Genomic DNA, 56,134 nt, shown 5'->3' with positions numbered 1-56,134 from the left:
CCAGGTAGGTGGCCCCCTTGAGGTCGACCACATAACGCTTGGGCGTGGCGCTCACCCGCTCGTAGGCATCGCGGAATTCCTGATGCGCGGAGAAGTCGAAGCGGCCCTGGATATGGATGGTCAGCTCCTGTCCGTCGCTCGAGGGCAGCGCGGTGATGGCCATGTGGAACTCCTTGTTGGTTCTTGTGCAGACAAGATGTAGCACCCGAGCGTGACGGCGGCAACCGCGATTCAGCCCTGATCCCTCTGTGGCAAGCGCTGCGACAGCTCGTCGAGCAGCTTCTGCTCGCGCTTGTCCTCGGCCGCGCGGGCCTCGTCCAGGTAGCGCTGGACCAGCTTGCGCAGGCCCTCCACCCGCGCATAGCGCTGCTGCCAGGCGGCCCGCGCCTTCTGCAGGTTCTGCCGGTGCCAGTTGATGCTCTGCAGCTGCTGGCCAATGGCGGTTTCCAGCTGGCTGAGAAAGCGCTGGTAGTTCATCAGCCACTGGCCGGAAACGCCCTTGCTGCCCTCGCTGATCCACTGCTGCTGGTAATCGGCGCGATAGCGCTCCAGCTCGCCCAGCTGCGCCTCGGCCTTGGCCAGCAGGCCCTGCATGTGCGCCATCTGGCGGGCCGCCTCGCGTTCGGCGCGCTCGGCCATCTCGACCACCGGCGCCAGGCGCGCGGCACGGCTGACCGCCATCTATCAGGCCTGCGCTTGCGGGTTGAACACTTGCGCCAGCTGGCTGACGCTGGCCTCCATCGGCTCGCTGTCCTCCAGGCCCTGGCGCAGGTAGCGGGCCATGGCCGGCTGGCGGGCGATGGCCAGGTCGGTGTCAGCATCGCCACCCGGCACATAGGCGCCGACGCTGATCAGGTCGCGGCTCTGCTGGTAGCGCGACCACAGCTGCTTGAAGCGCTGCGCCAGCTTGAGGTGCTCGGGGCTGACCACCTGGGGCATGACCCGGCTGATCGAGGCTTCGATATCGATGGCCGGGTAGTGGCCTTCCTCGGCCAGCCGGCGTGACAGCACGAAGTGACCATCGAGCACGCCGCGGGCGGCGTCGGCGATCGGGTCCTGCTGGTCGTCGCCCTCGGAGAGCACGGTGTAGAAGGCGGTGATCGAGCCACCGCCGGCCTCCGCGTTGCCGGCGCGCTCGACCAGGCGTGGCAGACGGGCGAACACCGAGGGCGGGTAGCCCTTGGTCGCCGGTGGCTCGCCGATGGCCAGGGCGATCTCGCGCTGGGCCTGGGCGAAGCGGGTCAGCGAATCCATCAGCAGCAGGACGTTCTTGCCCTTGTCGCGGAAGTATTCGGCGATGCGCGTGCAGTACATGGCCGCGCGCAGGCGCATCAGCGGCGCATCGTCGGCCGGCGAGGCGACCACCACGGAACGCTTGAGGCCCTCCTCGCCGAGGATCTCGTCGATGAATTCCTTGACCTCGCGGCCCCGTTCGCCGATCAGGCCGACCACGATGATCTCGGCCTCGGTAAAGCGGGTCATCATGCCCAGCAGCACCGACTTGCCCACGCCGGTACCGGCGAACAGGCCCAGGCGCTGGCCACGGCCGACGGTGAGCAGGCCGTTGATGCTGCGGATGCCGACGTCCAGCGGCTCGCTGATCGGATGGCGGTTGAGCGGGTTGATGGTCGGGCCGTCCATCGGCACCCAGTCCTCGGCCTTCATCCCGCCCTTGCCGTCCAGCGCGCGGCCGGCGCCGTCCAGCACCCGGCCGAGCATGGACATGCCCATGGGCAGGCGACCGGTATCCGGCAGCGGTACCACGCGGGCCCCGGGGGCGATGCCGGCCAGGCTGCCGACCGGCATCAGGTAGATCTTGCCGGCGGCGAAGCCCATCACCTCGGCCTCCACCTGCACCGGGTGGTAGCTGTCGTCGTTGATCACCAGGCAGCGACTGCCCAGCGCGGCACGCAGGCCCTCGGCCTCCAGGGTGAGGCCGACCATGCGCAGCAGGCGGCCTTCGACCACCGGCTGGCTGGGCAGGTCGATCGCCTCGGCGTAGCCGGCCAGGCGCCTGGCGAAGCTGGTGCGCTCAAGGCGCATCGGGGCTCTCCAGGTCGACCTGGATGTCGGCTTCCGGCGGATTGGTGGCCTGCGCCCGCTGCTGCTCGAACAGCTGCTTGAGGGCCGTGGCCAGGCGCGTCTCGACGCTGGCGTCGATGCGGCTGCTCTCGCTCTCCACCCGGCAGCCGCCGGGCTGCAGGCTCTCGTCCTCGAGGATGCGCCAGCTTTCCTCGTGGCGTTCGCGCAGCGCCTTGACCAGCTCGAAGTCCTGCGGATGGACATGGATGCGGATATTGCTGGCGCCCATTGGCAGCAGCTTGAGGGCCTCGCGCAGCACGTGGCGGATCTGGCTGGAGTCGATGGCCAACTCGCGCTGGATCACCTGGCGGGTCATCTGGCTGACCAGGTTGACCAGGCCCTGCTCCAGTTCGCGGTCCTGGTTGGCGATGGGCTCCAGCAGGTGCCCCATCAGCTCCTCCAGGCTGGCAATCTTGGCCGCCAGGGCGACTTCGGCTTCCTGCTTGGCCTTCAGCTGGCCGGCCCGGAAACCGTCCTTCTCGCCGGTGGCGAAGCCTTCGTTGTAGGCCTCCTGGCGGATCGCCTCGAGCTCCTCCAGCGTCAGTGGCTTGACGTCCTCGACCGCCACCTCCTCGATCTGCGGTTCGGGCTCCGGCTCGGGTTGCGGCTCAGGCTCGGGGGCCTCCTCGACCTGCGGATCGAAGCTGGGTATCGCCCAGCGGTCGAACTCCGCCACGTCCTTGGCGCGGATCAGCTCGCTGGGTGCTTCCTTGGGCGCCATGGCTTAGATCATCGCCTCGCCGCCGGCACCGCCGAGGACGATCTCGCCGGACTCGGCCATGCGCCGGGCGATGGTGAGGATTTCCTTCTGCGCCGTCTCCACTTCGCTGACGCGCACCGGGCCCTTGGCCTCCAGGTCGTCGCGCAGCAGCTCGGCGGCGCGCTTGGACATGTTCTTGAACACCTTTTCCTTGATCCCCTCGTCGGCGCCCTTGAGCGCCAGCACCAGGATGTCCGAGGACACCTCGCGCAGCAGCGCCTGGATGCCGCGATCGTCGACGTCGGCCAGGTTGTCGAAGACGAACATCAGGTCCTCGATCTGGCTGGACAGGTCCTCGTCCACCTCGCGGATGGAGTCCATCAGCTGGCCTTCCACCGAACTGTCGAGGAAGTTCATGATGTCGGCCGCGCGTTTGACCCCGCCAAGGCTGGCGCGGGTGGTGTTGGCGCTGCCGGAGAACTGCTTCTCGAGGATCTGGTTGAGCTCCTTGAGCGCGGCCGGCTGCACGGTATTCAGGGAGGATACGCGCAGGACGATGTCCAGGCGCACCTTATGGTCGAAGTGGCTGAGCACTTCGGCGGCCTGGTCCGGGTCCAGGTAGGCGACCACAATGGCCTGGATCTGCGGGTGTTCGTAGCGGATCACGTCGGCCACCGCACGCGGCTCCATCCACTTCAGGCTGTCCAGGCCGCTGGTGCTGCCGCCGAGCAGGATGCGGTCGATCAGGTTGCCGGCCTTGTCCTCGCCCAGCGCCGCGGTGAGCATCTTGCGGATGTAGGCGTCGGAGCCGACGCCCAGGCTGGTCTGGTCGCCGACTATGTCGACGAACTCGCCCATCACCTGCTCGACCTGTTCGCGCTGCACGTTGCGCATGCCGGCCATGGCCACGCCGACCTTCTGCACTTCCTTGGGGCCGAGGTGGCGCAGCACCTGCGCCGCATCGGTCTCGCCGAGGGACAGCAGGAGGATGGCGGCCTTGTCGACCTTGTTCAGCTTGGCAGGAGCACGATTGTCACTCATCGGCGTTGATCCACTCTTTGACTACCTGGGCCACACGGCCCGGATCTTCTGCCACCAGACTCTTGATGGCGTTCAGTTGTGCATCATACCCCTCGGACGGGCTGGGCAGCAGGATGCTCTGCGGCCCGCCGAGGCTCACCCGGTCGGCCGCCAGCTCGCCCTCCAGGCCACCCATGTCGCCCAGTTCGACGTCGCCCTCGCCGGCCGCGCCGGCGCCTTTGCCGCCGGCGGTGATGTTGTTGAGCACCGGGCGCAGCACGCCGAACACCAGGACCAGGATGAACAGCACGCCCAGTACCTGTTTGACGATGTCCCAGAACCAGGGTTGCGAGTAGAACGGGATTTCGATGCTTTCCTCGCCGGTTTCGGCGGAGAACGGCGCATTGATCACGCTGACGCTGTCGCCACGGCTGGCGTCGAAGCCCACCGAGTCCTGCACCAGGCGGGTGAAGCGGGCCAGGTCCTCGGCGCCCCAGGGGGTGCGGGTGACCTCGCCGGTCTCGGCATTGATGCTGACCTTGTCGTCCAGCACCACGGCCACCGACAGGCGCTTGAGGCGGCCCTGCTGCTGCTTGGTGTAGCTGATCGAACGGTCCAGCTCGAAGTTGCGGGTGGACTGTTCGCGCTTGTCGGCCGGGTACGGCGCCAGCATCGGCTGGCCGGTGGCCGGGTCCATGATCTGCTGGCCGTTGGCGTCCAGCAGCGGCTGGCCGGGGGCGACCGGGCCGGCCGGCGCCGGCTGGGCGGCAGCCTGCTCGGGAGCGCTGGCGGCGCCCGGCGGCTGGTTGCTCAGAGCACCCGGCACACCCTGTGGCGGCAGGCTGCTGGAGCGCTGTTCGTTGACCTGCTGCTCGCTGCGCAGGGCCGGCTGGTCCGGGTTGAACATCTCGGAGGTGGATTCCACCGCGCTGAAGTCGACGTCGGCGGACACCTCGGCCTTGTAGCGGCCGTTGCCCAGCACCGGCTGCAGGATGTTGTGCACGCGCTGGGTGAACAAGCTTTCCATGCGCCGGGTGTAGTCGAACTGCTTGCCGGCCATGGTCAGCTCGGACAGCTCCTGCTGGTCGGACAGCAGGTTGCCCTTCTGGTCGACCACGGTGACCTGCGACTTGGTCAGCTCCGGCACACTGGTGGCCACCAGGTTGACGATCGCCATCACCTGGCTCGGCTCCAGGCTGCGGCCCGGGTACAGCTCGACCAGCACCGAGGCGGTCGGCTTGCGCTCGTCGCGCACGAACACCGAACTCTTCGGGATGGCCAGGTGCACACGGGCGCCCTTGACGTTGTTCAGACTGGAAATGGTGCGCGCCAGCTCGCCTTCCAGGCCGCGGCGGTAGCGGGTGGCCTCCATGAACTGGCTGGTGCCCAGGCTCTGCTCCTGATCAAGGATCTCGAAGCCGACGTTGCCATCGCTGGGCGCTACGCCGGCGGCGGCCAGCTTCATGCGCGCGCGGCCCAGCTCGTCGGACTTGACCAGCAGGGCGCCGGAATTCGGCTCCACGGTGTAGGCGATGTCGGCGGCGTTGAGCACCTCCATCACCTGGTTGCTGTCCATGCCGGCCAGGTTGCCGAGCAGCGGCTTATAGTCCGGCTGCTGCGACCACAGGACCACGGCGAAACCGATCGCCACGCTGGCGGCCAGGCCGACCAGCAGGCCGATCTGGCGCAGCATGGACATCTCGGAGAGGTTTTCCAGGAAGGACAGCCCGAACAGCGGCTTCTTCGCCTCTTCGGCGCCGGTGGTGGCGGGTACGTTTGCAGCGACTGCTTCAGCCATGACTCAACTCCGCCCCGTTAGACCGGCATCTGCATGATGTCTTGGTAGGCCTGGACCAGCTTGTTACGCACCTGGGTCATGGCCTGGAAAGACACACTGGCCTTCTGCGAGGCGATCATCACATCGGTGATATCGACACCGCCCTGCCCCATCTCGAAGGCCGTGGCCAGCTGGCTGGAGGCCTGCTGCGTCTCGCTCACCTTGTTCACCGCCTGGCCGAGCATCTCCGAGAAGCTTGGCGCACCCGGCTCCGGAGCAGCAACCTGTACGGGCTTGATCTTGGCCATGGCCTCCATCTGCATGGAGCGCATTTCCAACATCAGGCGATTGAATTCGACACCCTGGCTCATGACCTTCTTCCTCCAGCTGCCGCGGTTTTTTGACGCTGCGCGGCTTTTGCAGAGGTATTTGCAAGCACAGTGCCAAAAAACAAAGACCCGCACAGTGGCGGGCCAAGAGGGGAAAAAGTGAGCCTGCGCGGAACGGGATGGGTTGGTCACAGGCCCACCCCATCGCGGCCATCAGCTGGCGTAGAGATAGGCCTCGACGTCCATGCCGGCGTCGCGCATCTGCGCCAGCTTGTAACGCAGGGTGCGCGGGCTGATACCGAGGCGCTCGGCGGCCTCCTTGCGGCGGCCACGCTCGGCGCGCAGGGTATCGATGATCATCTGGAACTCACGGCGGCGCAGATCCTCGCCCAGGGCGCCAGCGCCCTCGGCAACACCGGGCTCTGCGCTTGCTGGCGTACCACTGGCCAGCGGCGCGCCGGCGAGCGGGTTGCTGACCACCAGACTCACGGCTGGCGCGGCGGGCATCGGCGCCATGCCGATGGGCGCGGTCAGGCACAGGTCGTTGGGCTGGATCAGCCCGCCCTGCTGCAGGATCAGGGCGCGCTGGATGGCGTTATCCAGCTCGCGCACGTTGCCCGGCCAGGCATGCGCCACCAGGGCCGCGCGCGCCTGCGGCGAGAGCTGCACGGCGGCATGGTTCATTTTTTTGACGTGCTTGGCCAGCAGGCGCTCGGCCAGCGGCAGAATGTCGGCGGGACGCTCGCGCAGGGCGCGCCAGGCCAGCGGGAACACCGACAGGCGATAGTAGAGGTCCTCGCGGAAACGCCCGGCCGCCACTTCGCCAGCCAGGTCGCGGTTGGTGGTGGCCAGCACGCGGATGTCCAGGCTGATCGGCTTGCGCGCGCCGACCCGCTCCACCTCGCGTTCCTGCAGCACGCGCAGGAGCTTGGCCTGCAGGCTCAGCGGCATCTCGGAGATCTCGTCGAGGAGGATGGTACCGCCGTCGGCCAGCTCGAACTTGCCCGGCTGGGCGGCGATGGCGCCGGTGAAGGCGCCCTTCTCGTGGCCGAATAGAGTGGCCTCGAGCATGTTGTCGGGAATCGCCGCGCAATTGATGGCGATGAAGGGACCGTCGGCACGGGTCGACTGCTGGTGGATATAGCGTGCCAGCACCTCCTTGCCGGTGCCGGACTCGCCGGAGATCAGCACGGTGGAGTCGCTCCTGGCCACCCGCGCGGCCAGCTCCAGCAGCTGCTGGCTGGCCGGCTCGCAGGCCACCGGACCCTCGCCTTCGCCGGCACTGATGCGGCCGAGCGCGTGGCGCGCCACCAGCTCCAGCAGGGTGCGCGGCTCGAACGGCTTGACCAGGTAATCGGCGGCGCCCTGACGCATGGCCTCCACCGCGCGCTCCACGGCGCCGTAGGCGGTCATCAGCAGCACCGGCAGTTGCGGGTAACGTGTGCGGATCAGGCCGAGCAGCTGGTGACCGTCCATGCCGGGCATGTTGACGTCGCTAACCACCAGGCCGAAGGCCTCCTCGCCCAGCGCGGCAAGCGCATCCTCGGCACATTCCACGGCGCGGAAGTCATGCCCGCCGATCATCAGCGTGTCGGCAAGGGCCTCGCGCAGCGCGCGGTCGTCTTCGACCAGCAGAACCTTGGCAGTCATGGGCTTACTCCTGATTATCCGGTTGCGCCGCAGTGATCAGCGGCAATACGAGGGTGGCGCTGGTGCCGCGGCCGACGCGCGAGCGCAGGCGCAGTTCGCCCTGGTGGGCACGCACCACCGCCTTGACCACGGCGAGGCCGAGGCCGGTACCGGTGGTCTTGGTGGTGAAGAACGGCTCGCCGAGGCGCGCCAGGGTGGCGCGGTCGATGCCCGGGCCGTTGTCGCTGACGCACAGGCGCAGGCTGTTGCCGCGCGCATACAGGTGAATCTTCAGGCGCGCCTCGCGGCCACCGGCCTGGATGGCGTTCTCGATCAGGTTGAGCACGGTGCCGACCAGGGTGTCGCGGTTGCACAGCAGTTCGCCCAGACGCGCGTCGCACTGCCAGCGCACCTGCATACCCAGCACATGGGGTTCGGCGGCACCGCGCAGGGCATCGAACAGGTCATTCGGAGCGATGCGATCGGGCAGCGGCAGCTCGCCGCGGGCGAACACCAGCATGTCGCGCACCTGGTGCTCCAGCTCGTGCAGGCGCTCCTTGATGCGCCCGGCGAAGCGCTGCTGCTGCGCGAACGGCAGCTCTTGCTCGGACAGGTGGCTGGCATAGAGCAGTGCGGCGGACAGCGGCGTGCGGATCTGGTGGGCCAGCGAGGCGACCATCCGGCCGAGGGCGGACAGGCGCTCGTGGCGGGCCAGCTGGTCCTGCAGGCGCCGGGTTTCCGTCAGGTCGGTCAACAGCACCAGCTGCCCCGGCTCGCCCTGCAGGGAGCGGGTGGCGATGGACAGGCGGCGCCCGTCCTTGAGGGAAATCTCGTGTCCGTCGTCCTCGCGCGGCGCGAAGTTGCGCGCGATCACCTCGCGCCAGAGCATGCCCACCAGCGGCTTGCCGAGCAGGCTGCGGGCCACCGGGTTGGCTTCGCGCACCACGCCCTGGCCGTCGATGACGATGACACCGCCGGGCAGCAGGTCGAGCAGGCTCTGCAGCCGGTTGGCCAGGCGCTCCTTCTCCGCCAGCTCCTGCATGCGCTGGGCACTGACCAGGGCCAGCTGCCCCTTGAGCTCGTTCACCCGCGCCTCCAGCATGCTGTAGGAACTGCTCAGCTGGGTGGACATCTGATTGAACAGGGCGAAGGCCTGTTCCAGGCTGGCGCGACTGGCCTGCTCGACCGGCGCTGCGGCGCTGCTGTCAGGGATGTCTGGCTGGGGGGCGGCTTGGCTCATGCTCTTCTCTCGGCTGGCGAACCGTCAGCAGACGGTCGGACAGAAGAGTCTTAGCAATCCCCATGCCTAAAAAATAATTCTTTATTTTCAATAACTTAAAAAACAAAACCGGAGCTTGCGTCAAAGCTCCGGCTTAATTGGGCGAGACGAGAGGCCGATCAGTCCTCGTCACTACCCTCCTCGTCGCGACGGCTCATGCCGTACTTGCGCATCTTCTCCACCAGGGTGGTGCGGCGAATGCGCAGGCGTTCGGCGGCACGCGCCACCACGCCACCAGCATCGTCCAGCGCCTGCTGGATCAGGCCCTGCTCGAGGTTGCCCAGGTAGTCCTTCAAGTCCAGGCCTTCCGGCGGCAGCATGGCGGCGTTGGCGATACCCGGCAGGCCGGCACCGATCACCGCACGCTCGTCCAGCTCCTCGCGGATGCTGATGGCCAGCTGCTCGTCCTCGTCGTCGACGTGGCGGAACTTCTTCGGCAACTCGCCGACGCCGATCACGCCGTAGGGGTGCATGATCGCCATGCGCTCGACCAGGTTGGCCAGCTCGCGCACGTTGCCCGGCCAGTCATGGCGGCACAGCGACATGATGGCGGCGGAGTTGAAGCGAATGGAGCCGCGTTTCTCGAACTCCATGCGCGAGATCAGCTCGTTGAGCAGCAGCGGGATGTCTTCCACACGCTCGCGCAGCGGCGCCATCTCGATCGGGAAGACGTTGAGGCGGTAGTAGAGGTCCTCGCGGAAGGTCCCCTCCTCGATCATATTCTCCAGGTTCTTGTGGGTGGCGGCGATGATGCGCACATCCACGCTCTGGGTCTTGTTGCTGCCGACCCGCTCGAAGGTGCGCTCCTGCAGCACGCGCAGCAGCTTGACCTGCATCGGCAGCGGCATGTCGCCAATCTCGTCGAGGAACAGGGTGCCGCCGTTGGCCAGCTCGAAGCGCCCGGCCCGGCTGGTGATGGCGCCGGTGAAAGCGCCCTTCTCGTGGCCGAACAGCTCGCTCTCCAGCAGCTCTGCCGGTATCGCGCCGCAGTTGACCGGCACGAAGGGCGCCTCGCGACGCTTGGAGTGATAGTGCAGGTTGCGCGCCACCACTTCCTTGCCGGTACCGGACTCGCCGAGGATCAGCACGCTGGCCTCGGTGTCGGCCACCTGCTGCATCATCTGGCGTACCTGGTGGATGGCCCGGCTGGTGCCGACCAGGCTGCGGAACAGGTTAGGCTCGCGCTGGCGACCGCGCTCGCGGGCCTGGTCGTACATCTCGCGGTAGACCTGGGCACGGTGCAGGGAGTCGAGCAGCTTGTTGTAGCTGGGCGGCATCTCCAGGCTGGCCAACACGCGGCGGCGCAGGTCCTCGGCCCACTCGGCCGGAGCCGGCTCACCAATCAGCAGCAGCGGCAGGTTCTCGTCCCAGGCGGCGAGCTGCTTGAGCAACTCCAGCGCACCACCCTTGGCGGTCACATCGCCGAGCAGGACGTTGAGCACTTCGCGGCTGGATTCGAGCTTGTCCACCGCCTGGCGCCAGTCGCTGCTGCCACAGGCCAGGTGGTCTTCACCGAGGAAACCGAGAATCACCGCCAGGTCGCGGCGGCGTTCGGCATTGTCATCAATCAGGAGGATCTTGGTTTCACGCCACATCTTGTTCTGTTCTGGCTCGAGGGCTGGGAGAGGGGGTCGCCGAGCGGAATCACAAGCGACAACGGCAATTGGCCACTAGTAAAGTCAAAAATCAGACAAGAGTCAATTTTATGGCGTAGATTTTTCCATGAATCCCGACGGCATCCGCAATAGTCCGTAGATGCCCGGGAAAGCCTCCAGGAAGGAGGCCTGGCTCAGGTGAACAGCTGATAGACCTTGGCGCCCTGCTGCGACTGGTTGAGCTGGACCAGCTCCCCGGCCAGGCGACGCTGCTCGGCCTGGCAGGTGGCGACCAGTTCCCGGTAGAGGTCGAGCAGCTCATGCATGCGCTGCTGCAGCAGCCCCTCGTCGCGCACCGCTTCGACCATGGCCTCTTCCACGGCCTGGCGGCACTGCGCATCCAGCTCACCGATGGCGGTCCAGTCGCGACGCTGCAGGGCATCGCGCAGGGCGCTTCCGGTGGCTTCAAGGAGCTGGACGGACGAACTCATGGTATTCCCCTTCTGCTGGCCCATCAGTGGCTGATGGCATCCCAACCGGACTTGACGTTGCGCAACAGGCCGGCGACCTCGTCGAGGATAGCCGCATCGTTGGTGACATTGGCCTCGACCAGGCGTACCACCATGTATTCATAAAGACGATCCAGGTTGGCGGCCACTTCGCCGCCGCGCTGCAGATCCAGCCCTTCGCGCAGGCCACCGATGATACCAATGGCCTTGCTGATCAGCTCGCCTTTCTGTGCGGCCTGCCCGTGCAGCATGGCGCCCTTGGCCTGGGCCAGACGGGAGAGACCGCCCTCCATCAGCATCTGGATCAGACGATGCGGACTGGCATCGGCTACCTGAGCTTGGGTGTTGACGGTTTGGTACTGCTTGAGGGCCGCCATCGCGTTCATGATCGCTCCGCTGAAATTGCCTGACTACTGTCCTTGTATCGGCAATCCCGGGCGCGGCTTTAGCGGCAAAACGGAAGAATCACTCCGCCGCCGCAGCCGGCTCGACCTCGGGACCGATGGCGTCCCAGGCGGACTTGATCTGGCTGAGCAGCTGCTGTACTTCGTCCAGGCTGCGCGGCGTGTCGTCCAGCGCAACGCCTGCCAGGCGCCGGGTCATGTAGTCGTAGAGCGCATCGAGGTTCTCGGCGATTTCCCCGCCCAGCTGCTTGTCCAGGCTGGACTGCAGCACACCGAGGATGGTGATGGTGCTGCCCACGGCCAGGCCACGGATCTCTATATCCCCTTCCAGTTGAGCCTGGCGTGCCAGCAGAACGCGCTCCAGGGCGCCGTCCAGAAGCATTTGCACGGCACGGTACGGGCTGACTTCCTGAGCGGTCTTGACCTGCTTGTAGGTATCGATGGGTTTCTTGCTCATCATCAATCCTTCTTCACGAAACCGGGCAGACTGGCCAGCTGGTTGGTCAGGCTCTCGCTGGTCTTCTGCAGACGCGCAACCAACTGGTCCATCGCACTGTACTGAGCAACCAGGCGCTCCTGGACCTTGGCGATACGCAGGTCCAGAGCCTCGCGCTGGTCATCGATATTGGACAGGGTACTCTGCAGAGCCTGGGTACGCTGATCAAACACACCGTCTGTCTTGAGATAGGCGCTCACATTCTTCTCGAGCCGCACCATCAGACCATTGTCACCGGTAAAGTAATTGGCAACGGCCTCAAAATCCTTATCGAGCGCGGAACTTAGCTTGGTGTCATCGATTTTCAGGGTGCCGTCTTTCTGGGTCGTGATGCCCAGTTCGGCGAGAGCCCTAGTCCCCTCGCTCCCAGTCATTTTCACCAGTTCGCTACGCAACCCCGAGAGCAGTCCGCGCACAGTCGCATCGCCAACCAAGGCGCCGGTGACCGGATTTTTTCCCTCGCCCACCTGAACCACCGCAGTCTGCTGCGCAGCAGTATTGATCAAGCCGTTGTAGGCATCGACGAACTTCTGGATATTGGTTTTGACCGAGCCCCTGTCGACCCCGATGGTGATATCGACCGTCTTACCTGCAGCCAGGTCTGCACTGCTTTGCACGCCAGCCAGATTGAGGGTGACCCCATCAATGGCCGAGCTTACCGAGTTGCTGCTGCTTTCAACCCTGAGACCATCAACGAACAGGACGGCGGATTGAGCTTTGCTGATAACTCCTGCGGCCCCAGTGGTGGAGTTCGGGCCAGCAGAAGTAGCCGTAACCCCACTTGCCGGATTGAGACTGGTGAGAGCATTGCTGCCACTGCCAACACCGGAAGATGTAGCAGCAGCAGTCAGCGCCGTTCCATTGGTGGAGCTGAGTACCAGGCGAGCGCCCGAAGCATCGGTTTCGATGCTAGCAGAGACACCCTGCCCGGCACCGGCAGTGTTGATTGCGTCGCGAATATCTTCCAGGGAATCGCCATCAGCCACAGCGATATCAAGATCGACGCTGCCAGCCGAAATCGCCAAGTTGCCGGGTTGGAAAGTAGAGGTGGGACCACCGGCAAAGGCGGGAAGAGACAAGCTGGCCGAAGGCTGGAAAGCCTGGGTGGTAAGGGCCACAGTACCAGTGGTGACCCCATCCTCGCTTACCGCCACCTTGATGTCATTACCCTCGCCCGACTTGTTGGAGCTCAGCACCAGACGGGATCCGGATGAGTCGGTAACGATGGTAGCTGTAACCCCTTTATCCTTCCCGGCAGCATTGATGGCATCACGAACACCGGCAAGGCTGTTATTGGCGGACGTGATATCGACTTCAAAATTCGTCGAGCCAGTGGAGATAGTCAGGGTGCCACTGCTGAACCTGGTAGACGCATCAGTGGAAACCGACTGCAAACCAACCTTGCTGCTGGTCGCAAGCTGCTGAACCTGAACACTGTACTTACCCGCCACAGCATCGGCGTCTGCCTTTGCCGTAAGCACACTAGTGCTACTCGACGAAGCGGTACGGTTGGTGAACAACGAGGGCTTGTTAAGATTCTGGATGGCAGTCTGTAGGCCGCTCAGCGATCCCTTGAGGGTCCCCAGAGCAGAGAAGCGCGAGGTGGTGGCCTTCTCCAGGCGATCAAGCTGCTGGGTCTTCGGAGCCCGCTCTGCATTGACCAGTGCGGTCACTATGCTGTCGATATCGATACCCGATCCGACGCCCAGTATTCCAGCCATGTCTCACCTCGCCAAAAATATGACAATCAACGCCTTGCAAGCACTTAACAGTCAAATGTCGTGCCAACCTCGTCTGTCAGGCTTCGGCCTTGAACAGGAGGCTGCGCACCTCGTCCAGGCTTTCTGCCAACTGCAAAGCTTCTTCGGAGGGAATCTGGCGAATCACATCGCCCGAAGATGCATCGGTCACCTTGACCACGACACGCCCGGAACTGTCTTCCACCGAGAAATTGACATTGCGGCGCACCGACTGGACAAACTCCTGAATGGTCGAGACCGCGGATTCGACCTGTTCGCGGGAGACATCCCGAGCCTCGTCGGTAGCTGCCTTTGCCGCCTGCTCGTCGCCGCCGGGGGCGACGTCGATCTGCTGATTGCGCGGCACCTCGGCTGGAGCAGAGCGCCCTGTCACCTGCTGTACCGGATTCAGCGAATTCTTGATTGAGCCGACGTCCATAAATTTCTCCTCACAATGAGGTAGCGGGGAGAAGAGCCAAGCCCTTCTCCCCGCAGTCTAGCGCTTCTGACCTTAGCCGAGCAGACTGAGCACAGCCTGCGGCAGCTGGTTGGCCTGGGCCAGGATTGCGGTACCGGCCTGCTGCAGGATCTGATTCTTGGTCAGTTCCGAGGTTTCGGCAGCGAAGTCGGTGTCGCGGATCCGGCTGCGAGCGGCAGAGGCGTTCTCGGAGATGTTCTGCAGGTTCGAGATGGTGTTCTCGAAGCGGTTCTGCACAGCACCGAGCTGGGCACGCTGGCTGTCGATATTGGACAGTGCACCACTGATCACACCAAGAGCCTTCTGAGCACCGACTTGGGTGCTGATATCCACATCAGCCACTGCGTTCAGCGAGCTGAAACCGTCGGTGCCCAGGTTGGCGGCCAAGCCGGTCAACTGGAAGGCATCCGGAGACTCGACACGTACGCGGCCATCTACACGAGCACCACCGCCAGCGGCAGAGATAGTTCCTGCAGCGCCAAGGGCAGTATCGCCGTCGAAGTTATAGGCAGTGATGGTAGGAGTTGCACCACCACCGGAGAAGCCGTCGATGAGAATCGAGTCGCCCTTGTCATTCACCAGTTCAACACTGGAGCCAAGAGAGCGCGCTGCGATACCGGTGGTACCGGTTTCCTTGTTGATCGCGTCAGCAAGAGCACTCAGATCGGTGAAGTCGGTGACGTTGGCGGAGATCGCGACGCCAGCGGAAGCTGCAGAGTTGTTCGCACCGTACAGGTTGAAAGATACAGTGGCAGCAGCGGTGTTGGAGAAGCCACCCAGACGGGCCACGGTACGAGCGGTAGCGGAAACACCAGTCTCGTCGGAGTCGGCGTTGATTGCCGCAGCGATTTCACGAGCGGAAGAGCCAGTCGCGAAGTCCGCGTTGGCACTGCCCAGCTTGCCAATGACAGCAAAAGTGCTGTCCTGATAGCCCTGGCTGGTTGCGTTCAACGCAGCGAAGGCGCTCGCACCGGCTACTGCAGACTGGGCACTGGTGCCCAAGTCGGTGCGGTTGACACCGATGCGGGTTGCACTGGCTGCACCGATGGAGACGCTGATGGTTTCATAAGCATTGGCGCCAACCTGGAAGCTCTGCGAGCCGAAGGTACCGTCGAGAATCTTGCGCCCACCAAAGCTGGTGGTGTCGGCGATACGGTTCAACTCCTGCTGCAGCTGCGACACTTCGGACTGCAGTGCAGCACGCTCGGTGCCACCGTTGGAACCGTTGGCCGACTGCAGGGCCAGATCACGCATACGCTGGAGAATACCGGTGGACTGCTGCAGAGCACCTTCAGCGGTCTGCGACAGGGAAATACCGTCGTTGGCGTTACGGGTGGCAACGTTCAGGCCGTTGATCTGGCTGGTCAGGCGGTTGGAGATCTGCAGACCAGCCGCGTCATCCTTGGCGCTGTTGATGCGGAAACCGGTGGACAGGCGCTGGAGAGAGGTATCCAGACCCTTGGACGAGGTGTTGAGGTTACGCTGAGTGTTCAGCGAAGCGACGTTTGTGTTGACTGTCAGGGCCATGGTATTTGCCTCCAAAGGACCGTACTAACTGGTTGTCTGAGCTTGCGAGCTTCGGGCCTGCTTGCTCAGACGCCCCATAAAGTTCGCATTCGGTCTTTGTATCGGCGCTGTCTGGGGCAACTTTAGGTGGATTGAGCAAGAAAAAATCAATTTTTTTTCCGAAGCTCAATCAACAATTTACGTCTCCCAAGAAAATGAAGGTGGGAAAATACGAGAAAATTGACGCGCTACCAGTATGGTTTTCGGCAGCACGTCAGGGCTTTTGAGATCAATCGAGGCGCTTGAGGAACCCCTCAGGGCAGACGGTAAGCAGTAGCTTGCTCTCAAAGTCACGGTCGATGGCGAACTCAGGGTGCATTGGCAACCACTTGTGCACTGCAGTTTTCGGGTTGTCGCCAACATTCCACGGTCGATCGGCAAAGAAGTCCTTGGGCAAATCCTCCACTACCGAGTCGAAGACAACCAGGTAGCTGCCCTTGGTCACCAGTTCCGCATAGGCAGCCAACTCGGCTAACACATGCTCCTCGGTGTGGTTGGAGTCCAGGCACACCATCACTCGTTGCTTGCCCGCTACCCGGGCACGCACCTGCTCGACCACCTCGGCGCTGGTGGAGGAACCCTGGATCAGGTGCAAGCGCTTGCTCATCGGGTGGTCCTCAATAGCCTTGCGGTTATGTGCTCGGATATCAATGTCGATGCCAACCACCTCGCCCTCGCCCAGCAGCTCCAGCAGCGAGGCGTAGAATAGCAACGAGCCGCCGTGAGCCACACCGGTCTCGATTATGACCTGGGGTTTCACCTGCCAGATCAGCTCCTGCATGGCCATCATGTCCACTGGGGTCTGGATGATTGGGCGGCCCATCCAGCTAAAGTTGTACATGTACTTCTGTTCGAAGGCTCGGCGCATCCAGGCACGCGACTGCGCTTGCCAGGCCGCATCCTGCGGGTAGGTGGCAATCCGCTCGGCTTTCTCTTGTTCGAAGGCTTGGATCGGATCAGGATTGGATGCAGTCATGACAAACCTCTTGAATTTAGGGAGTGAACCACAGGATCGATCTTCATCGCCCAAGCAGCTCCGGCAGATCCACCAGCAGACTGCGAGGCTGCCAGGCAAAAGCCCGACTGATACGAGATATATCTATGCGCGGAAAGCGCCGGCAGACACCATCCTCGGCAAAGCGCACCCGAGCGCCGGTCAGCACCTGTAGACGCTCGGCAAGCTCGCGATGAGACAGATTGATACCGCTAGCCAGATTGTAGAGGCGTGAATCGCCGTGCTCGGAGATACGCGGAATTAGCTCGATCACGTCGCGCAGCGACACGTAGTCCTTGGTCGACTCCGCCGCCTCTCCAATCGTCACCTCGCCCTCGCGCAGCAGCTCCGCCAGTACCATCTGCAGAAAAGTATGCGGGCTCTGCCCGACTCCGTAGACATTACTCAGACGTACCACACGCACAGCCGGGTGGTTTTGGGCCAGACACATCGACTCTCCGAGCAGCTTGGACAAATCGTAGAGCCCGTCGAGAGTTGGTCGCTGCGGCAGGTCCATGTCTTCCTGAGCCAGCTGATCAGCCGAAAGGCCGCCATAGACGCGTGTCGACGAGAGATAGAGGAAGGATTCGAAGCTCGCCTCACGCAGTACTCGCGCCAGCAAGCCGACGTGGGCATCCACCGCATCCAACGGACGTTGGCGGAAATCACCGGTCAGGCCGACGGCGTAGATCAGATGCCCGTGTGCCTGCCCGGCCAAACTGACATCCCGCGCGGGCGTCAGCACCTGATGGCCGGAAGCCCTCAGGTGCGCAACCAAGTGCCGGCCGATGAAGCCGCCCGCACCCAGGACGGTGAATCGACTCACGTGCGCCACCCCAAGAGCTGTAGTGGATTACCCGCATTAATGCTGTAGGCCGGCACCTCACCACGCACCAGCGACATGGCGCCGATCACGCAGCCCTTGCGCAGGATGGCGCCATCGAGAATTACGCAACCGGCACCGATCCAGACGTCGTCCTCAATAAGGATGCCGCCCTTGCTCGGCCGAAAGCGTTGCTCGCGAATCAGTTTCTCACGCGCACTGAACTCGTGGTTCACCGGCGCGAACACACAGTTGGCGGCGATGGCCACATCATTGCCGATCAGGATGCCGTTGCCGGTGTACAACACACAGCAGGAGTTGATGGTCGTACGCTCGCCGATCAGCACATCGCCAGCGCCCCCCGCTGGCTTGAATTTGACGAAACTGTCGACCACCGAACCGGCGCCGATTTGGATGAGCGTCCCGCGCGTGGAGTCCTCGATATCGGCCATGGGCGAGATACGGGCCTCGGGGTGTATGGAAAGTGTCATGAGCTGCCTCCTCAGAGCACCTGAAGCGTCGGTACGGCCACCACGAAGCGCGCGCCCCACTCACTGATCTGCGCCTGTTGCGCTGTGACCTCGGGCAGCAGGTTCCACGGCAGCACTAGCACGTAATCTGGCCTCTCGGCAGCGATGCGCGCAGGCGAAACTATGGGAATGCGGCTGCCCGGCAGGAACTTGCCCTGCTTGTGCGGGTTGGCGTCGGCCACCCAGGCCAGCAGGTCGCCACGCACCCCGGCGTAGTTGAGCAATGTGTTGCCCTTGGCCGCCGCGCCATAGCCCACCACCTTCTTGCCTTCGGCCTTGGCCTTGAGCAGGAAACGCAGCAACTCGTGCTTGATGCGCTCGGCAGCGGGCGCCAGGCTCGAGTAATAAGCGGCAGTCCTCACTCCGCTCGCCTCCTCCCGTGCCAGCAGCTCGCCGACGGCGGCGGCCATCTGGCGCCCCCCCTCGGCACGCTGCACGAAGACCCGCAACGAGCCGCCATGGGTCGGCAACTCCTCGACATCGAACACGGCCAGGCCGTTGCGCTCACAGAGCGCCTGCACTGCGGTCAGCGACAGGTAGGAGTAGTGTTCGTGGTAGAGGGTGTCGAACTGGTGCTCGGCCATCAGCCGCAGCAGATGGGGAAACTCGAAGGTGGCCACGCCGGTCGGCTTGAGCAGCGCGACGAAGCCCCTGAGGAAGTCGTTGATGTCCGGCACATGGGCCAGCACGTTATTGGCCGCCATCAGGTCGGCGCTCCAGCCCTCTTCCGCCAGTTGACGACCAACGGCCTCGCCGAAGAACAGCTCGCGGATCTCCAGTCCCTTGTCGCGCGCCGCCCGCGCGGTGCTGGCGGTCGGTTCGATGCCCAGGCAGGGAATCCCACGTTTGGCCACATATTGCAGCAGGTAGCCGTCGTTGGCGGCGATCTCCACCACCCGGCTCTGCGCGTTCAGGCCGAAGCGCTCAGTCATGCTGGCGACGTAGCGCTCGGCATGGGCCAGCCAGCTGCTGGAGAAAGAGCTGAAGTAGGCGTAGTCGGCATCAAACAGGCTGTCGGCAGCACGGTAGTCCTCAGTCTGCACCAGCCAGCACGAGTCGCATACCTGCACCCGTAGCGGCACCCACTGCTCGGCCTGGTCGAGTTGCGCGGCGCTGACGTAGGCGTTGGACGGCGGCGCCGTGCCCAGGTCGATCAACGGCAGGTGCAGGTGCGCACCACAGCCACGGCAGTTCATAGACGTACTCCCTGAAAACTCTCATCCAGCAACGGATGGCCGGCATCGCGGGCCGACAGGTTCTTGAATGGCAGCGGCCAGTCGATGGCGAGAAGCGGGTCGCCGACAGACAGACCGCCTTCGTGGCCCGGGGTGTAGTCGGCGCTGTGCAGGTAGAGCAGCTCGGCATCGTCGCTGAGGGCCTGGAAGCCGTGGGCGAAGCCTGGAGGCAGCAGCAGGCTGCGGCCGTCGCCTTCTTCCAGGCGTTCGGCGTGCCAGCGCAGGAAGGTCGGCGAGCCCTGCCGCAGGTCCACCGCCACGTCCCAGACCACACCGCGCAGGCAGCTGATCAGCTTGCTCTCGGCATGCGGCGGGTACTGGAAGTGCAGGCCGCGCACGGTGCCGCGCTCGCGGGTCAGCGACTGGTTGATCTGGCGCACATGGAAGGGCTGGCCGGACAGCTGCAGGCTGCCCTCGCAATACAGGCGGGCAAAACGCCCACGCTCGTCCTGGTGCACGCGGTGCTGCAGGGCGAACAGGCCGGGCAGCGGCAGCTCGACCAGCTGCAGTTCGCTCACGCCTGCCCCCAGTAGTCGGCCAGCTGGGCCAGGGTCACGGCACGCATGTCGTCGCCGCGCTGCCAGGCCAGGTGCCAATCGAGGGTTCGCTCCAGGCACTCGTCCAGCGCCCAGCGCGGCTGCCAGCCGAGCAGCTGGCGCGCGCGACTGCTGTCCAGGCGCAGCAGGCCGGCCTCGTGCAACTCGCTGGGCTCGATCTTCAGCCCTGGCGCCTGCGGCCAGCGCGCGGCCAGGCGCGCCACTACCTCACCGACATTGCAGGTATCGCTGTCGGCCGGGCCGAAGTTCCAGGCGCCGGCCACAGCCGGCCCCTGCTCGTACAGGCCCTGGGCCAGCTGCAGGTAGCCCGCCAGCGGCGCCAGGGCGTGCTGCCAGGGGCGCACCGCCTGCGGGTAGCGCAGGGTCACCGGCTCGCCGCGCGCCCAGGCGGCCAACACGTCCGGCACCAGGCGGTCGGCGGAGAAATCGCCACCACCCAGCACATTGCCGGCCCGTGCGGTGGCCAGAGCCAGGCCGTGTTCGGCATGATGGGAAACGGGGAAATAGGAGGCGGCGAAGGACTGCGCCAGCAGCTCGCAGCAGGCCTTGCTACTGCTGTAGGGGTCGTGACCGCCGAGTGGCTCGTTCTCCCGGTAGGGCCAAGCCCATTCGTTATTGGCGTAGACCTTGTCGGTGGTCACCACCACGCAGGCCTTCACGCCACCGACCTGGCGCACCGCCTCGAGCAGATGCAGCGTACCCATCACGTTGCTCGCGTAGGTACCCAGGGGGTCACGGTAGCCCTCGCGCACCAGCGGCTGAGCCGCCAGGTGCAGGACGATCTCCGGCTTCACCTCGGCCACCAGTGCCTGCAGGGCGGCCAAGTCACGCAGGTCGCCGATGCGACTGTCGATGCCCTCGCCCACCCGTGCCAGTTCGAACAGGCTGGGATCGGTCGAGGGCTCCAGGGCGAAGCCGGTCACTTGGGCTCCCCAACTCTGCAGCCAGAGCGCCAGCCAACCGCCCTTGAAGCCCGTGTGGCCGGTCAGCAGGACGCGCTTGCCGCGCCAGAACTCGTGGCTCAGCTCCACTGTTTCCAAGGCGCCTCCCCGCTCTGCCACAACTGCTCCAGGTAGTTCTTGTCGCGCAGGGTATCCATCGGGTGCCAGAAGCCCTCATGCTGGTAGGCCATCAACTGACCCTCGCCAGCCAGCTGGGCCAGAGGCTCTACTTCCCAGGAAGTGGAATCATCCGCGATACAGAGCAGCACCTTCGGTGACAGCACGAAGAAGCCTCCGTTGATCCAGCCGCCGTCACCACGTGGCTTCTCGACGAAACCGGTCACCTGGTCACCTTCACGGGCCAGGGCACCGTAGCGTCCCGGCGGCTGCACGGCGGTCACGGTGGCGTGCTTGCCATGCCGCTTGTGGAAGGCCACCAGGGCGCTGATATCCAGGTCGGATACACCGTCGCCGTAGGTGAAACAGAAAGCCTCCTCCTGCTCCAGAAAGCGCCCGACCCGGCGCAGGCGTCCGCCAGTCATGGTGTCCTCGCCAGTGTCGACCAGGGTCACGCGCCAGGGCTCGCTGTAGTTCTGGTGTACCTCCATCTGGTTGTTGCGCATGTCGAAGGTGACATCGGAGGTGTGCAGGAAATAGTTGGCGAAAAAGTCCTTGATCGCGTAGCCCTTGTAGCCCAGGCAGATGACGAAGTCCTGGATGCCATGGGCCGAATACTGCTTCATGATGTGCCAGAGAATCGGCTTGCCGCCAATCTCGATCATCGGTTTGGGCTTGAGGTGAGACTCCTCACTGATGCGGGTACCCAGACCACCGGCCAGAATCACTGCTTTCACTGTGGTTCTCCTTGCTCACAGAAGTGCTGCCACATGCCGCGATAGGCTTCTTCAACGCAGGTAGCGAAGTCAGCACCATCGCACAAAGGCGACGCCTGCATGGCCTGGCGAAGGCCCAGGCGAATCTTTTCAAGGGCATCCAGGTCGCTGGCAAGCATTACGGCCTTGTCGATGTATTCCGCCTCCGAATTGGCAATCCACTCCTCGCGCCCCAAACCTCGCAATATGGTTGCACCGAGTCGCCCCATGGAAGGACGGTCACGCAGGGTGATAAAGGGTAATCCCATCCATAGGCTGTCAAACAACGTTGTACCGGAGTTGTGCGGAAAGCAGTCGAGTGCAATGTCCATGCTGTCCAGTATTGGCCAGGGAGGCGAGGTACAGCCCATGTCCAGACGCTCTTTCTCCACGCCATGTTTGGCAAACTCAGCAGCGAAGTGCTCGCGCAGACCACTGTCGAGAAATGGTCCACTGTTGATTATCAGCTTGGAGCCCGGTACCCGATTGAGAATTTCCGCCCACACACGGATAACCTTGTAGTTGAGGCGTATCGGTCGAGTCAGGGTACCGAAGGTGATGTATCCGTTGCGCTTGGCTGGCAGAGGACTGACCGCTGTGACATTTGGCGGCGTATACGCAAAGGACGGCGAGCGCACCCTCCAGGGCTTTTCGGTGAAGGCCACCTCGTGACCATAAGGAATCGTCTCAGCGTCGGTCAGGTAGTAGTCCATGCTGGTAAGGCCAGTGGTATAGCCGAAGCCCAGCCAAGTGACTTGAACTGGCGCTGGTTTTAGAGCAAATACCGCTAACCGGTTATTGGCAGTATGGCCAGCTAGATCCACGAGGATGTCTATCTCATCAGTGCGGATCAGCTCCGCAAGAGCCTCATCAGCCATTCCCACAGTGCGTCTCCAATGATCCACGAACCCTTTCATGCGCTCGCTGATCTCGTCTTCGCACCGGACCTCTGAATATGCGAACACTTCGAAGCGGTTGTGGTCGTGATGCTCTAGCAAAGGCTGGATAAAAATGGCGCACGAGTGCTTGCGGAAGTCCGGCGACACGTACCCCACCCGCAGGCGCCGCTGAGCTGTACGGTCGTTGGCGTAATTGAAGTAGCGCCGAGCAGGGAAGAAACGCTCCGCCTGATCACGATATATCTGGAAGATACGCTCGATTGGCCAGTCTGGATGATAGTTTGCTGCAAACAGCAGGTTCGAGCGCGCCTTCTCGATAGTCTGGCTAAGCGGTAAGAGAGTGTTGATTGACTCGTCCAAACGCACGAAATTGGCCAAGGCAACGCCATAGTTAGCGCGGGCATCCGGCGCTTGTGGATCAAGTTGCAGAGCCTTTTCGTAACAAGCAATGCTCTCGCTGATACGCTGTCCCGCCCCCAGGATGTTCCCCAGGTTGTTCCATAGTGATGCGATGTCGCCATTGAGGCGGATAGCCTGGCGAATTACCTGCTCCGCCTCGCTCAACTCACCAGCGTCCAGGTAAGTATTAGCCAGATTGTTCCATGGAAACGGAATATCCGGGGTGATGGCAACTGCTCGCATAAAGCAGCCTTCGGACTCCTGCTGGCGACCGATACTGTGATAGAGCATACCGAGCAGGTTCCACCCCTGACCAAAGCTCGGTTTGAGCTGTAGGCCACGCAACATGAACTGCTGAGCCTCAGCCAGATTCCCAGCCTGCTGGCGGCAATGGCCCAACCAGCAGAGGGCTTCTGCATGTTCGGGGTTGCGCGCTAGGGTCTCTTCAAAATAAGGCTGCGACTGAAGTGGCGGAAGCCCCATGGCCACCATCGCATAACCCAACCGAAACCAAGCCTCGGCATTCTCAGGGTTTCGCTGCACCCACTCTTCCAGAGCGGCCAAAGCATCACCGCCACGCCCCTGTTCACGCAGCAGCTCGCTGAGTCGCTCCCAGCCCATACGGCATGAGGGGGTGCGGCGCACCAGCTCGCGCAACTCGCTCTCTGCAGCGGCAACTTGGCCATGGCGAATATGACATACAGCCAACACCAGACGCGCCCGCCAGCCATTCGGGTCCAAAGCTAGCGAGCGAAGCGCCAACTTCTCGGACGTTTTCAGGTCATGATCATCAAGGCTCAGATCGGCAAGTGCCGCCAAGACTTCAGCGTCTTCACCCTTATAGCGATAGCACGCCAGCAAGAGCGGCTTCGACTGGTGGCGTTGCCCTAACTTATAACGAGCCAAAGCCTCGGAGCGTTGAGTCTCGGGCGTGGACTGCCCCAACTCGGCGAGAACGGCCAACACACGGGCCCAGTCCTCAGAGGTCTCTGCATCTAACAGCTGCTGCTGCCAGGCATTCTGGGTGGTCTTGGCTAGACAGCATTTCTTATACTTCAAGCCACTGCCGCATGGGCAAGGCTCATTCCGCCCCGGCTGTTCCCCGCTCGACTGATTAAGCGCTTCCAGGGCCTGCCGCATGCGATCCACCAAAGACAGCAAGTGGAGAATACTAGGATCGTTGGGAGATAGACTCAGGGCCTGAGTGAAGGCGGCAGCTGCAGCATCCCAGGCCTTCAGTTGCAGATAGGCCTTGCCTAGATTTACCGCATGTTCAGCTTGATATGGTTGCAGTTCGAGGAGTTGCTCGAAGCAACGCACAGCAGTGGCGGTATCCTGACTGGCTAAAGCGGCTTCGCCCAGCCAACCCCAAGCCCCGACATCCGAGGGATCCAGGTAAATCAGTTTCTCGCAGCTGTTGCGCGTACGACCGTAGTCCCCCTCCTCGAACCCCAAACGCGCCTGGTCGCGGAAGAAGCCTATCAGCCAGTCGTTGTTTTCCGTCATGCTCTATTCCGCCAACAATCCAGCATCAAACCAGTACTGCCGAGAAGGTTAGCAATTAGCGAGCCACCGGCATAAGGCGCAACTGATTGGACACCCAGAAAACATATTGCAGAGCTAGTGCGTGACTTTTTGCGGACCTAATGCAGAGAGCTCTTCCCATAGATCATGCGGCGAGCTGAGGCGCCATCAACACGTCAGGTTGCGTCCGGTTCAGCGCAACTGATTGAACAGATTGAGTCCAGCGATCTTTACATAGCTCTGCTGCGCCGCTTCGAGAACGATGGTCTGGAACGACAGACGCGACAGCGCCTCCGCATAGTCCAGTTCACGCAGGTCGGCCTGCACGGCCTTATTGACCAGGGTGACGTCCTCGTTGTCGATCTCGGTGGTATCGACCAGGTTAAGGCGTGCGCCGATCTCGGTCTGCACCTCGAGAACCTGGCCGATGCCGTTGTCCAGGTTCTTCAGGGCAATAGCCACTTCGTCGCGAATCGCCAGATTTCCGACGGGGGATGTCGGAGAGGACTCCAGCGCTTGGCGCAGCTGCGAAATGGTATTGAGGATACTGCGCTGCTCCTGGAACTGCGGTTTGATACCGAACTCGTCGCCGGCCGCGGCTGCCCCACTTAGGTTGAAGTCCACACCGAACACGGTAAAGGTCGATGGATAAGGGCCTGGGGCCGAGCCGGTAGCGATAGGCGTACTGCTTGGACCGACCGGCTGTGCATAGACGTCATAGTTGGTGGCGTTGGTGAAGCGCAAGACCACGCCGGAAGTCGGGAACTGCGAGTTGAAAGTGGCCTGATTGCTGATGGTACCGCCGTCAATCACGGCGGTGGACGCGTTGGTCGAAGAGCGGGTAACGGAGAACTCGGTGGGTGCCGCCTGCAGAGTGAAGCTGTGAGTCCCGATACCCGGGGTACCCGGTGTTGCGGTGTCGGCGAGCAACTGATCGAGATTCTGCTCGTTGTCACCGTCCTGCAGCACCACATCAAGCTGAAAACGCATGCCACGGAAGTTGATGGTGTTACCACCATTGGCCAGAGGGTCGATCTGCCCGCCACCGGGTATCTCCGATGTCACATCGGCACCCGTACCGTCGTAGATGCGAAACTCGCGACCACTGACGAACACCAGCGAATACGGCTCGCCTGCGCGGAAGTTGCTGTTGAAGGCATCCTGGTTCTCGACCAGCCCCTGAGACATGAACACCCGCTGATCGGCCGCCGGTACTGCTGGAATGTTGGTAGCCGGCAGCGGCGGTACCTGCCCCGCCAGAGCGGCATTATTCACGCCGCCGGTCTCCAGAACACGGTCGGCATTGGTCACATCCTCGAACAGGCGCTTGCCGTTGTCGTTGATCGCCACTGTGGTCGATCCGGCCACCTGCAGGCTGCGCTGGCCCTCGTCACCAAAATAGGAATAAGTGCCATCGGGGTTGCGAATGAATGGCTCGGTCTTGCCCAGGAAGCCGGAGAACAGGTACTCGCCCCGGGCGTTGCGGCTGTTCATCAAATTCAGCAGTTCGGCCTCGCGCTCGCCCAGCTCCTTGGCGATGGACTTGCGGTCCTGGGCCGACAACGCGCCACCACCGGCCTGCACCGCCAGTTCGCGGATGCGCTGCAGCACGGTGTTGACCGAGTTGAGGGTGGTCTCCTCTTGGGTCAGGCTGTTCTTCGCCGCTGTCAGGTTGTCCTTGTACTGCCCCAGCAACGCCTGCTGCTGCTCCAGCTGCAGCAGGCGTACCGAGGCCACCGGGTCGTCGGCGGGAGTGAGGATACGATTGCCGCTGCTGATCTGCTCCTGGGTGCGGATCACGTTGGAATAGTTGCGCCCGATACCGTTCACACCGTTGTTGAAGGCCTGGATGGAGGAGATGCGCATGACCATGGTGGCTATCCGGCTTAGAAGGTGTTGATCAGGGTATCGAACAGGGTACGTGCGACCTGGATGATCTGCGCCGAGGCCTGGTAATACTGCTCGAACTGGATCAGCTTGGCCGCCTCCTCGTCGAGGTTCACTGCCGACACCGAGTCGCGGTTGTCGGTGGCCTGCTTGAGGATCGCCCCGGTCGCCTCGCCATCCACCCGTGCCTGGCTGGTCAGGGTGCCGACCCGTTCCACCAGATCACCGTAGGAGTCAGTAAAGCTCGCCCCGGTGGTAGTCGGGAAGTTGGGGTCGACACCGACCGTCGCCTTGTTCTGCAGATCGGCCAGCTTCAGGGCGTTGCGGTTGTCCGATACGCCATTGGTGTTGAAGGCGATGGTGAAGTTGTCGCCAGTGGTCGGGCGGCCGCTGATGGTGAACTCGAAGGTGAAGTCATTGGGCGGCGTGCCGGCGGTGATCTGCTGGGTGTTGTTCTGCCCCGGCACAATGACGTTGCTGCTCAGCACCGCACCCGTGGTGTCGACCACATCGTAGCCGGTGGCCGAGGTGAACACGATACGCAGTGGCGGTGCGCTGCGCAGGCTGTTCTCCAGGGCAGCCTGGGCAACCGGGTCGTAGATGTCGATCTCGGTGATCAGGCTCGGCTGGGTGATCCCCCCGGTACCGACGTTGCCAGGACTGGTTTCGGCCTTCAGTGGCGAGGCGAACGCCAACTCCTGAGCATTCTTCAGGTCCGCGCGGATATCGCTGCCAGCGGTACGGGTCGGCATGACGCGGAAGCGATCGCCGGCGGCGAAGGTGCCGGAGGCTACGTTCATCGAGAACCCATCGAAGACCAGCGGCGTGGCACTGGTGATGTCGTAGGGTGACGGCGCAGGCACCAGCGGGGTGTCGGGATCGCCATCGTTGTCATAGAGCGCGGAGACCGTTTGACCGTCGGAGACCCGCCTTACGGTGTATTCGGTGGCGCTGGTGAACTCGATCTCGTAGTCGCTGGTGGTCAGCGCGGTAGTGTTCTCGATCAGTACGTTGAGATTGGCCGAGGGGTCGCTGTTGCCGACCCGAGCCAGGCTGCGCTGGCCGACCAGCAGCGGATCATTGATAGCGCGGAACAGCGGTTCGCCGAAGTTGCCCTTGAGGTCCAGCCCCTGCCCAAGCTGGCTGTTGATCTGGTCGGCGACCGACAGCGCCAGGCGCCCGACGGCGTTCAGCGACTCGTCCAGCACGTCCTCGCGATAGCGGATCAGACCACCCATCTCGCCACCGGTAATCAGCGAGGTGATGCCCTGGCGCGAGTTGCCGCTGATGAACTGTACTTCGGCGCGCAGGGGGTCGGCGGTGCCGGGCACCACCTCCAGGCGCGAGGCGGTGGCTCCCACTACCAGCGGCTGGCCGGAGCCGATGAACAGGTTGTAGCTGCTGTCGTCCTGCGGAACCACGGTCACGCCGATGAACTCGGAGAGCTTGCGCACGGCCTCCTCGCGGGCATCGAGCAAATCGTTGGGCTGCTTGCCATTGGCCGCGGCCACGGCGATGGCGTTGTTGTAGCCGGCGATCGAGGTGGCCAGCTGGTTGACCTGGTCGGTCACCGCCTCGAGCTGCTTGTTGATGAAGGCATTCTGCTCGTAGAGACGGTCGTAGATGGTGTTGAAGCGCTTGGCCAGGCCCTCGGCCTCGGACAGTACCAGCTGCCGCGCCGGAATATTGGCAGGGTCCTCGGCAGCGGTCTGCAGCGAGGCGAACAGCTTCTGCAGGCCGGGGGTGATGCCGGTGGTGCTGCCGGCCAGCAGCGAATCGAGCTGGTTGATCTGCCCCAGGTAGGCGGACACATCGCTGTTCAGTGCCGTGCTGGTGCGTACCTGGGTGGTGAGGAACTCGTTGTAGATGCGCCGCACGTCGACCAGTGTGGTACCCGAACCGATGTAGCCGGCACCACTGAACTGCGGGATGCGCGTGGCCTGCACCGTGTCCTGCCGGGAAAAGCCCGGCGTGTTGACGTTGGTGATGTTGTGGCCGGTGACCGCCAGCGAGGTCTTGTTCGCGGCGAGGCCCGACAGGCCAATGCTCAGTAGGTCAGCCATGATTCAGCTCTCAGGTCCTCGTGGTCGGACTGTCGGCGGCAGCCACAGCCTGGTAGGTCTGCATCTGCCGGGCGATCTGCGCGATCTTGCGGGCGTACTGGGGGTCGGTGGCGTAACCGGCCTCCTGTAGCTCGCGCACGAAGCTCTCCGGGTTATCGGTCGCGGCCAGCGCTTCTTGATAGCGGCCGTTGCCCTGCAGGAAGCTCACGTAGTCGTTGAAACTCTGCCGGTAGGAGTCATAGGCGCGGAAGGAAGCCGCCTCCTTGACCGCCTCACCGCCCTTGTATTCGGTAGTCAGTACCCGTGCCGACTCACCCTGCCAGCCGCCGTGGGCCTTGATGCCGAACAGGTTGTGGCTGCTGGAGCCGTCGGCCTGGCGGATGATCGACTTGCCCCAGCCGGTTTCCAGGGCGGCCTGGGCCACCAGGTAACGGGCGTCGACGCCGATCTTCTGCGCGGCCTCCTCGGCCAGCGGCAGCATGGTGGCGACGAAGTCGGCAGCCGAGGCGAAGGCCGACTTGCCCTTGGCCAGCGGCGGCTGGGCCACCCGGCGACCACTGATGGCGTCGCTGTCGCCCAGGCTCAGCGGCTTGCCGTCGGCCACCGCGCTGGCCTGCGCCGGCACCCAGTCGCTGCCGGCCAGTGGCTGGCCTTCGCCGCTAGCCGGGACTATGCCGGCCAGCAGGCGGTCGGTGAGCTTGCTCGGCAGGCTCAGACGCCGCTGGTTGAGCTGCTGCGAATCGTCGCGGGCGGCGACACCGCCCTCGCCTGCCGGTTTGAACGCGCCAGCTTGGCCCAAGGCACCGGCGCGCGCGCTGGCGCTCGGCGCCTCGACCTGGGCGAAGGGGTTGACCCGCTTCGGCCCGCTCTTCATCTGGCTGAGCTGGCGTTCCAGCACCGAAGCCAGGCCGATGCCACCATTGTTCTTCGACAGGGTCACGGCCAGCTGCTGGTCGTGCATGTCCTGGTAGGTCTTGCTCTCGTTGCTGTTCATGAAGTTGCCTTCGGCGAACACTTCGTTCGCCTTGCGCATGGCCTTCATCATTTCATTGAGGAACAGCGATTCGAATTCCCGGGCGACCTTCTTGATGTTGCCTTCGCTGTCGCCGCCGACCTTGAACTGGTTGAGCCGGTTCAGGTCGGTGTAGGCGCCGCTGTCGAGGCCGGCTGCGAGTCTGGAGTCCATGGTCGCCTCCGTCAGATCACGATCAGGTCGGCCTGCAAGGCGCCGGCTTGCTTGAGCGCCTCGAGGATGGCCATCAGGTCGGAAGGCGCGGCGCCCACCTGGTTGACCGCACGGACGATCTCGTCGAGCGTGGTGCCGGGGCCGAACTTGAACATCGGCTTGGCCTCCTGCTCGGCATCCACCCGGGAATTCGGCACTACTGCGGTCTGCCCGCCGGAGAGCGCCTCGGGCTGGCTGACGATGGGGTCTTCGGTGATGGTCACGGTGAGGCTGCCGTGGGTCACCGCAGCCGGCTGCACCTTGACGTTCTGGCCGATGACGATGGTGCCGGTGCGCGAGTTGATGATGACCTTGGCCGCCGCCTGGCCAGCCTCGATCTCGATGTTCTCCAGCACCGCCAGATAGTCGACGCGCTGGTTCGGATCCAGCGGCGCGCTGACGCGGATCGAGCCGCCGTCGATGGCCTGAGCCACGCCCGGGCCGAGCAGGCCGTTGATCTGGTCGACGATGTTCTTCGCCGTGGTGAAGTCCGGACGGTTGAGGTTCAGCGTCAGGCTATTGCCCTGGTCGAAGCCGCTCGGCACCGGGCGTTCGACGGTAGCACCGGCGGGGATGCGGCCAGCCGACGGCACGTTGACGGTGATGCGCGAGCCGTCGGCACCGCCGGCGTCGAAGCCACCGACCACCAGGTTGCCCTGGGCGATGGCGTAGACGTTGCCGTCGATGCCCTTGAGCGGGGTCATCAGCAGGCTGCCGCCGCGCAGGCTCTTGGAGTTGCCGATCGAGGAGATGGTCACGTCCAGGGTCTGCCCCGGCTTGGCGAACGGCGGCAGCTCGGCATGCACGGACACCGCGGCGACGTTCTTCAGCTGCACATTGCCGCTGCCGGCCGGCACCTTGATGCCGAACTGCGCCAGCATGTTGTTGAAGGTCTGCAGGGTGAAGGGCGTCTGCGTGGTCTGGTCGCCGGTGCCGTTGAGGCCGACCACCAGGCCATAGCCGATCAGCTGGTTGGTTCGCACGCCCTGGATGCTGGCCAGGTCTTTCAGGCGTTCGGCCTGCACGGTGCTCGCGGCGAGCAGCAGGCAGAGGGCGGAAATCAGTTGCTTCATGGTCGGCTACCTGCTCAGAACGGGAACAACGGGCTCATGAAGAAACGGTCGAACCACCCCGGCTGGCTGGCATCGGCGAAGGTACCAGTGCCCGAGTAGGTGATCCGGGCATTGGCCACGCGGGTCGAGGACACGGTGTTGTCGGTGGCGATGTCGTCGGCGCGGATCAGCCCGGCGATGCGCACCAGCTCATCGCCGGTGTTCAGCGTCAGCCACTTCTCGCCGCGCACGGCGAGGATGCCGTTGGGCAGCACTTCGGCGACTGTCACGGTGATCGAGCCGGACAGGCTGTTGCTCTGATTCGCTGCGCTCTCTCCCTCTGTCGAGCGGGTACCGCTGTAACCCACATCCAGGCTGAGATCCTCGGCCTTGAGCGGGTTGAGGCTGGTACTGGGGTTGTCCAGCGAAACGGCGCCACCGAACAGCGAGGTCAGGCCGAGGTTGGCGCTGCTGTCCTTGGACATGTCCGAACCGGCCGCCTTGCTGGCTTGGGTACGCTCGCTGAGGGTGATGGTGATGATGTCGCCGACCCGATAGGCCTTGCGGTCGTCGTACAGGTTGGTCTCGAAACCGGCCTGGTAGATGGCGCCGTTGGTCTGCGCCGCCGGCAGCGGGGTGCGCGGCAGCACCGGGGCGTAGTAGGGATCGTCCGGCTTCGGCGGGGGCGTAACGCAGCCACTCAGGAGCACGCAGCCCAGCAGGGAGAGAAGAATCATCGGCCGGTTCATAACCACTACCTCACGGCGTTCTTGTTGCTATTCATTGGCCGGCGCCAGAGGCGCCTGCGCTATCAAAGGTTCTGCGTGATGAAGGAGAGCATCTGGTCCGAGGTGGAGATCACCTTGGAGTTCATCTCGTAAGCGCGCTGGGTGGTGATCATGTTGACCAGCTCCTCCACCACGCTGACGTTGGAGTTCTCCAGGGTGTTCTGCAGCACGGTGCCGAGGCCGGTGAGGCCCGGGGTGCCGACCTGCGGCGCGCCGCTGGCGGCGGTCTCGAGGAACAGGTTGTTGCCGATCGCCTGCAGGCCGGCCGGGTTGACGAAGTCGGCGGTCTGGATGTTACCGATCACCTGGGCGGCGGGGTTGCCGAAGGTGGTCACCGAGACGGTACCGTCCTCGCCGACGGTGAAGGTCTGCACCTCGGCCGGCAGGACGATGGCCGGCTCCAGGGGGAAGCCGCTGGAGGTGACGATCTGGCCATCGGAGTCCAGGTGGAAGCTGCCGTCGCGGGTGTAGCCGACGGTGCCGTCCGGCATCAGGACCTGGAAGAAGCCGCGGCCGTTGACCGCCATGTCCAGCGGCTGCTCGGTGGTCTGCAGGCTGCCGGCGGTGAAGATCTTCTGGGTGCCGGCGATGCGCACGCCGGTGCCCAGCTGCAGGCCGGTGGGCAGCTCGCTGTCCTGGCTGGACTGACCGCCGGGCTGGCGACGGATCTGGTACAGCAGATCCTCGAACTCGGCGCGATCGCGCTTGAAGCCGGTGGTCGAGACGTTGGCCAGGTTGTTGGAAATGGTGGTCAGGTTCATGTCCTGGGCGGACAGGCCGGTCTTGGCGACCCACAGAGCCGGAAGCATGTTCTTTCTCCTCGAGCGCCGGTTTCATGGCGCTTCGCGTTGGTGATTAGCTGATTTGCATGACCCGTGCCATGGCGGAGGCGCCTTCTTCGGCGGTACGCATCATCTTTACGTGCAGCTCGAACTGGCGGGACAGCGAGAGGATCGCAGTCATCTCCTCGACGGCGTTGACGTTGCTCGACTCGAGGAAGCCGGAAGTCAGGCGTACGGTGGCATCGGGCTCCTGCGGGCCGGTCGCATCCTTGACGCGGATCAGGCCATCGCTGCCCTTCTCCATGTTTCTGGGGTCGGGGTTGACCAGCTTGATGCGGTCCACCTCGGCCATCACGTTGGGGGCCTCGCCGAGGGCGCGAATGCTGATGGTGCCGTCCTGACCGATCTCGACCTTCTGCTCCGGCGGCACGGCGATCGGCCCGCCATTGCCGAGCACCGGCAAACCGTTGCCGGTGCGCAGCTGGCCGAGGGCGTCAATCTGCAGGCTGGCGGTGCGTACGTAGGCCTCGCTACCGTCGGCCGCCTGCACGGCGATCCAGCCCTGGCCCTCGATGGCCACGTCCAGGTCGCGCCCCGTCTCCTGCAGGGAGCCGGGGGTGAAGTCGGTGGCGGGACGCTCGGTCATGGCGTAGACCCGCGCCGGGTAGCTGTCGCCGAACACCGGCATGGAACGCGCCTGCTCGTAGTCGCGGCGAAAGCCGGTGGTCGAGATGTTCGCCAGGTTGTTGGCGTGGGCACGCTGGGCCAGGGTGTTCTGGCTGGCGCCGGTCATGGAGATGTACAGCATCTTGTCCATGGGTTGCTCCGCAGTTCGGCCGATTGCCGCTCGTAACTCAGTTACAAGCTCTTCAGCAAACCGCGTGCCAGGACAAAAATAGAATTACATCTATTTGATTTTTATAGATTTTTATAAAGAAAAGACCCCGTACGGAGTCTTTCCAGAAGGGATTACGGCGAGGGCTTGCCGCTAGCGGCAAGCCCCCTCCTCCACTCATCAACGCAGGTTGATGATGGTCTGGGTGATGGCGCTTTCGGTCTCGATGGTCTTGGCGTTGGCCTGGTAGTTGCGCTGGGCGACGATCAGGTTGACCAGCTGGTCCGACAACTCGACGTTGGAATCCTCAAGCGCGCCGGCCTGCAGGGCGCCCAGGGTGCCGGAGCGCGGCGTACCGACCACTGGCTCGCCGGACTGGAAGGACTGCACCCAGGCAGTCTTGCCGACCGGGGTAAGGCCTTGCACGTTGGCGAAGTTGGCCAGCACCACCTGGCCCTGGACCAGCGACTGGCCATTGGTGTAGCGGGCGAAGATCACCCCGGTATCGTCGATCTCCAGGCCGGCCAGTTCGCCGGTGGTATAGCCGTCCTGGCTCACCGCAGTGACCGCGAAGGCGCTGGCGAACTGGGTTGCATTGCGGATATCAACGGTGATGCCCGCCGCCGCCGCGTTCGCGCCGTTGGCACTCCATACCGGCGGCACCGAATTGTCCGGCGCGGCCGGCACCCAGTTGGTCAGGCTCAGGGTGCCATCGGCGTTCACCGTGAAATCAGTGGAGGCCAGCGCCGCAGTATCCAGCTGGCCTGCCGCCGTAAAGCTCAGGTCGACGGTGTAGGGCGTGGTCAGGGTCGGATCGTTGGGGTTGCGCCCGTCGATCAGGACGTTCATGGTCCAGGTATTGGCCGCGGTCTTGACGAAGTACTGGGTCAGCACGTGGGCATTGCCCTGAGTGTCGTAGATGTTGGTCGAGGTCGACGAGTTGTAGGTGGTCGGGTCGGCCGGGTCGAAGGGCACAGTGGTCGGCACCGTGTTGTTCGAGTTGAGGTTGAAGGTCTGCACCATGTTCTCGGTGGCACGCGGCGACTGGGCGGCAGTGCGGATCTGGATGTCATCGACGATGCCGTTCTGCAGGTTGCCGGCGGCATCCACCGCGTAGCCCTGCAGGCGATAGCCGAAGTTGTTGACCACATAGCCATCGCGGTCGGTACCGAAGTAGCCGGCGCGGGTATAGCTGATCTCGCCGTTGTTGCTGGTGACGAAGAAGCCGTTGCCGTTGATGGCCAGGTCCAGGGCGTTCTGGGTGTAGTTGATGTTGCCCTGGTTGAACAGCTGCGACACGTCGCCCAGCAGTACGCCGCTGCCCTGCGGGTTGGCCCCGGTGCCGAGGACCGAGGCGGCATAGACGTCGGCGAACTCCGCGCGCGACTGCTTGAAGCCCGCGGTGCCGGCGTTGGCGATGTTGTTGCCGGTGACGTTGAGGTCGTTGGTGGCTGCCCGCAGACCGCTGAGACCGATGTTGAAAGCCATGGAAGTGCTCCTTTGCCGTTACTGCCGGCGCTTACAGCCTGGGGTTATTGACCGATGACCTGGACCTGGGACAGCGGCACGATGCCGACACCCGCCAGGTTGAGTTTCATTTCGCCGCCGTTCTGCCCCAGCACGACGCTGTCGACGTTGGCCGGCAGCAGGGTGTAGAGACCCTTGGTACCGTCGGCATAGGTAGCCTGCGCCTCGAACTTGTAGGTGCCGGGCGGCATGAGATTGCCGCTGGAGTCCTTGCCGTCCCACATGAAGCTGACGTTGCCGGCGGCCTGCTGGCCGAGGTTGACGCGGTTCACCACCTTGCCGGCGCTGTCGTAGACGTTGACGTAGACGTTGCTGCTGGTGACCGGCAGGACCAGGCTGCCCTTGAAGGTCTCGCTGGTATCCACCACCGCCTTCTCGCTCGGCACTATCACCTTGCGGCCGACCAGGGAGGATGCCTGTAGGGCCTGCGAGGACTGGTAGCCGGACAGCAGCGACTCCATGCGGGTGTTGAGCTGTTCGATGCCCTCGACCTGGCTGAACTGCGCCAGCTGGGCGATGAACTCGCCGTTCTCCTGGGGCTCCAGCGGGTTCTGGTTGTTCAGCTGGGCCACCAGCAGCTCGAGGAACTCGTTCTTGCCAAGCTCCTTTTTCTGGGTGCTGTCCTGCTTGATCTGGTACTGGTCCAGTACGGAACCGACGCCACTGACACTCATTGTCTCGCTCCTCATTCGCCGCTTACTGGCCCAGGGTCAGCACGCGCTGCATCATCTGCTTGGCGGTATTCATCATTTCCACGTTGGTCTGGAAGGCACGGCTGGCGGAGATCATGTCGGCCATTTCCTCGACCACGTTGACGTTCGGGTAGTACACGTAGCCCTTGTCGTCCGCCGCCGGGTGGTTCGGCTCGTAACGCGGCATCAGGCTGCTCTGGTCCTCGACCACGCCCAGTACCTGCACGCCACGCCCGGCCTGGTCCTGGTCGGCGAACAGCGAGCCGCGATCACCCTCCAGGCTCGACTCGAACACGGTGGCGAACACCGGGTGGCGCGCGCGGTAGGTCTGCTCGATGCTCGAGGAGACGGTCTCGGCGTTGGCGATGTTGCTGGAGATGGTGTTCAGGCGAGTGCTCTGGGCGCTCATGCCGGTACCGGCGATGTTGAAGACACTGGCGAGTGACATGTTCGTGATCTCCCTTATTCGCCGCGCAGGGCGCTGACCAGCCCTTTGAACTTGCTGTTGAGAAAGGTGAAGCTGGCCTGGAACTGCACCGCGTTCTCGGCGTAGTTGGCTTGCTCCTGCTGCATGTCGACGCTGTTCTGGTCGATGGACGGATGGAACGGGGTGCGGAAGCGCAGTGCCGGATCGGCCAGCTGGATGCCGTCGGCGGCAATGTGCTGGCTGTCGGTGCGGCTCAGGCCGAAGGTCTTGCCGCCCTGCTTCTCGTTCTGCTCGGCGAGCACGGCGGCGAAATCCAGGTCACGGGCCTTGTAGTGCGGGGTGTCGGCGTTGGCGATGTTGTTGGCCAGCACCTCGGCGCGCTGAGCGCGGAAGCCGAGGGCCATTTCGTGGATGCCGAGTGCTTTGTCGAAACTGATGCTCATGACCTGGAACCTTTGCCGTGTGGGCGTCGTACCAGACATTCAGCAAAGGCTGTGCCAATTTTATTTATATTTATTTTTCAATGAGTTAGAAACTTAAAAGCCACCTAGGGAGCGGCAAGCGGCAAGGCTTTTCCGCTTTCGCGGTGGCAAGCGGCAAAGCCGGCAATGCCCTTTGCCGCCCCAAAAGAAAACGGGAGGCCATTGGCCTCCCGTTGCACGTCCCAGGCGGGATCACTTCACCTTGTAGATGATCCCCGGGCTGCACTGGACCATCTGGTACAGGTCCGGCAGGCCGTTGAGCGCCTCGGAGGCGCCAAGGAACAGGTAGCCGCCCGGCTTGAGGGTGGCATGGATCCGGGTGAGGATGTCCTTCTTCACCTCGGCGGAGAAGTAGATCAGCACGTTGCGGCAGAACACCACGTCGAACTTGCCGAGCGCGGCGTAGCTCTCCAGCAGGTTCAGCGGGCGAAATTCCACGCGACTCTTGATCGCCGGCTTGACCACCCAGCGCCCCGGCCCCTTGGGATCGAAGTAACGCTGCAGACGCTCCTGCGACAGGCCGCGGCCCATGGCCAGGCTGTCGTACTCGCCGGACTTGCAGGCCGTCAGCATCGACGGCGACAGGTCGGTGGCGACTATCTGCACGCCGGCCTTGAGCTGACCCAGGTTGGTCTTCTCGAACTCGTCGATGGTCATCGACAGCGAATAGGGCTCCTGCCCGGAAGAGCAGGCCGCCGACCAAATGCGCAGGCGCTGGCTGGGATTGGCCTTGATCAGCTCCGGCAGAACCCGGTTCTTCATCACCTCGAAAGGATAGGTATCGCGAAACCACAGGGTCTCGTTGGTGGTCATGGCATCGACCACCTGCTCGCGCAGACCACCGCGCGGCTGGGCCTGCATCTTCTGCACCAGCTCGCCGAGGCTCTTGATGCCCTGCTGCTCCATCAGCTTGTTGAGGCGACTGGAAACCAGGTACTGCTTGTTGCTCCCCAGCAGAATGCCGCAGGCCTTCTCCAGAAAGGTCCGAAACTGCTCGAAGTCCAAATTGCCTGAAGACACTAATGCCGCCTCGCCAAACATAGTCCTAACCGAGGGTCTGACCCTCAGCCTCCATCAGCTACCCGGATGCGCTCGACCACGCGGGAGGCCAGATCGTCCGGGCGGAATTTCGCGAGGAAATCGTCCGCCCCCACTTTCTTGACCATCGCCTGATTGAACACGCCGGAGAGAGAAGTATGCAGAATCACATGGAGGTTCTGCATCCTCGGATCGGAACGGATCTCCGCCGTGAGGGTGTAACCGTCCATTTCCGGCATCTCGATATCGGAGATCAGCATGAGAAATTCCTGCGCCGGGTTCTTGCCCTCCTCCACCATCTTGCGCAGGTAGTCGTAGGCCTCGCGCCCGTCATTGAGCGCCACCACCTCGACACCTACGCTTTCCAGGCAGCGCGAGACCTGCTTACGCGCCACCGAGGAGTCGTCACAGATCAGCACCCGCTTGGACACCGCCTTGGCCTGCGTCTCGACGTCGACGACGCCCTCGGAGATGGCCTCGGACATAGGCGCCACCTCGGCGAGGATCTTCTCCACGTCGATGATTTCCACCAGCTTGTTGTCGACTCGGGTCACGGCCGTCAGGTAATGATCACGGCCGGTACCCTTGGGTGGCGGATGGATCTCTTCCCAGTTCATGTTGACGATGCGTTCCACCGAGCGCACCAGAAAGCCCTGCACCTTGGTGTTGTACTCGGTGATGATCACGAAACTGTTCTGGATATCGTCCAGCGCCGACCTACCGGTGGCCAGGGCCAAATCGAGAATCGGGATGGTGCCCCCACGGATGTTCGCCACACCACGTACCACCTGACTGGACTTGGGCATCACGGTGAGCTTGGGGCACTGCAGCACCTCCTTCACCTTGAACACGTTGATGCCATAGAGCTGCTGACCGTCCAGACGGAACAGCAAGAGCTCCAGGCGGTTCTGCCCGACCAGTTGGGTACGCTGGTTAACCGAGTCCAATACTCCGGCCATGCCCAGACTCCTTATTGTTCATATCGCCGCGCGTTCTGCTAAAGCCTAGCAGGCGGCACGGGCCTTGCTTCGTGAGTTGCATGAACGCACTCACGACACTTTCCCGACGCATAATGGCAAAACGCCTTGTGCTTGCCGGTGTTTTACCCGCTTTGGGCCTGTTCGGCTACAGCTCGCCGCATGCGGCTCCGCTGACCTTGCCCGAAGAACTTATCGGCGCTACCGAAGGCTTTCTTGAATTCATGGTCGAGGATTATCTAGAGCGTAGCGAAATCCCCGCGAGGCATGAGATTCAGGTCAACGCGCTCGATCCACGCTTGCGCCTGGCTGCCTGCGACAGCGATTTGACACAGAGCCTGGAAAGCCCGACCCAGCCCGTCGGCAGGGTCACGGTGCGGGTCAGCTGCGAAGGTAGTACACCCTGGACGGTGTTCGTCCCTGCCCAGGTGCGCATCTTCCGTCCCGTGGCGGTACTCAAGACCCCGCTCAAGCGCGACAGCATCATCGGTCCGGCGGATATCGCCATGATCGAGCAGGATGTCGGCCTGCTTAACCGAGGCTATATCAGCGATCCCGAGCAAGCTATCGGCAAAAAACTGACGCGCCCGCTTCAGGCAGATCAGGTATTGACCCCGGCGCACCTGCAGGTGGCGGAGAGCGTTAAACGCGGCGACCAGGTGGTAATCGCCGCCCGCGGAGGTGGAATCAATGTGCGCATGCAGGGCGAGGCCTTGTCCGGCGGCACTCTCGGCCAGCAGATCAGCGTACGCAACCTGAGCTCCCAGCGTGTGATCAGGGCTCGCGTGGTAGGACCTGGCCAGGTCGAGGTGGACATGTAGGCACGATTCTTGTAGCGCAAATCCCCGACGATTTCCTACACTGTTAAACGACGCACATAATTGCGCCCTAAAGTTTCGACGGAACCGGCCGACATCCTAGTCAAGCGTCCAGATCCCGTCAGAGGTTTACTAACATGGTCATCGACTTCAACCGGCTGAATAATGCCGCCGGCCCCGCCAACAACGGGCGTGCCGGTAGCGCTCAGGCCAGCGGCCGCAACGAGGCCGTCAGCAACACGCCGCCGAGCGCGGTGCAGGTTGCCGATGAGCAGGCTTCGAGCGCCAAGACCGGCGAATCCGTGCAGCTCAGCCGCGAAGCCCAGCAGTTGCAGAAAGTCAGCGACAAGCTGCGCGATCTGCCGACCGTGGACAAAGAGCGCGTCGCCAAGCTGAAGCAGGCCATCGCCGATGGCAGCTACCAGGTGGACGCCCAGCGCGTCGCCGGCAAGCTCCTCGATTTCGAATCCCAGCGCTAGTCCAAGGGCTGCGCTGGGGGTGTTGGACGCCCGATCCCCAGAGCCCGCGATGCAAGATAACGACCTGCTGCACCTTTTCATCGAAGATATCGGCACGGCCCAGCGCCTGCTTGAACTGATCGATGCCGAATTCCAGGCCATGGGCGAACGGGACCTGCCGCGCCTGGAGCAGATCCTCGGCGAAAAGCTCCCCCTCCTCGGCCTGCTCGAACAGCACGGCACGGCTCGCAGCCAACTGCTCGCCGCGCAACAACTGAGCGCCGACCGCGTCGGCCTGGAAACCCTGGCCAGCCGCAGTGCCAACGGCACCGAGCTGCTGTCCCGCAGTGACGAGCTGAATGCCCTCCTGGAGCAATGCCGCGACGCCAACCAGCGCAACGGCCGGCTGATCCGCGCCAACCAGGCCTCGCTGAAGAGCGTACTGGGCATCCTGCGTGGCGGCGAAACGCCGGGGCTCTATGACAGCCGCGGCGGCGCCGCTAGAATCGCGCAGCAACGCCCCCTCAGCCAAGCCTGAGCATAACAACGAGCACAGGGACATACAGGCAATATGCCAGTATTCTAGTGCAGTAGTACTTTTGCGCCTGGAGACTCCCGGATCGTGTCCAATCCATTCATCGAGGAAGATGGTCCGCAGCCACCCAAGGTGCTGACCGCCCCCTTGGAAATCTTCGCCAACCTGCGTCTGCTGCAGCAGGGCCACGACCCGCTGATCATCAAGTTCAAGGACCGCAACCAGCGATTCCAGAGCTATCTGGTCGAGGTCAACCGCGAGCGCGGAGTAATAGCCCTGGACGAGCTGATCCCCAGCGACGGCGAACGCTTCCTACAAAATGGCGAGGCCTTCAGCGTCGAGGCCTTTCACGATGGCGTGCGCATCGCCTGGGAGTGCGAGGACCCGGTGCGCATCGGCGAGCTGGAGGGCGCGCGCTGCTACTGGGGCTACATGCCCGAACGCATCACCTACCACCAGCGCCGCAACGCCTTCCGCGCCGCCCTGGGCCAGGGCCAGCTGGTCAATATCGAACTGTCCGGCAGCAAGCTCAGCCCGGCCCTCAAGGGCCAGATGCTGGACATCTCGGCCACCGGCTGCCGCCTGCGCTTTCCCGGCAACGTGGTTGACCGCCTGCAGCCCGGCCAGGTCTACGAACGTTTCGCGGCCATGCTACCGATCGGCGCGATGAGCACCGCCGCCGAGCTGCGCCACGTGCACTTTGAGGAGAAGGCCAACATGACCTTCGTCGGCCTGCGCTTCTTCCGCATGAGCGGCCTGGAGCAGCGTCAGGTCGAGCGCTTCGTCTACCAGTTGCAGCGCGAGGCGCGGCGCATCGAACAGGAATAGCAGGAGGCCGCCGCGAGGCGGCCTTCGCGCTTCAGGCCTGGGTTCCCAGCACCCGTCGCTCCCAAGGCGTGATCTCGTCCAGGTAGCTCATCAGCTCCATCTCCTTGCTGGCGCAGTAGCCGTCGACGAACTCGTCGCCGAACCACTGGCGCGCCAGCGCACTGCCCTTGAGGCGCTGCAGCGCCGCATGCAGGGTACATGGCAGGCTCAGCGCCTCCGGCTCCTCGAACTCGCCCTGGATCGGCGCGCTCGGCTGCAGGCCGCAGCGCAGGCCGTGCAGGCCGGCGGCCAGGCTGGCGGCGATGGCCAGGTAGGGATTGGCGTCCGCTCCCGGCAGACGGTTCTCCACCCGTCTTGCCGCCGGAGCGCTGGCCGGAATGCGCAGGCCGGCGGCACGGTTGTCATGCGACCAGCAGGCGTTGTTCGGCGAGGCATAGGGGTGGCACAGGCGCTGGTAGGAATTCACGTGGGGGGCAAACAGCAGGGTGAAGTCGGCCATTGCCGCCTGCTGGCCAGCGATGAAGTGGAAGAATGCCGGCGTCGCCTCGCCATCGGCGGAGCTGAAGATGTTGTCGCCGCCCTGCTCCACCACGCTTTGGTGGATATGCATGGAACTGCCCGGCGTATGCGGCAGCGGCTTGGCCATGCACACCACGCTGAGACCGTGCTTGAGGCCGACCTCCTTGAGCAGGTGCTTGAACAGGAAGGTCTGGTCGGCCACCTGCAGCGGATCGCCATGCAGCAGGTTGATCTCGAACTGGCTGACCCCCATTTCGTGCATGAAGGTATCGCGCGGCAGGCCCAGCGCCTCCATGCAGCGGTAAACCTCGGCGAAAAAGGGGCGCAGGCCGTTGTTCGAGGACACGCTGAACGCCGAGTGCCCGCACTCGCGGCGTCCGTCCAGCCCGGCCGGAGGCAGGAAAGGCTGCTGCGGATCGGCATGCCGCTCGAAGACGAAGAACTCCAGCTCGGTGGCCACCACCGGCTGCCAGCCATGCTCGGCATAGCCCTCGACCACGCGCCGCAGCAGGCTGCGGGTGGACAGGCCGCAGCTGCGCCCGTCGAGTTCCTCGGCATCGCAGATCGCCAGGGCTCGCGGCGTTTCGCTCCAGGGCAGGCGGAAGACCCGCTCCGGGGGGCAGGTCAGTGCCAGGTCGCCATCGTCGCTGCCGTAGTAACGCGCAGGCGGGTAGCCGCCCATCATGCACTGCAGCAGCACCCCGCGCGCCAGCTGCAGGCGCCGCCCCTCGAGGAAGCCGGCACCGCTCATCACCTTGCCCCGCGGCACCCCGTTGAGGTCCGCGGTGACGCATTCGATCTCGTCGATTCCCTTCAAGCGCTCGGCGAGCGAACGGCGGTCGTCGGCTGTCATGTCCTGTTGTCCCTGTGATGCCGCGAACGCGGCGATCCGTACAAAATACGCATCACCCGTTCAAGATATCAAGCAACGACTCAGCGCAGGAAGGTCACCACCTGCTCGGCATCGAAGGGCCAGTTGAGCTCGGCGCCACTGTCGCAGCGGCGCAGCACCGGGATGCGCAGGCCGTACTGCTCGACCCAGTCCTCGCGCTCGGCGATATCGACCAGCTCGACCAGCAGGCCGTGCTCGACGAAGGGCATCAGCAGCGCCTCGGCCACCTCGCACAGGTGGCAGCCAAGGGTGCCGAAGAGTTGGCATTCGGGCGGCATCGACTAGAACCTCGGAAGCATGCGAAGGCCCAGTCTAACACCGCACTCAGGCAGCCGGCGCCTCGTCCTGCAGCAGCCCCTGCAGGCCATCGAGCAGGCGCTGGTTGAGCGCACCGGCCTTGTCCAGCAGCTCGTCGCCGAAGCGCTCGTCGAGGGCGAAGCCGCCTTCGAGCAGTTGCTCCAGGGTGCCCTTGGCATCGTCCGCCAGCCTGTCGGCGCTGCGCAGCGCCTCCAGCAGGCCGCGCGCGTAGTCCACCAGGCTGTCGTTGACCGCGCTGGCCGCCTGGCCACCCTGCTGCGCCACGGCGCTGTAGGCATCGGTGGCCTGGCGCACGGTGGTCTGGGTCAGACGCAGGGACATGGAGGCCAGCTGCGAGCCGTCCATGTCCAGCGCCAGGGCTCGGTCGAAGGCGCCGGCCAGGTCGCCGGCATAGAACTGGTTGGACAGCTCCTGCACCTGGCCGAACAAGTCCTCCAGCGCGGCGCGCTCCTCATCGTCCAGCTCGCCCTCGACCTGCACCTGCCAGGCACCGATCTGGATGCTGCCGGAACTGCTGCTGGCCGCCAGCAGCGCCGTGCTGCCATCGCTGGCGGCCACGGCGCGGCTCTGCGACCAGCTGGCCGAGGCCGCCGCCACGGAGATGCGCAGGCGGTCGCCATCGCGGGTGGTGACCTGCATGTCGAAGGTCTCGGCGCGGGCGGCGAAACGCTCGCTGTAGGCCGCTGCCGCGACCAGGCCTGTGCTGCCGCTGTCGGTCGGGGTCTTGGGCACGTAGTCCTGCTGCAGCCCCTGCAGACCGGCCTGGATCTTGTCGTAGGTGCTGTCGATATCCTCGGCCACCCGGCCCTTGAGCATGCCCATGCCGTCGAGGATCTTGCGCGCCTCGGCGAAGCCCTTCTCCACCCCCTCGCGGGCCTGGGCAAGCAGCCCCTCCAGCCTGGCCGGATCGGCGCCGGCGGCGGCCTCACCCTGCAGGCGCTGCTCGATGAAACCGAGTACGCGCTCCGCCACCTTGTCCGGGCTGAAGTCCTCGCGCGCGCCACTCAGCGCACCGGGTTCCAGGCCCAGGCGCTCAGCCAGGCGGTTAGCCAGGGTGTTCTGCGCATCGGCCTGGCCGCGCGGAGCGGACAGGTTGTTGAGCAGCGACGGGCGGGACAGCGACGGGGAAAGCGAAGCCAGAGTGTTCATGGCGGCGTACCAGGGCAGGACATCTGATCCGTTGACGGCCAGCGCCGGGGAAACTTGAATCTCAACCGACCAGCGGCCAGGTATTGCCACGGATCATGGACGACCCCGTCCGGCTTCGGCATGCTCGGTGCCATCGATGGGGAGAATCCACTTGTTCACCGACCTGCTGATCATCCTGGCCTGCTCGCTGCTGGTCATCGCCCTGTTCCGCCGCCTGCGCCTGCCGCCGGTGCTCGGCTACCTGTGCGTCGGCCTGCTGGTCGGCCCGGCCGCACTGGACTGGATCGACTCGGCCCGCGATCTGCCACGGCTGGCCGAACTGGGCGTGGTGTTCCTGCTGTTCAGCCTGGGGCTGGAATTCTCCCTGCCGCGCATGCTGGCCATGCGCGGCACCGTGTTCGGCCTCGGTAGCGCCCAGGTGGCCCTGTGCGGTACGGCCCTGGGGGCGGCCCTCTGGCTGGCGGGCCTGGCCCCGGTCAGCGCGGCACTGCTGGGCCTGGGCCTGGCGCTGTCGTCCACCGCCATCGTCGGCAAGGAGCTGGTCAGCCTCGGCGAGGTGTTCAGCGGCCACGGGCAGAACGCCATGGGCGTGCTGCTGTTCCAGGACCTGGTGGCGGTGCTGCTGCTGACCCTGGTGCCGGTGGTCGCCGGCCAGGGCGGCGAGCCCTGGTACTGGGCGCTGCCGCTGACCCTGGGCAAGACCCTGCTGCTGTTCTTCGGCCTGCTGCTGGCCAGCCGCTGGCTGCTGCCCAAGCTGTTCCACGAAGTGGCGCAGTCGCACTCGGCCGAACTTTTCGTCATGCTCGCCCTGGTCATCGTCCTGCTCACCGCCTGGCTCACCCACCTGCTGGGCCTGTCCATGGCCCTGGGCGCCTTCCTCGCCGGCATGCTGCTCGGCGAGAGCCATTACCGCCACCAGATCGAGGCGGACATCCGGCCATTTCGCGACATCCTCCTCGGCCTGTTCTTCGTCAGCGTCGGCATGCTGATCGACCTGCGCCTGTTCGCCGAGCAGGGCTGGGCCATCCTCGGCGCCACCCTGCTGCTGCTGACGCTCAAGTTCGGCCTGGTGGCATTGCTGGTCAGGCTGCGCGGCGAGGACAACGAAACCGCCTGGCGCAGCGGCCTGGCCCTGGCCCAGGCGGGCGAATTCTTCTTCGCTCTGGTCGCCCTGATGCGCCAGCAGAACCTGCTGGAGGCCCCCCTGGCCGGCCTGCTGCTGGCCGCGGCCTTCTGTTCCATGGCGCTCACGCCGCTGCTGCTGCGCGGCGCGCCCCTGCTGGCCCTGCGCCTGCGGCGCAAGGCCGGACGCGAGAGCCCGCTGGAGGAGATCGCCAGCCGCAGCGCCGAGCTGGAGGGCCATGTGGTGATCTGCGGCTACGGCCGGGTCGGCCAGTCCATCGGTCGCTTCCTGCAGCGCGAAGGCCAGGTCTTCGTCGCCCTGGACGACGACCCGGTGCGGGTCGAGGAGGCCAGCGCCGGCGAGAGCAATGTGCACTACGGCGACTCGCGCCGCCGTGACCTGCTCGAGGCCGTCGGCCTCGAGCGGGCACGCCTGCTGGTGGTGGCGGTGGACAAGACCGACGTGGCCCTGCACATAGTCGAGCAGGCGCGCCTGCACTGCCCCGAGCTGCAGATCCTGGTACGCACCCGCGATGACAGCTGCCTCGCCGAGCTGCAGGCCGCCGGCGCCAGCGAGGTGGTGCCGGAGGTGCTGGAATCCAGCCTGATGCTGGCTTCCCACGCCCTGGTCATGCTGGGCATCCCCGAGCGACGGGTGCGCCAGCACCTGGACGAGGTTCGGCGCAATCGCTATCGCCTGCTGCACGGCTTCTATCACGGCGCGCAGACCAACCTGCTGGACGCCCAGGGACAGCCGCGCCTGCTGCTGCACGCGGTCAACCTGCCGGAAAACGCCTATGCCTGCGGCCAGTGCCCCGCGGACCTGCATCTGGAGGAGCTGGGGCTGGAGGTGCAGGCGGTGCGCCGCGACGGCATAGACCTACCGCTGGAACAGCGCCCGCAGTTGCGCGAGGGGGATGCCGTACTGCTGTCCGGGCCGCTGCAGGCCATCGAGGCCGGCGAGGCACGCCTGCTCGGCGGCGACTGACTCAGGCCGCGCCGAGCAGCACTTCGGCGGCGGCCCTGGCCTGCAGCGCCTGGTCGCCCGGCCCCTGCACGTGGGCGATGGTCAGCGCTCCCTCGAGCAGAAACTGCAGCTGCCCGGCCAGCAGCTCCGCCCGTTCGAACCCCGCCGCCTGCAACAGTTCGCGGAAATGCCCGGCGAAGGCCGCCTTGAACGCGGCCGCCTGGCGATGGATGGGGTGCTCGCGTTGGTGGAACTCGGCCGCGGCGTGAATGAAGCTGCAGCCGCAGAAATCCTCCTGGTGAATCCAGGCGTGCAGACCGTCGAAGGTGCGCAGCAGCGCCTCGCGCGGCGGGCAGCTGGCGCGCAGCTGCGCCAGGCCCTCGAGGGTCTCGCGCTCGCGCCGTTCCAGCACGGCCAGAATCAGCTCGTCCTTGGAGCGGAAGTGCTTGTACAGGGTCATCTTGGCCACGCCGGACTCGGCCAGGATGCGGTCGATGCCGGTGGCATGGTAGCCCTCCCGGGCGAACAGGGTCTGGGCGGTGCTGATCAGTTGTTCGCGTTTGCTTGATGCCATCGGGTCCTCCAGGTGACGGACATTATGCGGGGGGCGGCGACTCCCGCTCCAGTTCGGAAAGGCTTCGCTTGAAATATACAGACCTGTCTGTCTATTATCGAGTCACTTTTCACCCCGAGGCTATTCCCATGCGACTCCATGACTTCACCCTGTCCGGCAACTGCTACAAGGTCCGCCTGTTCCTCGCCCTGCTCGGTCGCGAGGCCGAGCTGGTGCAGACCGACCTGCTCGGCGGTGCGCAGAAACGCGCCGAGTTCCTCGCCCTCAACCCGCGCGGTCAGGTACCGTTGCTGGAGGATGACGGTCGCGCCATCTACGACTCCCAGGCCATCCTGGTTTACCTTGCGCGGCGCTACGCCGAGACCAGCTGGTACCCGCAGGATGCCCTGAGCCAGGCGCGCATCGCCGGCTGGCTCAGCTTCGCCGCCAACGAAGTGGCCCAGGGCCCTGGCCAGGCCAGGCTGCACGCGCTGTTCCGCATGCCCGGCGACCTGCCCCTGGCCCAGCGGCGCGCGACCCAGACCCTGGAACTGCTGGAGGCCCACCTGGCCCGCCACGACTGGCTGGCCGAAGGGGCTGCGCCGAGCATCGCCGACATCGCGGTCTACCCTTATGTCGCCCTGGCCGGCGATGGCGGCCTCGACCTCGCGCCCTATGCCCATCTCGCCACCTGGTTCGCGCGCATCCGCGCCCTGCCCGGCTACATCGGCATGCCCGGCCTCTGAGGAGTCCCCATGGACACCCCCTTCCATCCCGGTGAACAGCAGATCCAGGCCCGTCTCGGCGTGCGCGACAAGCTGGCGGAGATCGGTCGGCGGGTGATCCGCGACCACATGCCGGAGCAGCATCGCGAGTTCTTCGCCCTGCTGCCCTGGCTGCTGGTCGGCAGCCGTGACGCCAACGGCCAGCCGCAGGCCTCCGTGCTCTGGGGCACGCCCGGTTTCGCCCGCTCACCGCAGCCGCGGTGCCTGCGCATCGACGCCCGCCCCGAGGCGGACGATCCGCTGGCCGCCAATCTGCGGGCGGGCGCCAGCCTCGGCCTGCTCGGCATCGAGCTGCCGACGCGCCGGCGCAACCGCATGAACGGCCATGTCGAAGCGCTGGACGACACGGGTTTCGCCGTCGCCGTGCAGCAGTCCTTCGGCAACTGCCCCAAGTACATCCAGGTCCGCGCCTGGCATGCCAAGCCGCGCCAGCCGGGGCCGCTGGAACAGGGCGAGGGGCTCGACCCGCGCTGGCTGCGCCTGGTCGAGGGCAGCGACACCCTGTTCATCGCCAGCTGCCATGGCGAGGACATCGATGTCTCGCACCGTGGCGGCCCGCCCGGCTTCGTCCGCCTGGGCGCCGACGGCCGCCTGTGGCTGCCCGACTACAGCGGCAACTTCATGTTCAACACCCTCGGCAACCTCTTGCTGGAGCCGCGCTGCGCGCTGCTGTGGATCGATTTCGCCAGCGGCGATCTGCTGCATCTGGAAGCCCGCGCCGAGCTGGTGTGGCCCGAGGACTACGCCGAGCCCGCACCACCCGGCGCCGAACGCATGCTGGCGCTCAGTCCCGGTCGCTGGCGCCTGCGCCTGCGCCGCGCCCGCCTGCCGCTGGCCTTCGGCGCCGCCGAACCGTCGCCCTACCTGCCCGTTCAAGGAGCCTGAACATGCGTATCCTGCTTCTCTGCCTGCTGCTGGTCCTTGCCGGCACCGGCCAGGCCGCCGGCCTGCGCTTCGCACTGGTCAAGACCGCCGAGACCGAGACCCGTGACGCCTTCACCATCGAAGGTGGCGCCTGGACCGAGAAGGCCATCGCCAACCACGTCGCCGTGCTGATCGAGCACCACGCCGCCACCCTGCTGCTGGACACCTCCCTGGGCCGCCAGGTGGACCGGCAGTTCGAAGCGGAGATGCCCTGGTACGACAAGCCGCTGCTGCGCTATGGCAAGGTTACCCCGGTGCGCGACCAGCTGGAGCGCGACGGCATCCGCATCGACCGCATCCTCCTCACCCACAGCCACTGGGACCACGCCTCGGGCCTGGCCGACTTCGCCGAGGTTCCGGTGTGGGCGCCCTACGAGGAAATCGAGTTCAGCCAGATCGCCGGCCCGCCGGCGGTACTGCCCAGCCAGTTCGCCCACGGCGTGCGCTGGGTGCCTTTCCTCTACGCCGCCCAGCCGTTCATGGGCTTCGAACGCAGCCACGACATGTTCGGCGATGGCAGCCTGGTGCTGGTGCCGCTGGACGGCCATACCCCGGGCTCGGTGGGGCTGTTCCTCACCCTCGACGACGGCCGGCGCTTCTTTTTCACCGGCGACACCAGCTGGCGCCTGGAGGGCTTCACCGGCCCGCGGGAGAAGTTCTGGATCAGCAAGCGCATGGTCGACAACGACCCACAGGGCACCCGTCTGCAGCTGGAGAGGGTCCATCGCCTGCTGCAAGAGCACCCCGACCTGACCGTGATCCCGGCCCACGACGAAGCGGTGCAACGCCGGATCGGCTACTACCCGCACTGGATCGAGTGAGGCTCGACTCGACCAAGGTCTAGAGGCCGCCGCCGCGGCAAAGTGGTTTATTCGCCCTCGCTGCAACCGGACCGGACAACCGGGCCGCCATCACCAGCCGAGGACAATAACAATGAGCAAGTCCCCCCTTGCCCGCGGCGTGGCCCTCGCCGCGCTGGGCACCAGCCTCACCCTGCCGACCATCAGCCAGGCCGCCTTCATCGAAGACAGCAAGGCCAATGTGGAGCTGCGCAACTTCTACATGAACCGCGACTTCCGCCAGGAAGGTGCCGCCCAGTCCAAGGCCGAGGAATGGGCCCAGGGCTTCCTGCTGCGCGTTGAATCCGGCTACACCGAAGGCACCGTCGGCTTCGGCGTCGACGCCATCGGCACCCTGGGCTTGAAGCTCGACTCCGGTGGCGGCACCAGCGGCACCGGCCTGCTGCAGCGCGACCGCGAGAGCGGCGAAGCCCAGGACAGCTACGGCGACCTCGGCGTCACCGCCAAGGTCAAGGTCTCCAACAGCGTGCTCAAGGCCGGCACCCTGATGCCCAAGCTGCCGGTAGTCCAGGCCAACGACTCGCGCCTGCTGCCGCAGAGCTTCCAGGGCGGCTGGATCAACTCCCAGGAGTTCGCCGGGCTGACCTTCGATGCCGGCCAGCTGAGCCGGGTCAACCAGCGTGACTCCTCGGACCACGAGACCATGGTCATGACCACTGGTACCGGCCGCGGCTTCACCGGCACCAGCGGGGTCGACAGCGACGAGTTCAACTTCGCCGGCGCCAGCTACAAGTGGAGCGACCAGCTGACCACCGCCTACCACTACGGCGCCCTGGACAACTTCTACCGGCAGCACATCCTCAGCGCCGTGCACGTCCTGCCGCTGGGCGACCAGCAGAGCCTGAAGAGCGATATCCGTTTCGCCCGCTCCACCGACGATGGCGACAGCAACGTCGACAACAAGGCCTTCGGCGCCATGTTCACCTATGCCCTTGGCGGCCATGCCTTCGGCCTGGGCTACCAGCAGATGAACGGCGACACCGGCTACGCCTACATCGGCGGCACCGACCCCTTCCTGGTCAACTACGTGCAGATCGGCGACTTCGCCTTCAAGGACGAGAAGTCCTGGCAGGCCCGCTACGACTACAACTTCGCCGCCATCGGCATCCCCGGCCTGACCTTCATGACCCGCTACCTGTCCGGCGACAACGTCGATCGCGGCGCCGGCCTGTCCGAGGGCAAGGAGTGGGAGCGCAACACAGACATCGCCTACGTGTTCCAGGAAGGTCCGCTGAAGAACTTCGGCGTGAAGTGGCGCAACGCCACGGTACGCTCCAACTTCGGCAACGACCTGGACGAGAACCGCCTGATCCTAAGCTACAGCCTGGCGCTCTGGTAGAGAGGCAACCGACCGTCCTCTGCTATTGGTAGCCCGGATGCAATCCGGGGGCGGAGTTGCCTGCTTCCCGGATTACATCCGGGCTACGACCGCTAAGCCACGCAACCACGAAAAAGCCCGCCAATCGGCGGGCTTCTTTTATCCAGCGCGGACTCAGTCCTGGCTATTGGCACCGATCTTGTGGATCGACAGGTCGGCACCGTAGTACTCCTGCTCCTGGTTCAGGCGGATGCCGGTCGCGGCCTTGAGCAGGCCATAGACCAGGAAGCCGCCCACCAGCGCCACCAGCACGCCCAGGGCGGTGCCGATCAGCTGGCTGGCCAGGCTGACGCCGCCCAGGCCGCCCAGGTAGCTCTGGCCGAAGATGCCGCAGGCGATGCCGCCCCACACGCCGCACAGGCCGTGCAGCGGCCACACGCCGAGCACATCGTCGATCTTCCACTTCACCTGGGTAGCGGTGAAGGCCCAGACGAACAGGGCGCCGGCGATGGCGCCAGTGGCCAGCGCGCCAACCGGGTGCATCAGGTCGGAACCGGCGCACACCGCCACCAGGCCGGCCAGCGGGCCGTTGTGCAGGAAGCCCGGGTCGTTACGGCCGACCAGCAGCGCGGCGACCGTGCCGCCAACCATGGCCATCAGCGAGTTGACCGCCACCAGGCCGCTGATGCTGCCCAGGGTCTGCGCGCTCATCACGTTGAAGCCGAACCAGCCGATGATCAGGATCCACGAGCCCAGTGCCAAGAACGGAATGTTCGACGGCGCGAAGGCCACCAGGCGGCCATCGCGGTAGCGGCCGTCGCGGCGGCCGAGCAGGATCACCGCACCGAAGGCCAGCCAGCCTCCCACCGCGTGCACCACCACCGAGCCGGCGAAATCGTGGAAGGCCGCGCCGAAGCGCTCGGTCAGCCAGGCCTGCAGGCCGAAGTTGCCGTTCCAGATCAGGCCCTCGAAGAAGGGGTAGACCAACGCGACGATCAGCAGCGTGGCGCACAGTTGCGGGCCAAACTTGGCGCGCTCGGCGATGCCGCCGGAGATGATCGCCGGGATGGCGGCGGCGAAGGTCAGCAGGAAGAAGAACTTCACCAGGGCATAGCCGTTGCCGGCGGTCAGGGTCGCGGCCGGCTCGAGGAAGGTGACGCCATAGGCCACCCAGTAGCCGACGAAGAAATAGGCCAGGGCCGAGACGGCGAAGTCCGAGAGGATCTTCGACAGGGCGTTGACCTGGTTCTTGTGGCGCACCGTGCCCACTTCGAGGAAGGCGAAGCCGGCGTGCATGGCCAGGACCATGATGGCGCCGAGCAGGATGAACAGGGTGTTGGAGCCGTGGATCAGGGTTTCCACGGCGCTGTTGAGGTTTTCCATCGGCAGTAGGCTCCGGCGGTATTGGCACCAATTCAGTTCATGACGGACGAGATACGCACCATCCTGATGCCTTCATGCGCCAGGTCGAGGCTCGAAGGAAACCTCATCTGGCGCACACCGGCCCGTCAGAAAAACCCGAAAAGGAGCTAATTTCTTTATTTTTCAGTTATTTGTATCGACCCCAAGGATCATCTCCGGACCCTTGCAGCGCCCCATTACAAGGCAGTCGATCGAAAAGACGCACCACTGAATAGCAAGCGCCGTACCACTCCCGATCGCGACCTCACAGCAGAGGCCGCCCCTACCTGCGGCGCCGCACCAAAGGTGCGCAAGGCGAACGAGCCCCAGGCGCCCGGCAGAGCCATCGGCACGGCTGGCCGCATTCTTGCAATCAAGCTGCATCCCGACCGGGCCGTCCGGTCAAGTTTCCATCCACGCAAGGAACCGGTCCGTGATCGACGGCCAACCAGTCGCCGTTTTCCAGCCTTTCATCGACACCGCCACCGGGCGCATTGCCGGGGTCGAGGCGCTCGGCCGCCTGCGCCAGGCCGACGGCAGCCTGCGTTCGGTGGGCCCGCTGTTCACCGACCCGCGCGTCTCCCCGGCCAGCCTGCGGCGGCTCGACCGGCAGATCCGCGACGACGCCCTTGCCCGCCTGCACCAGGCCCCGGCGGACTGGTTCCTCAGCCTCAACATCTCGCCGCGCTGGATCACCCGCCTGCGCCCCAACCAGGCGCTGCCCAGCCTCAAGCAGCTGCACAGGCAGGGCATAGCGGCGCAGCGGGTGGTGTTCGAGATCACCGAACTGGGCGGTGGCAGCGACAAGCTGGCCGAGGTGGTGGCGCGCTACCGCGAAGCCGGCGCGCGCATCGCCATCGACGACTTCGGCGCCGGCTACTCGCAGCTGGACCGGGTACTGGCCCTGCAACCGGACATCCTCAAGCTGGACATGCGCCTGTTCCAGGAGGCGGCCCGTGGCGGCCCCAGCGGCGAGGTGGTCAAGGCGCTGGCGCAGATGGCGGAGAAGACCGGCTGCTGGATCATCGCCGAAGGCGTGGAGACCGAGGCCGAGCTGGATTTCGCCCTGGAGTGCGGGGCGCGCTACGTGCAGGGCTACCTGTTTGCCCGGGCTGAGGCGCAGTTCTTCGCCGCCGACGCCTTCGTCGAGCGCTTCGCCCGCCTGCGCGAGCAGTACGTGCAACGCAAGCTGGCCGAGCGGGCCAGGCTGGTGACCCTGCGCCAGCAACTGGCCGAGGTGATGAACCTGATGCGCGGCTGGGTGGAGCGTGGCGCCACACTGGCGGAGCTGTTCAGCCCGCTCGACTACCCCTGGCTGCTGCGCGTCTACCAGTGCGACCGCCACGGCACGCAGATCAGCCCCAACCTGCAGTGGGACGGCCGGCGCTGGCAAGAGGACCCGCGCTACCTGGGGCACAACTGGTCGTGGCGGCCCTACTTCTACCAGCTGCTGGCCGAGGGCTGGGAAGAAAGGCGCCTGACCCTGTCCAGCACCTACCGCGACGCCACCACCAACCAGTACTGCCTGACCGCCGGACAGTTCATCGACAACGGCCGCCGTCTGCTGCTGCTGGATATCGACGCGGCCGGGCTGACCTGACGGCGGTGAGGATCAGATCAGGATGGGCCTGTGATAAGGCGCCAGTTCCATGCGGTTGCGCCCGTTCTGCTTGGCCCGGTACAACGCCTTGTCGGCGCGCTCGATCAGCCCGGCCACGCTCTCCTGCAGGTAGTACTGGGCCACACCGATCGAGGCGGTGACGCGCATACCGGCCGGCAGGCCCTGGTACTCGGTCACCGCCAGCTCGTCCTGGATGCGCTTGATGCAGTGCTGGGCCATCTCCAGGGAAGTCTGTGGCAGGAATAGGAGAAACTCCTCGCCGCCGTAGCGGGCGAAGAAGTCGGTGCTGCGCAACAGCGGCTGAACGGTGTTGGCGAAGGTCTTGAGTACCTCGTCGCCCACCGGATGGCCATAGCTGTCGTTGATCCGCTTGAAGTAATCGAGGTCGAGGATGCACACGCAGAAACCGGCGCCGCCACGGTCCGTGCGGTTCTTCTCGTGGGTCAGCATTTCCAGCAGATAGCGGCGGTTGTACACCCCGGTCAGCTCGTCATGGGTGGCCAGCTCGGTCACCTGCTGCAGCACCTCCTGCAGCTGGGAGTTGCTGGCCATGAGCTTCTTGCGCAGCTCGCTGATATTGCCACCGAGTACGGAGATGAACGGCAGGAAGGCGGAAAAGCTGCACCACAGCACCATCTCCACCGCCAGGTTGAAGCGCTCGCCCTCGATGTGCTCGATCAGCGGCAGGGTCAGGCCGTAAGCGACTATGGTCAGCAGGCTCAGGCCGAGCAGCTGGCGGGTGTGCAGGCGGAAGCAGCCGAACACCATGATGATCAGCAGCACCACCAGGTGGGCACCGCGGGCCTCGCCGGCGTAGGTCTGGGTAAACAGCACCATGGCGATGGCCGCCACCATCTGCGCCATGGTCAGGCTCGGATCGCGCAGACGCAGGTTGAGGCCGGTGTGGAACAGCAGGAAGAACCCCAGGTTGGTCAGCACCGCGATGACCAGCCAGGTGCCCATGACCCAGGCGGGCGAGATGCCGTTGTACAGCGACACGCCCTGGGGGACACAAGCCAGGACGTACATCGCCAGGCTCATCAGGAAGCGCTGGACGCGCAACTGCTGATGCGGGTCCTTGGATGAGGCAGCCAATGAAGTCACGCGTTTGCTCTCTTGTAGTTATGGAATAGGCACGTGATGGCCAGACCATATCATCGCGGCACGGGCGAGCTGCTACCGTCCGTCGTCAGCCCGACGGCAGCCCCGGCCGAACAGCACGGCACTTGCAGGCGTCGTGGCGAACACCGAAGCTAGGCAAAGACCCCTCTGCAGAAGACGAGTACCGCCTTGGATTGGCAAACCCTGCTCACTCGCGAACGCCTCGGCAAGCCGGTCTACAGCTCCGACGAGCTGGGCCGCAGCCCGTTCCACAAGGACCACGACCGCATCATCTTCTCCGGCGCCTTTCGCCGCCTCGGACGCAAGACCCAGGTCCATCCGGTGTCCAGTAACGATCACATCCACACCCGCCTGACCCACTCCCTGGAGGTCGGCTGCGTGGGGCGTTCGCTGGGCATGCGCGTGGGCGAAATGTTGCGCGACGAGCTGCCGGCCTGGTGCGCTCCCAGCGATCTGGGGGTGATCGTGCAGTCGGCCTGCCTGGCCCACGACATCGGCAACCCGCCCTTCGGCCACTCCGGCGAGGATGCCATCCGCCACTGGTTCCGCCAGGCCGCCGGACGCGGCTGGCTGGACGACATGAGCGAGGCCGAGCGCGGCGACTTTCTCAGCTTCGAGGGCAACGCCCAGGGCTTTCGCGTGCTCACCCAGCTGGAATACCACCAGTTCGACGGCGGCATGCGCCTGACCTACGCCACGCTCGGCAGCTACCTCAAGTACCCCTGGACCGCGCGCCACGCCGAAGCGCTCGGCTACAAGAAGCACAAGTTCGGCTGCTATCAGAACGAGCTGCCGCGGCTGGAACAGATCGCCGCCAAGCTCGGCCTGCCCAAGCTCGACGAGCAGCGCTGGGCGCGCCACCCGCTGGTGTACCTGATGGAGGCCGCGGACGACATCTGCTACGCCCTGATCGACCTGGAGGACGGCGTGGAGATGGAACTGCTCGACTACGCCGAGGTCGAGGCCCTGCTGTTCGACCTGGTCGGCGACGACCTGCCGCAGACCTACCGCCAGCTCGGCCCCGGCGACTCGCGGCGGCGCAAATTGGCGATCCTGCGTGGCAAGGCCATCGAGCATCTGACCAACGCCGCCGCGCGCGCCTTCGTCGCGCAGCAGCCGGCGCTGCTGCTCGGTGCTCTGGAGGGCGATCTGGTGGAGCACATGCACGGCCCGGCCAAGCGCTGCGTACTTCGCGCCAAGGCCATGGCGCGGGAGAAGATCTTCCAGGACAAGCGCAAGACCCTGCACGAGATCGGCGCCTACACAACCCTGGAAATCCTGCTCAACGCCTTCTGCGGCGCGGCGCTGGAGCAGCACGGCGGCAACGGTCTGTCCTTCAAGAACCGGCGCATCCTCGACCTGCTGGCACATTACGCACCGCAACCGGGTTGGCCTCTATACCAATCTTTTCTGCGCATGGTCGATTTCATCGCCGGAATGACCGACAGCTACGCTACCGAAATGGCCCGGGAGATGACCGGGCGCTCCAGCCCGGTATGACACCATGAAAGACTCGTTCAGGCAGCTGTTCGGCTGGCATGCGGGGCCTCTGGACTGGGGGCCGGCATTCATCGCCGGTCTCGGCTGCGCCCTGCCCCTGCTGCTCGGCCTGCTCAGCGGCCATCCGGGCTTCCTCTGGGCTTCGGTCGGTGCCTTCCTGGCCGCGCAGTCCAACCCGCTGCACCGTTTCGGCATGCTGCGCCTGCTGCTGCTCACCCTGTTCGGCGCCTGCAGCGCGGGGCTGGGCTTCTGGGCGGCCAGCGATGCAGTGCTCAGCCTTGTCCTGTTCGCC

55 protein-coding genes and 1 pseudogene (2 of these 56 cut by a window edge) are annotated in these 56,134 nt (G+C 64.8%); 12 read left to right on the top strand and 44 right to left on the bottom strand.

Annotated elements, in window-relative coordinates; translation table 11 throughout:
- The 38 genes and pseudogenes from DMO17_RS17270 to DMO17_RS17090 form a co-directional block, all read right to left on the bottom strand.
- Positions 1-163 carry the 5' portion of an STAS domain-containing protein gene (locus tag DMO17_RS17270; RefSeq protein ID WP_021702607.1) on the bottom strand. 143 nt of this gene lie to the left of the window's left edge, so 163 of the gene's 306 nt are visible here — the first part of the coding sequence; its start codon is at positions 161-163; the stop codon falls past the left edge of the window.
- 68 nt (positions 164-231) lie between these two features.
- A complete protein-coding gene (gene fliJ / locus DMO17_RS17265) occupies positions 232-681 on the bottom strand; it encodes a flagellar export protein FliJ (RefSeq protein WP_110683714.1) in 450 nt (149 codons plus the stop codon).
- 3 nt (positions 682-684) lie between these two features.
- Entirely contained in the window at positions 685-2,043 is a 1,359-nt protein-coding gene (gene fliI / locus DMO17_RS17260; protein ID WP_110683713.1) for a flagellar protein export ATPase FliI, read from the bottom strand.
- The gene (gene fliH, locus DMO17_RS17255) at positions 2,033-2,803 is read right to left on the bottom strand and encodes a flagellar assembly protein FliH (RefSeq protein WP_110683712.1); all 771 of its coding nucleotides are present in this window, start codon (positions 2,801-2,803) and stop codon (positions 2,033-2,035) included. Before fliH ends, fliI begins: the two co-directional genes overlap by 11 nt.
- A 3-nt stretch (positions 2,804-2,806) precedes the next feature.
- Positions 2,807-3,823, bottom strand: a complete 1,017-nt coding sequence (fliG, locus tag DMO17_RS17250; RefSeq protein WP_110683711.1) for a flagellar motor switch protein FliG — start codon at positions 3,821-3,823, stop codon at positions 2,807-2,809.
- Positions 3,816-5,600 carry a flagellar basal-body MS-ring/collar protein FliF gene (fliF, locus tag DMO17_RS17245; RefSeq protein ID WP_110683710.1) on the bottom strand — a complete coding sequence of 595 codons (1,785 nt, stop codon included), beginning with the start codon at positions 5,598-5,600 and terminating at the stop codon, positions 3,816-3,818. Before fliF ends, fliG begins: the two co-directional genes overlap by 8 nt.
- 17 nt (positions 5,601-5,617) lie before the next feature.
- Positions 5,618-5,950, bottom strand: coding sequence for a flagellar hook-basal body complex protein FliE (gene fliE / locus DMO17_RS17240; RefSeq protein ID WP_110683709.1), 333 nt, complete (start codon positions 5,948-5,950; stop codon positions 5,618-5,620).
- Between the two features lie 171 nt (positions 5,951-6,121).
- Positions 6,122-7,558 carry a sigma-54-dependent response regulator transcription factor FleR gene (gene fleR / locus DMO17_RS17235; protein ID WP_110683708.1) on the bottom strand — a complete coding sequence of 479 codons (1,437 nt, stop codon included), beginning with the start codon at positions 7,556-7,558 and terminating at the stop codon, positions 6,122-6,124.
- A 4-nt stretch (positions 7,559-7,562) separates the two neighbouring features.
- Complete coding sequence (locus DMO17_RS17230) at positions 7,563-8,777, bottom strand: sensor histidine kinase (RefSeq protein WP_110683707.1); 1,215 nt, start codon at positions 8,775-8,777, stop codon at positions 7,563-7,565.
- Between the two features lie 158 nt (positions 8,778-8,935).
- The gene (locus tag DMO17_RS17225; RefSeq protein ID WP_110683706.1) at positions 8,936-10,411 is read right to left on the bottom strand and encodes a sigma-54-dependent transcriptional regulator; all 1,476 of its coding nucleotides are present in this window, start codon (positions 10,409-10,411) and stop codon (positions 8,936-8,938) included.
- Positions 10,412-10,605: 194 nt separating this feature from the next.
- Positions 10,606-10,902, bottom strand: coding sequence for a flagellar protein FliT (fliT, locus tag DMO17_RS17220; RefSeq protein ID WP_110683765.1), 297 nt, complete (start codon positions 10,900-10,902; stop codon positions 10,606-10,608).
- A 23-nt stretch (positions 10,903-10,925) separates the two neighbouring features.
- Positions 10,926-11,306 (bottom strand): flagellar export chaperone FliS, encoded by a 381-nt coding sequence (fliS, locus tag DMO17_RS17215; protein WP_110683705.1) that lies wholly within the window; start codon positions 11,304-11,306, stop codon positions 10,926-10,928.
- Between the two features lie 79 nt (positions 11,307-11,385).
- On the bottom strand, positions 11,386-11,781 hold the full coding sequence (gene fliS / locus DMO17_RS17210) for a flagellar export chaperone FliS (protein ID WP_110683704.1): 396 nt from the start codon (positions 11,779-11,781) through the stop codon (positions 11,386-11,388).
- 2 nt (positions 11,782-11,783) lie between these two features.
- On the bottom strand, positions 11,784-13,541 hold the full coding sequence (fliD, locus tag DMO17_RS17205) for a flagellar filament capping protein FliD (RefSeq protein WP_110683703.1): 1,758 nt from the start codon (positions 13,539-13,541) through the stop codon (positions 11,784-11,786).
- Between the two features lie 76 nt (positions 13,542-13,617).
- Complete coding sequence (locus tag DMO17_RS17200) at positions 13,618-13,998, bottom strand: flagellar protein FlaG (RefSeq protein WP_110683702.1); 381 nt, start codon at positions 13,996-13,998, stop codon at positions 13,618-13,620.
- 72 nt (positions 13,999-14,070) lie between these two features.
- A complete protein-coding gene (locus DMO17_RS20145) occupies positions 14,071-14,826 on the bottom strand; it encodes a flagellin (RefSeq protein WP_375538029.1) in 756 nt (251 codons plus the stop codon).
- Positions 14,809-15,564: pseudogene (locus DMO17_RS20140) on the bottom strand (flagellin N-terminal helical domain-containing protein); the annotation flags it as partial. The gene DMO17_RS20145 and the pseudogene DMO17_RS20140, both read right to left, overlap by 18 nt.
- A gap of 268 nt (positions 15,565-15,832) precedes the next feature.
- Positions 15,833-16,579 carry a cephalosporin hydroxylase family protein gene (locus tag DMO17_RS17190; RefSeq protein ID WP_110683700.1) on the bottom strand — a complete coding sequence of 249 codons (747 nt, stop codon included), beginning with the start codon at positions 16,577-16,579 and terminating at the stop codon, positions 15,833-15,835.
- A 43-nt stretch (positions 16,580-16,622) separates the two neighbouring features.
- Positions 16,623-17,423, bottom strand: coding sequence for an NAD-dependent epimerase/dehydratase family protein (locus DMO17_RS17185; protein WP_181418806.1), 801 nt, complete (start codon positions 17,421-17,423; stop codon positions 16,623-16,625).
- Complete coding sequence (locus tag DMO17_RS17180) at positions 17,420-17,911, bottom strand: acyltransferase (protein WP_110683698.1); 492 nt, start codon at positions 17,909-17,911, stop codon at positions 17,420-17,422. Before DMO17_RS17180 ends, DMO17_RS17185 begins: the two co-directional genes overlap by 4 nt.
- A gap of 11 nt (positions 17,912-17,922) precedes the next feature.
- The gene (locus DMO17_RS17175) at positions 17,923-19,146 is read right to left on the bottom strand and encodes a class I SAM-dependent methyltransferase (RefSeq protein ID WP_110683697.1); all 1,224 of its coding nucleotides are present in this window, start codon (positions 19,144-19,146) and stop codon (positions 17,923-17,925) included.
- Complete coding sequence (locus DMO17_RS17170) at positions 19,143-19,703, bottom strand: dTDP-4-dehydrorhamnose 3,5-epimerase family protein (RefSeq protein ID WP_110683696.1); 561 nt, start codon at positions 19,701-19,703, stop codon at positions 19,143-19,145. Before DMO17_RS17170 ends, DMO17_RS17175 begins: the two co-directional genes overlap by 4 nt.
- The gene (rfbG, locus tag DMO17_RS17165; protein WP_375538028.1) at positions 19,700-20,773 is read right to left on the bottom strand and encodes a CDP-glucose 4,6-dehydratase; all 1,074 of its coding nucleotides are present in this window, start codon (positions 20,771-20,773) and stop codon (positions 19,700-19,702) included. Before rfbG ends, DMO17_RS17170 begins: the two co-directional genes overlap by 4 nt.
- The gene (gene rfbF / locus DMO17_RS17160; protein ID WP_110683694.1) at positions 20,764-21,537 is read right to left on the bottom strand and encodes a glucose-1-phosphate cytidylyltransferase; all 774 of its coding nucleotides are present in this window, start codon (positions 21,535-21,537) and stop codon (positions 20,764-20,766) included. Before rfbF ends, rfbG begins: the two co-directional genes overlap by 10 nt.
- Positions 21,534-24,359, bottom strand: coding sequence for an O-linked N-acetylglucosamine transferase family protein (locus DMO17_RS17155; protein ID WP_110683693.1), 2,826 nt, complete (start codon positions 24,357-24,359; stop codon positions 21,534-21,536). Before DMO17_RS17155 ends, rfbF begins: the two co-directional genes overlap by 4 nt.
- Before the next feature lie 210 nt (positions 24,360-24,569).
- Complete coding sequence (locus DMO17_RS17150) at positions 24,570-26,249, bottom strand: flagellar hook-associated protein 3 (RefSeq protein ID WP_110683692.1); 1,680 nt, start codon at positions 26,247-26,249, stop codon at positions 24,570-24,572.
- A gap of 14 nt (positions 26,250-26,263) precedes the next feature.
- A complete protein-coding gene (gene flgK, locus DMO17_RS17145; protein WP_110683691.1) occupies positions 26,264-28,327 on the bottom strand; it encodes a flagellar hook-associated protein FlgK in 2,064 nt (687 codons plus the stop codon).
- 10 nt (positions 28,328-28,337) lie between these two features.
- Positions 28,338-29,513: a flagellar assembly peptidoglycan hydrolase FlgJ gene (gene flgJ / locus DMO17_RS17140; RefSeq protein WP_110683690.1), complete on the bottom strand. Its 1,176-nt coding sequence runs from the start codon at positions 29,511-29,513 to the stop codon at positions 28,338-28,340.
- 11 nt (positions 29,514-29,524) lie between these two features.
- Positions 29,525-30,625 (bottom strand): flagellar basal body P-ring protein FlgI, encoded by a 1,101-nt coding sequence (locus DMO17_RS17135; RefSeq protein ID WP_110683689.1) that lies wholly within the window; start codon positions 30,623-30,625, stop codon positions 29,525-29,527.
- Between the two features lie 14 nt (positions 30,626-30,639).
- Positions 30,640-31,353, bottom strand: coding sequence for a flagellar basal body L-ring protein FlgH (flgH, locus tag DMO17_RS17130; RefSeq protein ID WP_110683688.1), 714 nt, complete (start codon positions 31,351-31,353; stop codon positions 30,640-30,642).
- Between the two features lie 62 nt (positions 31,354-31,415).
- Complete coding sequence (gene flgG / locus DMO17_RS17125; RefSeq protein ID WP_110683687.1) at positions 31,416-32,201, bottom strand: flagellar basal-body rod protein FlgG; 786 nt, start codon at positions 32,199-32,201, stop codon at positions 31,416-31,418.
- A gap of 46 nt (positions 32,202-32,247) precedes the next feature.
- The gene (locus DMO17_RS17120) at positions 32,248-32,991 is read right to left on the bottom strand and encodes a flagellar basal body rod protein FlgF (protein ID WP_110683686.1); all 744 of its coding nucleotides are present in this window, start codon (positions 32,989-32,991) and stop codon (positions 32,248-32,250) included.
- A 198-nt stretch (positions 32,992-33,189) separates the two neighbouring features.
- Positions 33,190-34,497, bottom strand: a complete 1,308-nt coding sequence (flgE, locus tag DMO17_RS17115; RefSeq protein WP_110683685.1) for a flagellar hook protein FlgE — start codon at positions 34,495-34,497, stop codon at positions 33,190-33,192.
- A gap of 44 nt (positions 34,498-34,541) precedes the next feature.
- A complete protein-coding gene (gene flgD / locus DMO17_RS17110) occupies positions 34,542-35,210 on the bottom strand; it encodes a flagellar hook assembly protein FlgD (RefSeq protein WP_110683684.1) in 669 nt (222 codons plus the stop codon).
- A 22-nt stretch (positions 35,211-35,232) separates the two neighbouring features.
- The gene (flgC, locus tag DMO17_RS17105; RefSeq protein ID WP_110683683.1) at positions 35,233-35,676 is read right to left on the bottom strand and encodes a flagellar basal body rod protein FlgC; all 444 of its coding nucleotides are present in this window, start codon (positions 35,674-35,676) and stop codon (positions 35,233-35,235) included.
- A 14-nt stretch (positions 35,677-35,690) separates the two neighbouring features.
- Positions 35,691-36,098, bottom strand: a complete 408-nt coding sequence (gene flgB / locus DMO17_RS17100) for a flagellar basal body rod protein FlgB (protein WP_110683682.1) — start codon at positions 36,096-36,098, stop codon at positions 35,691-35,693.
- A gap of 231 nt (positions 36,099-36,329) precedes the next feature.
- Positions 36,330-37,157 carry a protein-glutamate O-methyltransferase CheR gene (cheR, locus tag DMO17_RS17095; RefSeq protein ID WP_110683764.1) on the bottom strand — a complete coding sequence of 276 codons (828 nt, stop codon included), beginning with the start codon at positions 37,155-37,157 and terminating at the stop codon, positions 36,330-36,332.
- 44 nt (positions 37,158-37,201) lie between these two features.
- Positions 37,202-38,134, bottom strand: coding sequence for a chemotaxis protein CheV (locus DMO17_RS17090; protein WP_110683681.1), 933 nt, complete (start codon positions 38,132-38,134; stop codon positions 37,202-37,204).
- 80 nt (positions 38,135-38,214) lie between these two features.
- On the opposite strand from DMO17_RS17090, the gene flgA reads away from it, so the two are divergent.
- The 4 genes from flgA to DMO17_RS17070 all read left to right on the top strand — a co-directional run bounded on the left by flgA (position 38,215) and on the right by DMO17_RS17070 (position 40,791).
- A complete protein-coding gene (gene flgA / locus DMO17_RS17085) occupies positions 38,215-38,973 on the top strand; it encodes a flagellar basal body P-ring formation chaperone FlgA (protein WP_110683680.1) in 759 nt (252 codons plus the stop codon).
- Between the two features lie 134 nt (positions 38,974-39,107).
- Positions 39,108-39,449, top strand: a complete 342-nt coding sequence (gene flgM / locus DMO17_RS17080; RefSeq protein WP_110683679.1) for a flagellar biosynthesis anti-sigma factor FlgM — start codon at positions 39,108-39,110, stop codon at positions 39,447-39,449.
- 49 nt (positions 39,450-39,498) lie between these two features.
- The gene (locus DMO17_RS17075) at positions 39,499-39,966 is read left to right on the top strand and encodes a flagella synthesis protein FlgN (RefSeq protein WP_110683678.1); all 468 of its coding nucleotides are present in this window, start codon (positions 39,499-39,501) and stop codon (positions 39,964-39,966) included.
- 84 nt (positions 39,967-40,050) lie between these two features.
- Positions 40,051-40,791, top strand: coding sequence for a flagellar brake protein (locus DMO17_RS17070; RefSeq protein ID WP_110683677.1), 741 nt, complete (start codon positions 40,051-40,053; stop codon positions 40,789-40,791).
- Between the two features lie 31 nt (positions 40,792-40,822).
- Here the strand turns inward: DMO17_RS17070 and DMO17_RS17065 are convergent, their stop codons facing one another.
- From DMO17_RS17065 to DMO17_RS17055, 3 genes are all read right to left on the bottom strand, one after another.
- The gene (locus DMO17_RS17065; protein WP_110683676.1) at positions 40,823-42,163 is read right to left on the bottom strand and encodes a glutamine synthetase family protein; all 1,341 of its coding nucleotides are present in this window, start codon (positions 42,161-42,163) and stop codon (positions 40,823-40,825) included.
- Positions 42,164-42,243: 80 nt separating this feature from the next.
- Complete coding sequence (locus DMO17_RS17060) at positions 42,244-42,480, bottom strand: glutaredoxin family protein (RefSeq protein ID WP_110683675.1); 237 nt, start codon at positions 42,478-42,480, stop codon at positions 42,244-42,246.
- 46 nt (positions 42,481-42,526) lie between these two features.
- A complete protein-coding gene (locus tag DMO17_RS17055; RefSeq protein WP_110683674.1) occupies positions 42,527-43,669 on the bottom strand; it encodes a DUF5610 domain-containing protein in 1,143 nt (380 codons plus the stop codon).
- A 151-nt stretch (positions 43,670-43,820) separates the two neighbouring features.
- On the opposite strand from DMO17_RS17055, the gene DMO17_RS17050 reads away from it, so the two are divergent.
- Positions 43,821-45,779: a monovalent cation:proton antiporter family protein gene (locus DMO17_RS17050; RefSeq protein WP_110683673.1), complete on the top strand. Its 1,959-nt coding sequence runs from the start codon at positions 43,821-43,823 to the stop codon at positions 45,777-45,779.
- A 1-nt stretch (position 45,780) separates the two neighbouring features.
- Here DMO17_RS17050 and DMO17_RS17045 read toward each other — a convergent pair whose 3' ends face one another.
- Entirely contained in the window at positions 45,781-46,332 is a 552-nt protein-coding gene (locus tag DMO17_RS17045) for a TetR/AcrR family transcriptional regulator (RefSeq protein ID WP_110683672.1), read from the bottom strand.
- Positions 46,333-46,460: 128 nt separating this feature from the next.
- Here DMO17_RS17045 and DMO17_RS17040 point away from each other — a divergent pair, with 128 nt between their 5' ends.
- The 4 genes from DMO17_RS17040 to DMO17_RS17025 all read left to right on the top strand — a co-directional run bounded on the left by DMO17_RS17040 (position 46,461) and on the right by DMO17_RS17025 (position 50,219).
- Positions 46,461-47,057: a glutathione S-transferase family protein gene (locus DMO17_RS17040; protein ID WP_110683671.1), complete on the top strand. Its 597-nt coding sequence runs from the start codon at positions 46,461-46,463 to the stop codon at positions 47,055-47,057.
- 9 nt (positions 47,058-47,066) lie between these two features.
- Positions 47,067-47,981: a pyridoxamine 5'-phosphate oxidase family protein gene (locus DMO17_RS17035; RefSeq protein ID WP_110683670.1), complete on the top strand. Its 915-nt coding sequence runs from the start codon at positions 47,067-47,069 to the stop codon at positions 47,979-47,981.
- A gap of 2 nt (positions 47,982-47,983) precedes the next feature.
- Positions 47,984-48,841: an MBL fold metallo-hydrolase gene (locus tag DMO17_RS17030; protein WP_110683669.1), complete on the top strand. Its 858-nt coding sequence runs from the start codon at positions 47,984-47,986 to the stop codon at positions 48,839-48,841.
- A 112-nt stretch (positions 48,842-48,953) separates the two neighbouring features.
- The gene (locus DMO17_RS17025) at positions 48,954-50,219 is read left to right on the top strand and encodes an OprD family porin (RefSeq protein WP_110683668.1); all 1,266 of its coding nucleotides are present in this window, start codon (positions 48,954-48,956) and stop codon (positions 50,217-50,219) included.
- Between the two features lie 153 nt (positions 50,220-50,372).
- Here DMO17_RS17025 and DMO17_RS17020 read toward each other — a convergent pair whose 3' ends face one another.
- The gene (locus DMO17_RS17020) at positions 50,373-51,581 is read right to left on the bottom strand and encodes an ammonium transporter (RefSeq protein WP_110683667.1); all 1,209 of its coding nucleotides are present in this window, start codon (positions 51,579-51,581) and stop codon (positions 50,373-50,375) included.
- Positions 51,582-52,032: 451 nt separating this feature from the next.
- Between DMO17_RS17020 and DMO17_RS17010 the strand changes: the two genes are divergently transcribed.
- The gene (locus DMO17_RS17010) at positions 52,033-53,199 is read left to right on the top strand and encodes an EAL domain-containing protein (RefSeq protein ID WP_110683665.1); all 1,167 of its coding nucleotides are present in this window, start codon (positions 52,033-52,035) and stop codon (positions 53,197-53,199) included.
- 12 nt (positions 53,200-53,211) lie between these two features.
- Here the strand turns inward: DMO17_RS17010 and DMO17_RS17005 are convergent, their stop codons facing one another.
- A complete protein-coding gene (locus DMO17_RS17005) occupies positions 53,212-54,324 on the bottom strand; it encodes a GGDEF domain-containing protein (protein WP_146224929.1) in 1,113 nt (370 codons plus the stop codon).
- 186 nt (positions 54,325-54,510) lie between these two features.
- Between DMO17_RS17005 and DMO17_RS17000 the strand changes: the two genes are divergently transcribed.
- Both DMO17_RS17000 and DMO17_RS16995 read left to right on the top strand, forming a co-directional pair.
- Positions 54,511-55,842 carry a deoxyguanosinetriphosphate triphosphohydrolase gene (locus DMO17_RS17000; RefSeq protein ID WP_110683663.1) on the top strand — a complete coding sequence of 444 codons (1,332 nt, stop codon included), beginning with the start codon at positions 54,511-54,513 and terminating at the stop codon, positions 55,840-55,842.
- A 4-nt stretch (positions 55,843-55,846) separates the two neighbouring features.
- Positions 55,847-56,134, top strand: the 5' end (the start) of a protein-coding gene (locus tag DMO17_RS16995) for an FUSC family protein (protein ID WP_110683662.1). Its footprint extends 771 nt past the window's final position; only the first 288 of its 1,059 coding nucleotides appear in the window; it begins with the start codon at positions 55,847-55,849; its stop codon lies off the right edge, out of view.

This window comes from Aquipseudomonas alcaligenes (genome assembly GCF_003205495.1).
Classification (GTDB): domain Bacteria; phylum Pseudomonadota; class Gammaproteobacteria; order Pseudomonadales; family Pseudomonadaceae; genus Aquipseudomonas; species Aquipseudomonas alcaligenes_B.
This window is presented reverse-complemented; position numbering and strand designations above follow the sequence as displayed.

Excerpts from the sequence above, each read along its gene's own strand:
- fliJ (WP_110683714.1), bottom strand. The coding sequence starts at position 681 with ATGGCGGTCAGCCGTGCCGCGCGCCTGGCGCCGGTGGTCGAGATGGCC.
- fliI (WP_110683713.1), bottom strand. The coding sequence starts at position 2,043 with ATGCGCCTTGAGCGCACCAGCTTCGCCAGGCGCCTGGCCGGCTACGCC.
- fliH (WP_110683712.1), bottom strand. The coding sequence starts at position 2,803 with ATGGCGCCCAAGGAAGCACCCAGCGAGCTGATCCGCGCCAAGGACGTG.
- fliG (WP_110683711.1), bottom strand. The coding sequence starts at position 3,823 with ATGAGTGACAATCGTGCTCCTGCCAAGCTGAACAAGGTCGACAAGGCC.
- fliF (WP_110683710.1), bottom strand. The coding sequence starts at position 5,600 with ATGGCTGAAGCAGTCGCTGCAAACGTACCCGCCACCACCGGCGCCGAA.
- fliE (WP_110683709.1), bottom strand. The coding sequence starts at position 5,950 with ATGAGCCAGGGTGTCGAATTCAATCGCCTGATGTTGGAAATGCGCTCC.
- fleR (WP_110683708.1), bottom strand. The coding sequence starts at position 7,558 with ATGACTGCCAAGGTTCTGCTGGTCGAAGACGACCGCGCGCTGCGCGAG.
- DMO17_RS17230 (WP_110683707.1), bottom strand. The coding sequence starts at position 8,777 with ATGAGCCAAGCCGCCCCCCAGCCAGACATCCCTGACAGCAGCGCCGCA.
- DMO17_RS17225 (WP_110683706.1), bottom strand. The coding sequence starts at position 10,411 with ATGTGGCGTGAAACCAAGATCCTCCTGATTGATGACAATGCCGAACGC.
- fliT (WP_110683765.1), bottom strand. The coding sequence starts at position 10,902 with ATGAGTTCGTCCGTCCAGCTCCTTGAAGCCACCGGAAGCGCCCTGCGC.
- fliS (WP_110683705.1), bottom strand. The coding sequence starts at position 11,306 with ATGAACGCGATGGCGGCCCTCAAGCAGTACCAAACCGTCAACACCCAA.
- fliS (WP_110683704.1), bottom strand. The coding sequence starts at position 11,781 with ATGAGCAAGAAACCCATCGATACCTACAAGCAGGTCAAGACCGCTCAG.
- fliD (WP_110683703.1), bottom strand. The coding sequence starts at position 13,541 with ATGGCTGGAATACTGGGCGTCGGATCGGGTATCGATATCGACAGCATA.
- DMO17_RS17200 (WP_110683702.1), bottom strand. The coding sequence starts at position 13,998 with ATGGACGTCGGCTCAATCAAGAATTCGCTGAATCCGGTACAGCAGGTG.
- DMO17_RS17190 (WP_110683700.1), bottom strand. The coding sequence starts at position 16,579 with ATGACTGCATCCAATCCTGATCCGATCCAAGCCTTCGAACAAGAGAAA.
- DMO17_RS17180 (WP_110683698.1), bottom strand. The coding sequence starts at position 17,911 with ATGACACTTTCCATACACCCCGAGGCCCGTATCTCGCCCATGGCCGAT.
- DMO17_RS17175 (WP_110683697.1), bottom strand. The coding sequence starts at position 19,146 with ATGAACTGCCGTGGCTGTGGTGCGCACCTGCACCTGCCGTTGATCGAC.
- DMO17_RS17155 (WP_110683693.1), bottom strand. The coding sequence starts at position 24,359 with ATGACGGAAAACAACGACTGGCTGATAGGCTTCTTCCGCGACCAGGCG.
- DMO17_RS17150 (WP_110683692.1), bottom strand. The coding sequence starts at position 26,249 with ATGGTCATGCGCATCTCCTCCATCCAGGCCTTCAACAACGGTGTGAAC.
- flgK (WP_110683691.1), bottom strand. The coding sequence starts at position 28,327 with ATGGCTGACCTACTGAGCATTGGCCTGTCGGGCCTCGCCGCGAACAAG.
- flgJ (WP_110683690.1), bottom strand. The coding sequence starts at position 29,513 with ATGGACTCCAGACTCGCAGCCGGCCTCGACAGCGGCGCCTACACCGAC.
- DMO17_RS17135 (WP_110683689.1), bottom strand. The coding sequence starts at position 30,625 with ATGAAGCAACTGATTTCCGCCCTCTGCCTGCTGCTCGCCGCGAGCACC.
- flgH (WP_110683688.1), bottom strand. The coding sequence starts at position 31,353 with ATGAACCGGCCGATGATTCTTCTCTCCCTGCTGGGCTGCGTGCTCCTG.
- flgG (WP_110683687.1), bottom strand. The coding sequence starts at position 32,201 with ATGCTTCCGGCTCTGTGGGTCGCCAAGACCGGCCTGTCCGCCCAGGAC.
- DMO17_RS17120 (WP_110683686.1), bottom strand. The coding sequence starts at position 32,991 with ATGGACAAGATGCTGTACATCTCCATGACCGGCGCCAGCCAGAACACC.
- flgE (WP_110683685.1), bottom strand. The coding sequence starts at position 34,497 with ATGGCTTTCAACATCGGTCTCAGCGGTCTGCGGGCAGCCACCAACGAC.
- flgD (WP_110683684.1), bottom strand. The coding sequence starts at position 35,210 with ATGAGTGTCAGTGGCGTCGGTTCCGTACTGGACCAGTACCAGATCAAG.
- flgC (WP_110683683.1), bottom strand. The coding sequence starts at position 35,676 with ATGTCACTCGCCAGTGTCTTCAACATCGCCGGTACCGGCATGAGCGCC.
- flgB (WP_110683682.1), bottom strand. The coding sequence starts at position 36,098 with ATGAGCATCAGTTTCGACAAAGCACTCGGCATCCACGAAATGGCCCTC.
- DMO17_RS17090 (WP_110683681.1), bottom strand. The coding sequence starts at position 38,134 with ATGGCCGGAGTATTGGACTCGGTTAACCAGCGTACCCAACTGGTCGGG.
- flgA (WP_110683680.1), top strand. The coding sequence starts at position 38,215 with ATGAACGCACTCACGACACTTTCCCGACGCATAATGGCAAAACGCCTT.
- flgM (WP_110683679.1), top strand. The coding sequence starts at position 39,108 with ATGGTCATCGACTTCAACCGGCTGAATAATGCCGCCGGCCCCGCCAAC.
- DMO17_RS17075 (WP_110683678.1), top strand. The coding sequence starts at position 39,499 with ATGCAAGATAACGACCTGCTGCACCTTTTCATCGAAGATATCGGCACG.
- DMO17_RS17065 (WP_110683676.1), bottom strand. The coding sequence starts at position 42,163 with ATGACAGCCGACGACCGCCGTTCGCTCGCCGAGCGCTTGAAGGGAATC.
- DMO17_RS17060 (WP_110683675.1), bottom strand. The coding sequence starts at position 42,480 with ATGCCGCCCGAATGCCAACTCTTCGGCACCCTTGGCTGCCACCTGTGC.
- DMO17_RS17055 (WP_110683674.1), bottom strand. The coding sequence starts at position 43,669 with ATGAACACTCTGGCTTCGCTTTCCCCGTCGCTGTCCCGCCCGTCGCTG.
- DMO17_RS17045 (WP_110683672.1), bottom strand. The coding sequence starts at position 46,332 with ATGGCATCAAGCAAACGCGAACAACTGATCAGCACCGCCCAGACCCTG.
- DMO17_RS17040 (WP_110683671.1), top strand. The coding sequence starts at position 46,461 with ATGCGACTCCATGACTTCACCCTGTCCGGCAACTGCTACAAGGTCCGC.
- DMO17_RS17035 (WP_110683670.1), top strand. The coding sequence starts at position 47,067 with ATGGACACCCCCTTCCATCCCGGTGAACAGCAGATCCAGGCCCGTCTC.
- DMO17_RS17030 (WP_110683669.1), top strand. The coding sequence starts at position 47,984 with ATGCGTATCCTGCTTCTCTGCCTGCTGCTGGTCCTTGCCGGCACCGGC.
- DMO17_RS17025 (WP_110683668.1), top strand. The coding sequence starts at position 48,954 with ATGAGCAAGTCCCCCCTTGCCCGCGGCGTGGCCCTCGCCGCGCTGGGC.
- DMO17_RS17020 (WP_110683667.1), bottom strand. The coding sequence starts at position 51,581 with ATGGAAAACCTCAACAGCGCCGTGGAAACCCTGATCCACGGCTCCAAC.